Source organism: Escherichia sp. E14V7 (assembly GCF_004212225.1).
GTDB lineage: Bacteria > Pseudomonadota > Gammaproteobacteria > Enterobacterales > Enterobacteriaceae > Escherichia.
In genome coordinates, this window is the sequence record NZ_RHJJ01000010.1 from 57672 (window position 1) to 115342 (window position 57671).

General features: G+C 51.5%; 55 protein-coding genes (2 of these 55 cut by a window edge). 48 read left to right on the forward strand and 7 right to left on the reverse strand.

Features of this window, described 5'->3' with window-relative positions:
- Positions 1-934, forward strand: the 3' portion of a protein-coding gene (locus D9741_RS11395; protein WP_130215707.1) for a hypothetical protein. 356 nt of this gene lie to the left of the window's left edge; only the last 934 of its 1290 coding nucleotides appear in the window; the start codon falls outside the window, past its left edge; its stop codon occupies positions 932-934.
- Positions 935-1034: 100 nt separating this feature from the next.
- Positions 1035-1220: a hypothetical protein gene (locus D9741_RS23485; protein WP_130216131.1), complete on the forward strand. Its 186-nt coding sequence runs from the start codon at positions 1035-1037 to the stop codon at positions 1218-1220.
- A 38-nt stretch (positions 1221-1258) separates the two neighbouring features.
- On the opposite strand, the gene D9741_RS11405 is transcribed toward D9741_RS23485, so the two are convergent.
- Positions 1259-2293: a phage portal protein gene (locus D9741_RS11405; protein WP_099587846.1), complete on the reverse strand. Its 1035-nt coding sequence runs from the start codon at positions 2291-2293 to the stop codon at positions 1259-1261.
- Positions 2293-4065 carry a terminase ATPase subunit family protein gene (locus tag D9741_RS11410; protein ID WP_130215709.1) on the reverse strand — a complete coding sequence of 591 codons (1773 nt, stop codon included), beginning with the start codon at positions 4063-4065 and terminating at the stop codon, positions 2293-2295. Before D9741_RS11410 ends, D9741_RS11405 begins: the two co-directional genes overlap by 1 nt.
- Before the next feature lie 173 nt (positions 4066-4238).
- Between D9741_RS11410 and D9741_RS11415 the strand changes: the two genes are divergently transcribed.
- From D9741_RS11415 to D9741_RS11505, 19 genes are all read left to right on the forward strand, one after another.
- Complete coding sequence (locus D9741_RS11415; protein WP_001085953.1) at positions 4239-5093, forward strand: GPO family capsid scaffolding protein; 855 nt, start codon at positions 4239-4241, stop codon at positions 5091-5093.
- A gap of 58 nt (positions 5094-5151) precedes the next feature.
- The gene (locus D9741_RS11420; protein WP_130215711.1) at positions 5152-6225 is read left to right on the forward strand and encodes a phage major capsid protein, P2 family; all 1074 of its coding nucleotides are present in this window, start codon (positions 5152-5154) and stop codon (positions 6223-6225) included.
- 3 nt (positions 6226-6228) lie between these two features.
- Entirely contained in the window at positions 6229-6972 is a 744-nt protein-coding gene (locus D9741_RS11425; protein ID WP_130215713.1) for a terminase endonuclease subunit, read from the forward strand.
- Positions 6973-7071: 99 nt separating this feature from the next.
- Positions 7072-7581, forward strand: coding sequence for a head completion/stabilization protein (locus D9741_RS11430; RefSeq protein ID WP_130215715.1), 510 nt, complete (start codon positions 7072-7074; stop codon positions 7579-7581).
- On the forward strand, positions 7581-7784 hold the full coding sequence (locus D9741_RS11435; RefSeq protein ID WP_000846409.1) for a tail protein X: 204 nt from the start codon (positions 7581-7583) through the stop codon (positions 7782-7784). Before D9741_RS11430 ends, D9741_RS11435 begins: the two co-directional genes overlap by 1 nt.
- A 3-nt stretch (positions 7785-7787) precedes the next feature.
- Positions 7788-8069 (forward strand): phage holin family protein, encoded by a 282-nt coding sequence (locus D9741_RS11440; protein ID WP_000123123.1) that lies wholly within the window; start codon positions 7788-7790, stop codon positions 8067-8069.
- A complete protein-coding gene (locus tag D9741_RS11445) occupies positions 8069-8566 on the forward strand; it encodes a glycoside hydrolase family 104 protein (RefSeq protein WP_001144101.1) in 498 nt (165 codons plus the stop codon). Before D9741_RS11440 ends, D9741_RS11445 begins: the two co-directional genes overlap by 1 nt.
- A 14-nt stretch (positions 8567-8580) precedes the next feature.
- Entirely contained in the window at positions 8581-9006 is a 426-nt protein-coding gene (locus D9741_RS11450; protein WP_130215717.1) for a DNZ54_00345 family protein, read from the forward strand.
- Positions 8994-9419, forward strand: a complete 426-nt coding sequence (lysB, locus tag D9741_RS11455) for an Rz-like lysis system protein LysB (RefSeq protein WP_130215719.1) — start codon at positions 8994-8996, stop codon at positions 9417-9419. The genes D9741_RS11450 and lysB overlap by 13 nt, the downstream gene beginning before the upstream one ends.
- Complete coding sequence (gene lysC / locus D9741_RS23585) at positions 9319-9564, forward strand: Rz1-like lysis system protein LysC (RefSeq protein WP_230988398.1); 246 nt, start codon at positions 9319-9321, stop codon at positions 9562-9564. Before lysB ends, lysC begins: the two co-directional genes overlap by 101 nt.
- Positions 9527-9994, forward strand: a complete 468-nt coding sequence (locus D9741_RS11465; protein WP_000917141.1) for a phage tail protein — start codon at positions 9527-9529, stop codon at positions 9992-9994. The genes lysC and D9741_RS11465 overlap by 38 nt, the downstream gene beginning before the upstream one ends.
- Entirely contained in the window at positions 9987-10439 is a 453-nt protein-coding gene (locus D9741_RS11470) for a phage virion morphogenesis protein (protein ID WP_130215721.1), read from the forward strand. Before D9741_RS11465 ends, D9741_RS11470 begins: the two co-directional genes overlap by 8 nt.
- Before the next feature lie 66 nt (positions 10440-10505).
- Positions 10506-11141 (forward strand): phage baseplate assembly protein V, encoded by a 636-nt coding sequence (locus D9741_RS11475; RefSeq protein ID WP_130215723.1) that lies wholly within the window; start codon positions 10506-10508, stop codon positions 11139-11141.
- Positions 11138-11485, forward strand: coding sequence for a GPW/gp25 family protein (locus D9741_RS11480; protein WP_024247207.1), 348 nt, complete (start codon positions 11138-11140; stop codon positions 11483-11485). The genes D9741_RS11475 and D9741_RS11480 overlap by 4 nt, the downstream gene beginning before the upstream one ends.
- A 4-nt stretch (positions 11486-11489) precedes the next feature.
- Positions 11490-12398 carry a baseplate assembly protein gene (locus D9741_RS11485; RefSeq protein ID WP_130215725.1) on the forward strand — a complete coding sequence of 303 codons (909 nt, stop codon included), beginning with the start codon at positions 11490-11492 and terminating at the stop codon, positions 12396-12398.
- Positions 12391-12921: a phage tail protein I gene (locus tag D9741_RS11490; RefSeq protein WP_130215727.1), complete on the forward strand. Its 531-nt coding sequence runs from the start codon at positions 12391-12393 to the stop codon at positions 12919-12921. The genes D9741_RS11485 and D9741_RS11490 overlap by 8 nt, the downstream gene beginning before the upstream one ends.
- 10 nt (positions 12922-12931) lie before the next feature.
- Positions 12932-15550, forward strand: a complete 2619-nt coding sequence (locus D9741_RS11495; RefSeq protein ID WP_130215729.1) for a phage tail protein — start codon at positions 12932-12934, stop codon at positions 15548-15550.
- Positions 15550-16128, forward strand: a complete 579-nt coding sequence (locus D9741_RS11500; RefSeq protein WP_130215731.1) for a tail fiber assembly protein — start codon at positions 15550-15552, stop codon at positions 16126-16128. The genes D9741_RS11495 and D9741_RS11500 overlap by 1 nt, the downstream gene beginning before the upstream one ends.
- Positions 16129-16447: 319 nt before the next feature.
- Positions 16448-16951 carry a hypothetical protein gene (locus tag D9741_RS11505; protein ID WP_077899478.1) on the forward strand — a complete coding sequence of 168 codons (504 nt, stop codon included), beginning with the start codon at positions 16448-16450 and terminating at the stop codon, positions 16949-16951.
- Between the two features lie 345 nt (positions 16952-17296).
- Here the strand turns inward: D9741_RS11505 and D9741_RS11510 are convergent, their stop codons facing one another.
- A complete protein-coding gene (locus D9741_RS11510; protein WP_130215733.1) occupies positions 17297-19324 on the reverse strand; it encodes an NERD domain-containing protein in 2028 nt (675 codons plus the stop codon).
- Between the two features lie 382 nt (positions 19325-19706).
- Here D9741_RS11510 and D9741_RS11515 point away from each other — a divergent pair, with 382 nt between their 5' ends.
- The 8 genes from D9741_RS11515 (at position 19707) to ogrK (ending at position 26308) form a co-directional block, all read left to right on the forward strand.
- Positions 19707-20897: a phage tail sheath protein gene (locus D9741_RS11515; protein WP_021534010.1), complete on the forward strand. Its 1191-nt coding sequence runs from the start codon at positions 19707-19709 to the stop codon at positions 20895-20897.
- A gap of 12 nt (positions 20898-20909) precedes the next feature.
- A complete protein-coding gene (locus tag D9741_RS11520) occupies positions 20910-21428 on the forward strand; it encodes a phage major tail tube protein (RefSeq protein WP_001251408.1) in 519 nt (172 codons plus the stop codon).
- Positions 21429-21484: 56 nt separating this feature from the next.
- Positions 21485-21760 (forward strand): phage tail assembly protein, encoded by a 276-nt coding sequence (locus D9741_RS11525; RefSeq protein WP_001031303.1) that lies wholly within the window; start codon positions 21485-21487, stop codon positions 21758-21760.
- Complete coding sequence (locus D9741_RS11530; protein WP_000143832.1) at positions 21757-21912, forward strand: GpE family phage tail protein; 156 nt, start codon at positions 21757-21759, stop codon at positions 21910-21912. The genes D9741_RS11525 and D9741_RS11530 overlap by 4 nt, the downstream gene beginning before the upstream one ends.
- Positions 21905-24352 (forward strand): phage tail tape measure protein, encoded by a 2448-nt coding sequence (locus D9741_RS11535; RefSeq protein ID WP_130215735.1) that lies wholly within the window; start codon positions 21905-21907, stop codon positions 24350-24352. The genes D9741_RS11530 and D9741_RS11535 overlap by 8 nt, the downstream gene beginning before the upstream one ends.
- 14 nt (positions 24353-24366) lie before the next feature.
- Positions 24367-24846, forward strand: a complete 480-nt coding sequence (locus D9741_RS11540) for a phage tail protein (RefSeq protein ID WP_000978897.1) — start codon at positions 24367-24369, stop codon at positions 24844-24846.
- Positions 24846-26012: a phage late control D family protein gene (locus tag D9741_RS11545; protein WP_130215737.1), complete on the forward strand. Its 1167-nt coding sequence runs from the start codon at positions 24846-24848 to the stop codon at positions 26010-26012. Before D9741_RS11540 ends, D9741_RS11545 begins: the two co-directional genes overlap by 1 nt.
- Positions 26013-26089: 77 nt before the next feature.
- The gene (ogrK, locus tag D9741_RS11550) at positions 26090-26308 is read left to right on the forward strand and encodes a prophage transcriptional regulator OgrK (protein WP_000468308.1); all 219 of its coding nucleotides are present in this window, start codon (positions 26090-26092) and stop codon (positions 26306-26308) included.
- A gap of 319 nt (positions 26309-26627) precedes the next feature.
- On the opposite strand, the gene pflB is transcribed toward ogrK, so the two are convergent.
- The 3 genes from pflB to ycaO form a co-directional block, all read right to left on the reverse strand.
- Entirely contained in the window at positions 26628-28910 is a 2283-nt protein-coding gene (gene pflB, locus D9741_RS11560; RefSeq protein ID WP_001292820.1) for a formate C-acetyltransferase, read from the reverse strand.
- A gap of 54 nt (positions 28911-28964) precedes the next feature.
- On the reverse strand, positions 28965-29822 hold the full coding sequence (gene focA / locus D9741_RS23490) for a formate transporter FocA (protein WP_000642546.1): 858 nt from the start codon (positions 29820-29822) through the stop codon (positions 28965-28967).
- A gap of 405 nt (positions 29823-30227) precedes the next feature.
- The gene (gene ycaO, locus D9741_RS11570; protein WP_130215741.1) at positions 30228-31988 is read right to left on the reverse strand and encodes a 30S ribosomal protein S12 methylthiotransferase accessory factor YcaO; all 1761 of its coding nucleotides are present in this window, start codon (positions 31986-31988) and stop codon (positions 30228-30230) included.
- A gap of 129 nt (positions 31989-32117) precedes the next feature.
- On the opposite strand from ycaO, the gene D9741_RS11575 reads away from it, so the two are divergent.
- The 14 genes from D9741_RS11575 to D9741_RS11645 all read left to right on the forward strand — a co-directional run bounded on the left by D9741_RS11575 (position 32118) and on the right by D9741_RS11645 (position 47996).
- The gene (locus tag D9741_RS11575) at positions 32118-32810 is read left to right on the forward strand and encodes a DUF421 domain-containing protein (RefSeq protein ID WP_130215743.1); all 693 of its coding nucleotides are present in this window, start codon (positions 32118-32120) and stop codon (positions 32808-32810) included.
- 198 nt (positions 32811-33008) lie between these two features.
- Positions 33009-34097: a 3-phosphoserine/phosphohydroxythreonine transaminase gene (serC, locus tag D9741_RS11580; RefSeq protein ID WP_130215745.1), complete on the forward strand. Its 1089-nt coding sequence runs from the start codon at positions 33009-33011 to the stop codon at positions 34095-34097.
- A 70-nt stretch (positions 34098-34167) separates the two neighbouring features.
- Positions 34168-35451 (forward strand): 3-phosphoshikimate 1-carboxyvinyltransferase, encoded by a 1284-nt coding sequence (gene aroA, locus D9741_RS11585; protein WP_130215747.1) that lies wholly within the window; start codon positions 34168-34170, stop codon positions 35449-35451.
- Between the two features lie 164 nt (positions 35452-35615).
- Complete coding sequence (gene ycaL, locus D9741_RS11595; protein ID WP_130205325.1) at positions 35616-36380, forward strand: metallopeptidase YcaL; 765 nt, start codon at positions 35616-35618, stop codon at positions 36378-36380.
- 172 nt (positions 36381-36552) lie between these two features.
- Positions 36553-37236, forward strand: coding sequence for a (d)CMP kinase (gene cmk, locus D9741_RS11600; protein WP_000125014.1), 684 nt, complete (start codon positions 36553-36555; stop codon positions 37234-37236).
- A 110-nt stretch (positions 37237-37346) separates the two neighbouring features.
- Positions 37347-39020: a 30S ribosomal protein S1 gene (gene rpsA / locus D9741_RS11605; protein ID WP_000140327.1), complete on the forward strand. Its 1674-nt coding sequence runs from the start codon at positions 37347-37349 to the stop codon at positions 39018-39020.
- 159 nt (positions 39021-39179) lie between these two features.
- Complete coding sequence (gene ihfB, locus D9741_RS11610) at positions 39180-39464, forward strand: integration host factor subunit beta (protein ID WP_000167336.1); 285 nt, start codon at positions 39180-39182, stop codon at positions 39462-39464.
- A gap of 205 nt (positions 39465-39669) precedes the next feature.
- A complete protein-coding gene (locus D9741_RS11615; protein ID WP_130215749.1) occupies positions 39670-41934 on the forward strand; it encodes a ComEC family protein in 2265 nt (754 codons plus the stop codon).
- A gap of 36 nt (positions 41935-41970) precedes the next feature.
- Positions 41971-43719 (forward strand): lipid A ABC transporter ATP-binding protein/permease MsbA, encoded by a 1749-nt coding sequence (msbA, locus tag D9741_RS11620; RefSeq protein ID WP_130205329.1) that lies wholly within the window; start codon positions 41971-41973, stop codon positions 43717-43719.
- A complete protein-coding gene (gene lpxK, locus D9741_RS11625; RefSeq protein WP_130215751.1) occupies positions 43716-44702 on the forward strand; it encodes a tetraacyldisaccharide 4'-kinase in 987 nt (328 codons plus the stop codon). The genes msbA and lpxK overlap by 4 nt, the downstream gene beginning before the upstream one ends.
- 36 nt (positions 44703-44738) lie before the next feature.
- Positions 44739-45971, forward strand: coding sequence for a crosslink repair DNA glycosylase YcaQ (gene ycaQ, locus D9741_RS11630; RefSeq protein ID WP_130215753.1), 1233 nt, complete (start codon positions 44739-44741; stop codon positions 45969-45971).
- A 51-nt stretch (positions 45972-46022) separates the two neighbouring features.
- The gene (gene ycaR, locus D9741_RS11635; RefSeq protein WP_000350058.1) at positions 46023-46205 is read left to right on the forward strand and encodes a protein YcaR; all 183 of its coding nucleotides are present in this window, start codon (positions 46023-46025) and stop codon (positions 46203-46205) included.
- Positions 46202-46948 (forward strand): 3-deoxy-manno-octulosonate cytidylyltransferase, encoded by a 747-nt coding sequence (gene kdsB / locus D9741_RS11640; RefSeq protein ID WP_064528339.1) that lies wholly within the window; start codon positions 46202-46204, stop codon positions 46946-46948. The genes ycaR and kdsB overlap by 4 nt, the downstream gene beginning before the upstream one ends.
- A 154-nt stretch (positions 46949-47102) precedes the next feature.
- Positions 47103-47996 (forward strand): YcbJ family phosphotransferase, encoded by an 894-nt coding sequence (locus tag D9741_RS11645; protein ID WP_130215755.1) that lies wholly within the window; start codon positions 47103-47105, stop codon positions 47994-47996.
- On the opposite strand, the gene elyC is transcribed toward D9741_RS11645, so the two are convergent.
- Positions 47973-48752 carry an envelope biogenesis factor ElyC gene (elyC, locus tag D9741_RS11650; protein ID WP_130215757.1) on the reverse strand — a complete coding sequence of 260 codons (780 nt, stop codon included), beginning with the start codon at positions 48750-48752 and terminating at the stop codon, positions 47973-47975. The genes D9741_RS11645 and elyC overlap by 24 nt on opposite strands.
- 135 nt (positions 48753-48887) lie before the next feature.
- Here elyC and cmoM point away from each other — a divergent pair, with 135 nt between their 5' ends.
- The 5 genes from cmoM to ldtD all read left to right on the forward strand — a co-directional run.
- Positions 48888-49673, forward strand: coding sequence for a tRNA uridine 5-oxyacetic acid(34) methyltransferase CmoM (gene cmoM, locus D9741_RS11655; RefSeq protein ID WP_130215759.1), 786 nt, complete (start codon positions 48888-48890; stop codon positions 49671-49673).
- The gene (mukF, locus tag D9741_RS11660) at positions 49670-50992 is read left to right on the forward strand and encodes a chromosome partition protein MukF (protein ID WP_130205341.1); all 1323 of its coding nucleotides are present in this window, start codon (positions 49670-49672) and stop codon (positions 50990-50992) included. Before cmoM ends, mukF begins: the two co-directional genes overlap by 4 nt.
- Positions 50973-51677, forward strand: coding sequence for a chromosome partition protein MukE (gene mukE / locus D9741_RS11665; protein WP_001602111.1), 705 nt, complete (start codon positions 50973-50975; stop codon positions 51675-51677). The genes mukF and mukE overlap by 20 nt, the downstream gene beginning before the upstream one ends.
- Positions 51677-56137, forward strand: coding sequence for a chromosome partition protein MukB (gene mukB, locus D9741_RS11670; protein ID WP_130215761.1), 4461 nt, complete (start codon positions 51677-51679; stop codon positions 56135-56137). The genes mukE and mukB overlap by 1 nt, the downstream gene beginning before the upstream one ends.
- A gap of 257 nt (positions 56138-56394) precedes the next feature.
- Positions 56395-57671 carry the 5' portion of a L,D-transpeptidase gene (gene ldtD / locus D9741_RS11675; protein ID WP_130215763.1) on the forward strand. It continues 571 nt past the right edge of the window, so 1277 of the gene's 1848 nt are visible here — the first part of the coding sequence; the start codon lies at positions 56395-56397; the stop codon falls past the right edge of the window.

Here is a 57671-nt window from a genome sequence, read left to right on the forward strand (position 1 = left end):
TAAGCATTTTTTTTATAATGTTGTGGATTACAGTCCCAAGGAGTCAGCGGGCTATATGGGAGGGAAGGATGGCTTAAAAGAAGAATGGGGATTGGTGAAGAAGGCCTGCAAGGCTGGTGTTCCTACGTTACTCAATGATATTACAATGAGTATGAGGCATGGTGATGTTTGTTTACTTGGTGAAGGTGCACCAGTACTGGTGGAGGTGAAATCAAGTCAAAATAAAAATGATCGTGTTGAACGTCAAAAAAATAACCTTAATAGACTAGCTGAATTTTTAGCAGAAGATAAAGCTGAAGATTTTAGAGGGATGCCATTAGTGTTAAGGAAAGAACTGTGTTTTTCAGAAGTTACATATAAAAAAGAATTTAATGAGCATCTGAATGTATGCAGGAAAAAAGGAATTTCATGGGTAAGGCTAGAAGATGGATTTTATGTGGTATCTAATCGTGGCTGTGATCTGGAAATAGCATTATCACAGTTGGATCTTAGAGGGAGGAAAATTGCACCTATATTTTTGAATGAATATAAAAATAATCAATTGTGGGTTCCTTTAACTCCATTTGTTAATCTTATAAATGATGCGCGTGATTTGTGTGACTTTATAAATGGGGAGTTAACTATTCTCTGTGTTCTTGATTTGGATTGTTTTAAACAAATAGCTTTGAATGAAGGGTTTGAGCTTGTTTTTGTCGATGGTGAAGACTATTCGATGATATTTAAAGAATTTGGTAGCTCATTGATTTGGGGTGTGTCATGGCAAATGATGCTTCGCACTCCTTTAGAAATGGTGTCAATGTCTTGGTTAATTAAAGATTCAATTGATAGATTTAAGCGTTTACAAAAGCAACATGCTGAGATGCAGCCTGCCACTGATGTTAATACATCCGAAACCTCCTTGTTTGAAAAATATAGGCCTCTTTTTACAAAGTAGTCAGATGCTGTAGGTGTATATGCTATTGCATTAATTTGCATGCAAAACAAGTAGAGGTAAAACTCTTACAGGCTGCTTGGGGGATAGCTTTTGAATGCTAATGCATTTGCATTCAAATTGCCCCACGAAGCGGGCGGGCGAGGCGGGGAAAGCACTGCGCGCTGGCGGTGGTGCTGATTTTATTTTTTCAGCGTCTGAGCGCGTCGTGATGGCGTTTAGAGTGTGCGCCGGGGCGTTGGTGTGTCTGCGGGCTGTTTTGTGCGGTGGTGAGCGTGTGAGGGCGTGATGGCGGGGTGTAAAAAAGCCGCCCGCAGGCGGCGATGTTCAGCCGTTGTCAGTGTCCAGTGAGTAGTTTTTAAAGCGGATGACCTCCTGACCGAGCCAGCCGTTTATTTCCCGAATCCTGTCCTGTAACGGGATAAGCTCATTGCGGACAAAGACCTTTGCCACTTTCTCAATATCACCCAGCGACCCGACGTTCTCCGGCTTGCCGCCCATCAACTGAAAGGGGATGCGGTGCGCGTCCAGCAGGTCAGCGGCGCTGGATTTTTTGATATTAAAAAAATCGTCCTTTGTCGCCACTTCACTGAGCGGGATAATTTTGATGCCGTCTGGCTTTCCCTGTGGTGCATAGAGAAACAGATTATTAAAGTTATTGCGTCCTTTCGACTTGGCCATGTTTTCGCGAAGTGAGTCAATGTAATCGCGATCCTGCAATGCGTCGGTGATATACATGATATATCCGGCATGTGCACCGTTTTCGTAATACTTGCGGCGGAACAGCGTGGCCGACTCATTCAGCCAGGCAGAGTTAAGGGCGCTCAGATATTCCGGCAGGCCGTACAGCTCCTGATTAATATCCGGCTCCAGCAGGTGAAACACGGAGCCGGGCGTGAAAGGTGTCGGCTCGTTGAAGGATGGCACCCACCAGTAAACATCCTCCTCCACGCCACGGCGGGTATATTTTGCCGGTGAGGTTTCCAGTCTGATGACCTTACCGGTGGTGCTGTAACGCTTTTCCAGAAACGCATTACCGAACACCAGAAAATCCAGCACAAAGCGGCTGAAATCCTGCTGGGAAAGCCACGGATGCGGGATAAACGTTGAAGCCAGAATATTACGTTTGACGTAAATCGGTGAGCTGTGATGCACGGCAGCACGCAGGCTTTTTGCCAGACCGGTAAAGCTGACCGGTGGCTCATACCATCTGCCGTTACTGATGCACTCGACATAATCCAGAATGTCACGGCGGTCGAGTACCGGCACCGGCTCGCCAAAGGTGAATGCCTCCATTTTCGGGGCGCTGGCGGTCATTGTTTTTGCCGCAGGTTGCGGTGTTTTCCCTTTTTTCTTGCTCATCAGTAAAACTCCAGAATGGTGGATGTCAGCGGGGTGTTGATACCGGCGGTGAGTGGCTCATTTAACAGGGCGTGCATGGTCGCCCAGGCGAGGTCGGCGTGGCTGGCTTCCTCGCTGCGACTGGCCTCATAGGTGGCGCTGCGTCCGCTGCTGGTCATGGTCTTACGGATAGCCATAAACGAGCTGGTGATGTCGGTGGCGCTGACGTCATATTCCAGACAGCCACGTCGGATAACGTCTTTTGCCTTGAGCACCATTGCGGTTTTCATTTCCGGCGTGTAGCGGATGTCGCGCGCGGCGGGATAGAACGAGCGCACGAGCTGGAACACGCCGACACCGAGGCCGGTGGCATCAATACCGATGTATTCGACGTTGTATTTTTCGGTGAGTTTGCGGATGGATTCCGCCTGAGTGGCAAAGTCCATGCCTTTCCACTGGTGACGCTCAAGTATTCTGAATTTGCCACCGGCCACCACCGGCGGTGCCAGTACCACGCATCCGGCACTGTCGCCACGGTGTGACGGGTCGTAACCAATCCATACCGGGCGGGAGCCGAACGGATTTGCGGCAAACGGCGCATAGTCTTCCCATTCTTCCAGCGTGTCGACCATGCAGCGTTGCAGCTCCTCGAACGGGAACACCGACGCCTTGTCGTCAACAAATTCACACATGAACAGGTTTTTAAAATCGTCGGCGCTGTTTTCGCGTTTGAGCTGCTCAATGTCGAACAGCGTGCAGCCGCCTTTCAGCGCGTCCTCAATGGTGACAATCTGCCGCCACTGGCCGTCCGCACAGAGAAGCCCACCGGCAAGGGCGTTATGACTGACGTCGATTTCCACGCGTTCAGCGGCGCTGGCGCGTCCCCGGTTAAACAGTTCACCGGACCAGAACGGGTAGGCGTCGTGCGCCAGCGTGGACGGGGTGGAGAAATAGGTCGAGCGCAGGTGACTCTGTGAGGCCATACCTGATGCCACCTTACGCAGTACCTGAAAATTCGGGATCCAGAAAATCTCGTCGACGTACAGGTCGCCGTTATGGCTTTGTGCGGTGTTGGAGTTGGTGCCGAGAAAAATCAGTTTTGCGCCGTTATTGCCCAGGACAATCGGGTCACCGGTCAGGTCAACGTCAACCAGCCGGGCAAAGGCGATGATGTATTCGCGGAACACATACGCCTGCGTTTTACTGGCCGACAGAAAAATCTGGTTATGACCGGTTTTCAGGGCGCGCAGCAGCGCCTCGCGGGAAAAATAAAATGTCGCGCCAATCTGGCGGGATTTCAGGATATCGCGGATGCGGTGCTCAAGCCCGGCGCGATACCAGTGCAACTGATAGTCGAAAGACTGCTCAAAGAAAATCTGCTCCAGCTTTTCGATGGCCTCGTCACTGAAAAAATTCTTTTTCGGTTTGCGCCGTCCGCCTTTGTTGCGGTTAGCGACGTTCGGATTAAGGTCTGCCTCGTTGCCGGTCTGACTGTAACGGTTTACCCGTGCCAGTCGTTCAATCTGGCGTCCCAGCAGGTCAATTTCCTTGAAGTCACCGCCGGTTTTCTGCGGTTTGATGATGAGCTGGGTCAGCCGCGCTTCCAGGCTCATTTCGACACGGCTGATGGGGGCAACGTTGTCCCAGCCGTCGCGCTGTTTCCAGCTCTGCACTGTCGGGCGTTTCATCTGCAACATGGCGGCAATCTGCGGCACGGAAAATCCCTGCCAGTACAGCAGCGCCGCCTGACGACGCGGGTCGTGTAAAAGAGTGGTGTCTGTGGTGATGGTCATGAATACCTCGCCGTGATGAATACACGGCAAGGCTACTGAGTCGCGCCCCGCGATTCGCTAAGGTGCTGTTGTGTCAGTGATAAGCCATCCGGGACTGATGGCGGAGGATGCGCATCGTCGGGAAACTGATGCCGACATGTGACTCCTCTAATCACTATTCAGGACTCCTGACAATGGCAAAAAAAGTCTCAAAATTCTTTCGTATCGGCGTTGAGGGTGACACCTGTGACGGGCGTGTCATCAGTGCGCAGGATATTCAGGAAATGGCGGAAACCTTTGACCCGCGTGTCTATGGTTGCCGCATTAACCTGGAACATCTGCGCGGCATCCTGCCTGACGGTATTTTTAAACGTTATGGCGATGTGGCCGAACTGAAGGCCGAAAAGATTGATGACGATTCGGCGCTGAAAGGCAAATGGGCGCTGTTTGCGAAAATCACCCCGACCGATGACCTTATCGCGATGAACAAGGCCGCGCAGAAGGTCTACACCTCAATGGAAATTCAGCCGAACTTTGCCAACACCGGCAAATGTTATCTGGTGGGGCTGGCCGTCACCGATGACCCGGCAAGCCTCGGCACGGAATACCTGGAATTCTGCCGCACGGCAAAACACAACCCCCTGAACCGCTTCAAATTAAGCCCTGAAAATCTGATTTCAGTGGCAACGCCCGTTGAGCTGGAATTTGAAGACCTGCCTGAAACCGTGTTCACCGCCCTGACCGAAAAGGTGAAATCCATTTTTGGCCGCAAACAGGCCAGCGATGACGCCCGTCTGAATGACGTGCATGAAGCGGTGACCGCTGTTGCTGAACATGTGCAGGAAAAACTGAGCGCCACTGAGCAGCGCCTCGCTGAGATGGAAACCGCCTTTTCTGCACTTAAGCAGGAGGTGACTGACAGGGCGGATGAAACCAGCCAGGCATTCACCCGCCTGAAAAACAGTCTCGACCACACCGAAAGTCTGACCCAGCAGCGCCGCAGCAAGGCCACCGGTGGTGGCGGTGACGCCCTGATGACGAACTGCTGACCGGCGTCAGTCAGTCCGGGAAAACCTTCACGATTAACCCTTAATTTCAGGAAAAACTATGCGCCAGGAAACCCGCTTTAAATTTAATGCCTACCTGTCCCGTGTTGCCGAACTGAACGGCATCGACGCCGGTGATGTGTCGAAAAAATTCACCGTTGAACCGTCGGTCACCCAGACCCTGATGAACACCATGCAGGAGTCCTCTGACTTTCTGACCCGCATCAACATTGTGCCGGTCAGCGAAATGAAAGGGGAAAAAATTGGTATCGGTGTCACCGGCTCCATCGCCAGCACCACCGACACCGCCGGTGGTACCGAACGTCAGCCGAAGGACTTCTCGAAGCTGGCGTCAAACAAGTACGAATGCGACCAGATTAACTTCGATTTTTATATCCGCTACAAAACGCTGGACCTGTGGGCGCGTTATCAGGATTTCCAGCTCCGTATCCGTAACGCCATTATCAAACGCCAGTCCCTTGATTTGATCATGGCCGGTTTTAACGGCGTGAAGCGTGCCGAAACCTCTGACCGCAGCAGCAATCCGATGCTGCAGGATGTGGCGGTCGGCTGGCTGCAGAAATACCGCAATGAAGCCCCGGCGCGCGTGATGAGCAAGGTCACTGACGAGGAAGGTCGCACCACCTCTGAGGTCATCCGCGTGGGTAAGGGCGGTGATTATGCCAGCCTCGACGCACTGGTGATGGATGCGACCAACAACCTGATTGAGCAGTGGTATCAGGAAGACCCTGACCTTGTGGTGATTGTGGGGCGTCAGCTACTGGCGGACAAGTATTTCCCCATCGTTAACAAGGAGCAGGACAACAGCGAAATGCTGGCCGCTGACGTCATCATCAGCCAGAAACGCATCGGTAACCTGCCAGCGGTACGCGTCCCGTACTTCCCGGCGGATGCGATGCTCATCACGAAGCTGGAAAACCTGTCCATCTACTACATGGATGACAGCCATCGCCGCGTGATTGAGGAAAACCCGAAACTCGACCGCGTGGAGAACTACGAGTCAATGAACATTGATTACGTGGTGGAAGACTACGCCGCCGGTTGTCTGGTGGAAAAAATTAAGGTCGGTGATTTCTCCACACCGGCTAAGGCGACCGCAGAGCCGGGAGCGTAACCGATGACGAGTCCCGCACAGCGCCACATGATGCGGGTCTCGGCAGCGATGACCGCGCAGCGGGAAGCCGCCCCGCTGCGACATGCAACTGTCTATGAGCAGATGCTGGTCAAGCTGGCCGCAGACCAGCGCACACTGAAAGCGATTTATTCAAAAGAGCTGAAGGCCGCAAAAAAACGCGAACTGCTGCCGTTCTGGTTGCCGTGGGTGAACGGCGTGCTGGAGCAGGGCAAAGGTGCACAGGATGACATTCTGATGACGGTCATGCTGTGGCGTCTGGATACCGGCGATATTGCCGGTGCGCTGGAGATTGCCCGTTATGCCCTGAAGTACGGTCTGACCATGCCGGGTAAACACCGCCGCACCCCGCCGTACATGTTCACCGAGGAGGTGGCGCTCGCGGCCATGCGCGCCCACGCTGCCGGTGAGTCTGTGGATACCCGCCTGCTGACGGACACCCTTGAACTGACCGCCGCTGCTGACATGCCTGATGAAGTGCGCGCAAAGCTGCACAAAATCACCGGTCTGTTTCTGCGTGACGCTGGTGATGCCGCAGGTGCGCTGGCGCACCTGCAACGTGCGACACAGCTCGACTGTCAGGCAGGCGTCAAAAAAGAGATTGAACGACTGGAGCGGGAGCTGAAACCGAAGCCGGAGCCGCAGCCAAAAGCGGCCATCCGTACCCCGCGTAAGACCCGGAGCGTGACACCGGCAAAACGTGGACGTCCGAAAAAGAAAGCCAGTTAACAACCGAATGCGCCCCGCGCCAGGGCGGCACGCCGGTCAGTGAGGGTGAATCACCTGACACTGCACCGGCGTCCACCGCCCGACTTTTCAGAGGTAGTCATGATGACGCTGATTATTCCGCGAAAGGAGGCTCCCGTGTCCGGTGAGGGTACGGTGGTCATCCCGCAACCGGCAGGCGACGAGCCGGTGATTAAAAACACGTTCTTTTTTCCCGATATCGACCCGAAGCGCGTCCGGGAACGTATGCGCCTTGAGCAGACCGTCGCCCCCGCCCGTCTGCGTGAGGCCATCAAGTCAGGCATGGCGGAAACGAATGCGGAGCTGTACGAGTACCGCGAACAGAAAATTGCCGCTGGTTTTAGGCGTCTGGCTGACGTTCCGGCGGACGACATCGACGGTGAAAGCATCAAAGTTTTTTACTACGAGCGCGCCGTGTGTGCGATGGCGACCGCGTCGCTTTATGAGCGTTATCGCGGTGTGGATGCCAGTGCGAAAGGCGACAAGAAGGCCGACAGCATTGACAGCACCATTGATGAGCTGTGGCGGGATATGCGCTGGGCAGTGGCGCGCATCCAGGACAAGCCGCGCTGCATCGTGAGTCAAATCTGATGAAGACCTTTGCGCTACAGGGCGACACGCTCGACGCCATTTGTGTCCGGTATTACGGGCGCACTGAGGGCGTGGTTGAGACCGTGCTCGCCGCAAATCCGGGACTGGCTGAACTGGGTGCGGTGCTGCCACACGGCACCGCCGTCGAACTGCCCGACGTTCAGACCGCGCCCGTGGCTGAAACTGTCAATCTGTGGGAGTAACGCATGACAGCAGAAGAAAAAAGCGTCCTGTCGCTTTTCATGATTGGGGTGCTGATTGTTGTCGGCAAGGTGCTTGCCGGTGGTGAACCCATCACCCCGCGTCTGTTTATCGGGCGCATGTTGCTCGGTGGTTTTGTCTCGATGGTTGCCGGTGTTGTTCTGGTGCAGTTTCCTGACCTGTCACTGCCTGCGGTGTGCGGCATCGGCTCCATGCTGGGTATCGCCGGTTATCAGGTGATTGAGATTGCCATTCAGCGCCGCTTTAAGGGCAGGGGGAAACCGTAATGCCGGTAATTAACACGCATCAGAATATCGCCGCCTTTCTCGACATGCTGGCAGTGTCCGAAGGGACGGCGAACCATCCGCTGACGAAAAACCGGGGCTATGACGTGATAGTCACCGGACTGGACGGAAAGCCGGAAATTTTCACCGACTACAGTGACCACCCGTTCGCGCATGGCCGACCGGCGAAGGTGTTTAACCGTCGCGGTGAAAAATCCACGGCCTCCGGTCGCTATCAGCAGCTTTACCTGTTCTGGCCGCATTACCGCAAACAGCTTGCCCTGCCGGATTTCAGTCCGTTGTCACAGGACAGACTTGCCATTCAGTTGATCCGCGAACGCGGTGCACTGGATGACATCCGGGCGGGACGCATTGAGCGCGCCATTTCACGCTGTCGCAATATCTGGGCGTCCCTGCCGGGTGCCGGTTACGGTCAGCGTGAGCATTCACTGGAAAAACTGGTCACCGTCTGGCGTACCGCTGGCGGCGTACCGGCGTAAACGGAGTAAACACCATGAAGAAATTATCCCTTTCACTGATGCTGAACGTGTCGCTGGCGCTGATGCTGGCACTGTCCCTGATTTACCCGCAGAGCGTGGCCGTCAATTTTGTCGCCACCTGGGCGATTCTGGCGACGGTTATCTGTGTGGTTGCCGGTGGTGTCGGCGTGTATGCCACTGAGTATGTGCTGGAACGCTACGGGCGGGAGCTGCCGCCGGAATCGCTGGCCGTGAAGATTGTCACGTCGCTGTTTTTGCAGCCGGTGCCGTGGCGCAGACGGGCGGCGGCTCTGGTGGTGATGGTGGCGACGTTTATCTCGCTGGTCGCTGCCGGGTGGATTTTTACCGCGCTGATTTATCTTGTGGCGTCGCTGTTTTTCCGGCTGATACGCACGGCCTGCCGTCAGCGTCTTGAGGGGCGGGAACTATGTCAAGGCTGATGATTGTGCTGGTTGTGTTGTTATCGCTGGCGGTGGCCGGTCTGTTTCTGGTGAAACACAAAAATGCCAGCCTGCGCGCCTCGCTGGACAGGGCGAACAACGTCGCCAGCGGGCAGCAGACGACTATCACCGTGATGAAAAACCAGCTTCATGTTGCACTCACCAGGGCAGACAAAAACGAGCTGGCGCAGGTGGCACTGCGTCAGGAACTGGAGAACGCCGCGAAGCGTGAAGCACAGCGCGAGAAAACCATCACGAGGTTACTCAATGAAAACGAAGATTTTCGCCGCTGGTACGGTGCTGACCTGCCTGATGCTGTGCGCCGGTTGCACCAGCGCCCGGCCTGCACTGACGCCAGTGATTGTCCACAACGCCTGCCCGAAAGTGAGTCTTTGCCCGATGCCGGGCAGTGACCCGGAGACGAACGGCGATTTAAGTGCCGATATCCGGCAGCTTGAGAACGCGCTGGCACGCTGTGCCAGCCAGGTAAAAATGATTAAACACTGTCAGGACGAAAACGATGCTCAAACCCGACAGCCTGCGCAGGGCGCTGACTGATGCCGTCACGGTGCTGAAAACTAACCCCGATATGCTGCGGATATTCGTGGATAACGGGAGTATTGCCTCCACACTGGCGGCGTCGTTGTCATTCGAAAAGCGTTACACGCTCAATGTCATTGTGACCGACTTTACCGGTGATTTTGACCTGCTCATCGTGCCGGTGCTGGCGTGGCTGCGGGAAAATCAGCCCGACATCATGACCACCGACGCAGGCCAGAAAAAGGGCTTCACGTTTTATGCAGACATCAACAATGACAGCAGCTTTGATATCAGCATCAGCCTGATGCTGACCGAGCGCACGCTGGTCAGTGAGGTGGACGGCGCACTGCATGTGAAGAATATCCCGGAACCCCCGCCGCCGGAGCCGGTCACCCGCCCGATGGAGCTGTATATCAATGGCGAACTGGTGAGCAAGTGGGATGAATGAGTTTAAGCGTTTTGAAGACCGGCTGGCCGGACTGATTGAATCGCTGTCACCGTCAGGGCGTCGGCGACTGAGTGCCGAACTGGCGAAACGTCTGCGGCAGAGTCAGCAGCGTCGGGTGATGGCACAGAAAGCCCCGGACGGCACACCCTACGCGCCACGCCAGCAGCAGAGCGCCAGAAAAAAGACCGGTCGTGTTAAGCGAAAAATGTTTGCGAAACTTATCACCAGCCGTTTTTTGCATATCCGCGCCAGCCCGGAACAGGCATCAATGGAATTTTACGGCGGGAAGTCACCGAAAATCGCCAGCGTGCATCAGTTCGGTCTGTCGGAAGAAAACCGGAAAGACGGTAAGAAAATTGATTATCCGGCGCGTCCTCTGCTCGGCTTTACCGGTGAGGATGTGCAGATGATTGAAGAGATTATCCTGTCTCACCTCGACCGTTAGTTGTGCCATTCCCGACACCTCATCGTCACATTGCCGCCGGTATGACCCGGCGGCATCCTTCCCGTTATGAACACTCTCGCAAATATTCAGGAACTCGCGCGCGCACTGCGCAACATGATCCGCACCGGCATTATCGTCGAAACCGACCTTAACGCCGGTCGCTGCCGTGTGCAGACCGGCGGCATGTGCACCGACTGGCTTCAGTGGCTGACCCATCGTGCCGGACGTTCGCGCACATGGTGGGCACCTTCCGTGGGGGAACAGGTGCTGATTCTGGCCGTGGGCGGTGAACTCGACACGGCGTTCGTTCTGCCGGGGATTTATTCCGGCGATAACCCCGCGCCGTCTGCGTCGGCGGATGCCCTGCATATCCGTTTCCCTGACGGGGCGGTGATTGAGTATGAACCCGAAACCAGTGCACTTACGGTAAGCGGAATTAAAACGGCCAGCGTGACGGCTTCTGATTCTGTTACTGCCACGGTGCCGGTGGTCACGGTGAAAGCATCAACCCGTGTCACTCTGGACACGCCGGAGGTGGTCTGCACAAACAAGCTGATCACCGGCACGCTGGAAGTGCAGAAGGGGGGGACGATGCGCGGCAACATTAAACATACCGGCGGTGAACTCTCATCAAACGGTAAGGTACTGCATACCCATAAACACCCCGGCGACAGCGGCGGCACAACCGGGAGTCCTCTATGACAGCGCGTTATCTTGGAATGAATCGCAATGATGGCCTGACTGTCACTGACCTTGAGCATATCAGCCAGAGTATCGGCGATATCCTGCGCACACCGGTCGGCTCACGGGTGATGCGTCGTGATTACGGCTCGTTGCTGGCGTCAATGATTGACCAGCCGCAGACCCCGGCGCTTGAGTTGCAGATTAAGGTCGCCTGTTACATGGCGGTGCTGAAATGGGAACCCCGCGTCACCCTGTCATCCGTCACCACTGAGCGCAGTTTTGACGGGCGAATGACGGTCACGTTAACCGGCCAGCACAACGACACCGGCCAGCCACTTTCGTTAACCATCCCTGTGAGTTGAAACCATGCCGATTATCGACCTGAACCAGCTACCTGCACCGGATGTGGTCGAGGAGCTGGACTTTGAAACCATTCTTGCCGAACGCAAGGCGACACTGATTTCTCTTTACCCGGAAGACCAGCAGGAGGCGGTCGCCCGTACCCTGACGCTGGAATCTGAGCCTCTCGTCAAACTGCTGGAGGAAAATGCTTATCGTGAGCTTATCTGGCGTCAGCGTGTGGATGAGGCTGCGCGGGCGGTGATGCTGGCCTGTGCCGCCGGTAATGACCTTGATGTGATTGGTGCCAATTACAACACCACGCGCCTGACTATCACCCCGGCAGATGATTCGACCATCCCGCCGACACCGGCAGTGATGGAGTCTGACACCGATTATCGTCTGCGTATTCAGCAGGCGTTTGAAGGTTTAAGCGTCGCCGGGTCGGTGGGAGCCTATCAGTATCATGGTCGCAGTGCCGACGGGCGTGTCGCGGATATCTCTGTCACCAGTCCGTCTCCTGCCTGTGTCACCATCTCTGTGCTGTCACGTGAAAATAACGGTGTGGCATCCGAAGACCTGCTGGCGGTGGTGCGCAACGCCCTTAATGGTGAGGACGTCAGGCCGGTGGCCGACCGCGTGACCGTGCAGTCTGCCGCCATTGTTGAATACCAGATAAACGCCACGCTTTACCTTTACCCTGGTCCCGAAAGCGAACCCATCCGCGCTGCTGCCGTGAAAAAACTGGAAGCGTACATCACGGCACAGCACCGGCTGGGGCGTGACATCCGTCTGTCTGCCATTTATGCCGCTTTGCATGTAGAAGGCGTGCAGCGTGTCGAGCTGGCCGCACCACTGGCCGACATTGTGCTCAACAGTACGCAGGCGTCTTTCTGCACCGAATACCGCGTCGTGACCGGAGGCTCGGATGAGTGATTCGCGACTGCTGCCGACCGGCTCATCACCGCTTGAAGTCGCCGCCGCAAAAGCCTGTGCGGAAATTGAAAAAACGCCGGTCAGTATTCGTGAGCTGTGGAACCCGGACACCTGCCCGGCAAATCTGCTGCCGTGGCTGGCGTGGGCGTTTTCGGTTGACCGCTGGGATGAAAAGTGGCCGGAAGCAACAAAACGCGCCGTTATCCGCGATGCCTATTTCATCCACTGTCATAAAGGCACTGTCGGCGCAATCCGACGCGTGGTGGAGCCGCTCGGCTATCTCATTAACATAAAGGAATGGTGGGAGACAAACGACCCGGCCGGAACCTTTCGCCTTGATATCGGTGTGCTGGAAAGCGGTATCACAGAGGAAATGTATCTGGAAATGGAACGGCTGATTGCCGATGCCAAACCCGCAAGTCGCCACCTTATCGGCCTGAACATTATCCAGGACATTCCCGGCTGTCTGTATACAGGCGGTGTGGTCTGTGATGGTGATGTTATTACTGTTTATCCCGGATAAGTGAGAAACAATGAGCACGAAATTTAAAACCGTTATCACTACTGCCGGAGCCGCAAAGCTGGCAGCCGCCACTGTCCCCGGCGGGAAAAAAGTAACCCTGTCTGCAATGGCCGTGGGTGACGGTAATGGCAAATTGCCGGTGCCGGATGCCGGTCAGACGAAACTGGTGCATGAGGTCTGGCGTCACGCTCTGAATAAAGTCAGCGTGGATAACAAGAATAAAAACTATATCGTGGCTGAACTGGTTGTACCGCCCGAAGTGGGCGGCTTCTGGATGCGTGAGCTTGGTCTGTATGACGATGCCGGAACACTGATTGCGGTCGCTAACATGGCAGAAAGCTATAAGCCTGAACTGGCTGAAGGCTCCGGGCGTGCGCAGACCTGCCGCATGGTCATTATTGTCAGTAACGTGGCGTCTGTTGAGCTGAGTATTGATGCCAGCACAGTGATGGCGACGCAGGATTACGTCGATGACAAAATCGCAGAACATGAGCAGTCCCGCCGCCATCCTGACGCCACGCTGACAGAAAAAGGTTTTACTCAGTTAAGCAGTGCAACAAACAGCACCAGTGAGTCATTGGCGGCAACGCCAAAAGCGGTCAAGGCAGCAAATGACAACGCAAATTCACGTCTGGCGAAAAATCAGAATGGTGCAGATATCCAGGATAAATCAGCTTTTCTGGACAATGTTGGCGTTACCAGCCTGACGTTTATGAAAAACAATGGCGAAATGCCGGTTGATGCTGATCTGAATACGTTTGGTCCTGTTAAGGCTTATTCAGGTATCTGGTCTAAAGCAACATCCACCAACGCAACACTGGAGAAAAATTTCCCGGAAGATAATGCTGTCGGTGTGCTTGAGGTTTTTGCTGCCGGAAATTTTGCAGGTACGCAACGCTTTACCACAAGAGACGGCAATGTATACATGCGTAAACTCGCCAATAAGTGGAATGGCACTGATGGTCCGTGGGGCGTATGGCGTCACACTCAATCAGCGACCCGCCCTTTGAGTACGACTATAGACCTGAATACGCTTGGAGCCGCCGAGCATCTTGGTTTATGGCGTAACAGTAGCTCGGCTATAGCTTCATATGAACGCAATTATCCAGAGGAAGGCGGCTTTGCTCAGGGGACGCTTGAGATCCTCGAAGGCGGGAATTATGGAAGAACGCAACGTTATACCACTCGCCGTGGAAATATGTACGTCCGCTGCCTTGCGGCAAGCTGGGATGCATCAAATCCGCAGTGGGAACCGTGGTTAAGAGTCGGTCATCAGTCAGAGAGTCGTTATTACGACGGGGATTTGAATGATGTGACTTCACCAGGTATTTACAGCGTTACAGGTAAAGCGACCAACGGTCCAATACTGGACGGAAACGGCGTGACAGTCCTCGGTATTCTGGAAGTGTTGAGGCGCTTTGATGGTGTTAACGTATGGCAGCGTTATACAACTGCCGGAACAGGTACAACCCTTAAAGGTCGCACGTTTGAGCGCGTTTTTACCGGCAGCTCGTGGAGCGAATGGCGGGAAGTCTACACCTCGTATTCACTTCCCGTGAATCTGGGTATCGGCGGTGTTACAGACAGGTTATCCAGTCTGGACTGGCAGACCTACGACTTTATACCGGGCAGCATGATAACTGTCAGGCTTTCAGATATGACCAATATTCCCGATGGGATGGAATGGGGCGTCATTGATACTAACCTGATAAATATCACTGTTGGCCCCAGTGAAGGCGGAGGTGTCGCCCGTTCAATGCAGGTATGGCGCAGCACTTCAAACAAAACCAACTATCGTTTTTTTACAGTCCGTTTATATGGCAATCCTGGGGAGCGTAGCTTCAATATTCGTCGGCTACCAATTATCGACGAAGCCCAGACATGGGAGGCAAAACAGACATTCAGCGGTGGCCTTTCAGGTGAGCTGTCCGGCAATGCTGCTACAGCAACAAAGCTGAAAACGGCAAGGACAATTAACGGCGTAAAATTTGACGGCTCGGCAAATATTGAAGCGTTTCCGCCAGGTGTTCCGCTGCCGTGGCCATCAGATACACCACCTGCGGGCTATGCAATTATGCAGGGGCAGACGTTTGATAAGGCAGCATATCCGAAACTGGCTATAGCCTATCCTTCTGGTGTTATTCCAGATATGCGCGGCTGGACAATCAAGGGCAAACCCGCCAGTGGGCGTGCCGTATTGTCACAGGAACAGGACGGGATTAAATCGCATACTCACAGCGCCAGTGCGTCAAATACGGATTTAGGGACGAAAACGACCAGTTCATTTGATTACGGCACGAAGACAGTCAGTACGTTTAACTACGGAACAAAAACCACTAATACCACAGGTAACCATACACATACCATTTACAGAGGGAATGCCAATACTAATGGTGAAACCGGTAAAACAGGCTTTGACAACCCATCGTTTAATGGCACATCAGGAGCTGCCGGGAATCATGCCCACACGGTAGATATTGGCGCACATAATCATACGGTTGGTATTGGTGCACATTCACACACGGTTGCTATTGGCTCACACGGGCACTCTATTACCGTTAATGCTACAGGTAATACAGAAAACACCGTCAAAAACATCGCATTTAACTATATTGTGAGGCTTGCATAATGGCTTTCAGAATGAGTGCAGAAGCACAAACTATCCTCGTTTTCAATTTACTTGATGGAACCAATGAGTTTATTGGCGAAAGTGATGCATATATTCCGCCGCATACAGGTCTGCCTGCAAACAGTACAGATATTGCACCACCTGATATTCCTGCTGGTTATGCAGCCGTTTTCAATGCAGATGAAATGAAATGGGAACTGATGGAAGACCATCGCGGAAAGACCGTCTACGAAACGAAAACAGGAGCAGCCATTTATATTTCTGAACTTGGCGTATTACCTCCAGATGTGACAGCTATTTCCCCGGAGGGGGATTATCAGAAATGGAACGGAAATGCGTGGGTGAATGATGAGAATGCAGAGCGTGATGCACTTGTCAGAGCGGCGGAGTCTCAGAAGAAAGAGCAGATTGTATATGCCGGTGAAATTATTGGCATGCTGCAGGATGCTGTCGATTTAGATATGGCTACCGAGGAAGAAAAGTTAAGCCTGACACACTGGAAAAAATACCGTGTGCTACTGAATCGCGTTCAGCCGGAAAATGCCCCGGATATAGAATGGCCAGAAATGCCGCAATAAATCGTATTAGCTCTGGTGTGAGATTACTCATCTATGGCACAGAGTAAAACCTAATCTGACTGTCCGCTCTGTGCCAAGGGCGGACGTTAGAAATATAAAAGCATCTTTATAACCTGGTTGTTGGGGAGAGTTTTGTTGCGTTCGCCACCACTCCTGAGAATGCTGCTATTTACTATGGTAATATTGACAGCTAAAATTTATAATGAAGAGCGACTCAATAGCCAGTTCAAGCCAGATTCTGATGGGGCATTAATGATATTCCTTCTCGCTATTTCGGTATGTTGCCCACTCTAGCATCTTTAGAATAAGGAACGAAACCGTGACAGAATTTCTTGAAAAAATGTTTGATCGTGTTTATTCGGAAAAAGACTTCAGCATTAATATCGCCATATTTGTCTCCGGAATCGCAGGAGTTACCTGTTATCTTATTCTCCACGATTATGTACTGACGCTGTTTTCTTTTATTATTGTTTTTCCGGTTGTAAAGATTATTGCGGGAGGATTATACCTGCGAATTATTACCCTCAAGGGAGAGGCAGTTGCAGAAAAACGACTGGCAATGCTTTATAATTCTTTGACTGGAAGAGAAAAAGAAGTAGTAATGCACTTTGTGACGCATGGTGGTTCTGTTATGACATGGGGACAAATGAATAGGCTTGATGATCCTGAACCGGGTGTAGAATCTCTGGCCCGTCGTGGATTACTGAATACGTCCGTAACGATGGATGGTATGCGAGAAACGTTTGAACTAGATCTGACCCTCTTTAATTATGCATACAACTATCACCCCCATCAGGAGAAGATGCTTACTTCAGAAGAATAAGAAATTTGTAATCTTTATGATGAAAATCTTAAACAGTATGGCGCCTCCCATCCTGTTTATTCAAAGGATGTAAGGTTTACACATTCCTGAAAACTTCAGACTCAACCATGATGTATGAGCTGTAGTATGAAGTCTCTTTCCATCCAGTTAAGTAAATGTCTGCTCCTCGCTTAAAGCGGACTTTTAGCTTAGTTAGCTAGTCAGCTCAGTGCTAAAAGCTGTATAGTCTGTATTGATGAACTAAGGAGCAGATCAGGAGTATTTTGGAGAGCGTTTTAGTTACTGTGAAATATAATAGATTGAAACCATGAGGCTCTATTAGAACCTCATGGTAAACTTAAATACTTACTGAAGTAAAACATTCATTCTTTCTCTCCGATAATCCACAAGTTGTTCAATATCGCTCTCAAGACTTTCTATCCCAAAAGCAACTGAATCACTAATTTGTAGAGTGTGTTTTTTGACAACAGTGCTTTCAAAAAACTCATTTAATTGAATTGGTTTTTCAAATTGTTTAATTAAGTCAGAGGCTTGAAGCGTATTATTTTCCCATAATTTATGCATGGGGTGATTTGTGGACGTTAACGTACCATATTCATTTCTTACTTTAATTCCACTTATATGACTATTGTGCAGTATTTTGCTAAGTGCCGAATAGTCAGTTACATACACCCCATAGTATTTCCCAGGAAGTGAGAATGGAAGGTTGTTGACAATTACTGGTATAATTTCAAAGTTATTAATATCAAGGCCAAATTTATCGCTGAATACATCCTGGTGTTTTTTTAGACCATCAGCAAGTCTGATAACTTGATTAGCTGCGTCAATTAAAAACATTTTCTTCTTGAATGCTTTAGTTACAGAACCACCGGATAAATTTGTATTTTTACATTCCAGAACAAATACTTTATCATCTAATACAATTATTGCATCATACTCATATTCTTCATTCTCTCTTTTGAACTTAAAATGCTGATGATTTATTTTTAAATCAGAGAGCATTTCGTGGATCTCTTTTTCAAAACCAAATCCTTTTTGGGAAAGATCTACTTTTAGTGATGAGAACTTTGATAATATAATGTTACTTATTCCAGGGCTGAAATAGCCAATACTACAGAATAGATAATCTCCAGATTTCATTTTTAAAAGAGGAGAATCATAAAGGTCACGGGATTCATTGTTAAAGCTAGCCAAATCAATAAATAGCTTTGATTTATTACCAGGTATACCAACTAATTGTAAATATGTGCTCAATTCCGATGAAGTAAATACTTCTCTTTTTTCCGATATTTTGGATAGTCTTTCTAGCGCGGAGTAACACCTAACCCATTCACGCAGTGTTAAACCAAAAATTAACATGCTCTCATCAGTTAAACATAGAGTCTCGAGTAGTGCTACATATGCCGGAAACTCTGATGTCGTTATTGAATAACCGTTATTAATATCTGCAAGCCTAGTTAAATTTTCATCTACTGTTTTATGGACATTATGTTTATACAACGCCTCCATGAAGTTCTGTGATAACTTTGAATACAGCCTTTCATTTGACATGTAATCCAATCTTATGAATTGTTCTTTAGTTAGATTAAATTCATAGAATGTCTCAAGACCAGCGTTCTCTAATCCATTAGGTAAGTTTGTAGAGGTATATTCATTTAATTCATAATCAAATAGCAGGCATGTTTCTACAGAACGCTCTAAAGAAGACCACAGTATCGAATTGTAAAATATTACCCCAGCATCATTAATATCATCTTCCTTAACATCTACCATGTCAGGAATTACAATGAAACCCCCACTATTTAACTTATAATTAAAGCCAATCATCTTCAAACTAAGAGATAGATAATCGACTGTTTTGGATATTACAACATCAGGAGAGTATGATTCACCTTGTTTGTTTTTTAAGTATGCGGTAGAAATATCAAACAATTTTGGTTCCCGGTTAATGCTCTCTAGATATTTCTTTGTTTCGTTTTTTAAAAAATCTATCTCACCTTGCGCCCGTCTTATTATAGCCCAACACTGTATTTCCGGCGTTTTTTTGCTGATGGGTAAGCTTGATAAGTTAGATTTAATAACATCAAATATTTTTTCCGCACAAATACATAGTTTTTTAAGGTTATCTATTTTTTGTATTAAATCAGGGACACTTGTAGCTCCTTTTAAGTCGGTGAGGAATGAATTTCTTTTTTCCCGTAAATTCACATTGTGGGGTTGTATATTGATGTTTTTTTTAAACATCGCAAAAAGGAAACGAAGTATTTTATCATTATAATTCTGTTTTAACTGTATCACTATGTTCTTTGACTTGAATTTGCAATAGTCGATTTCTAACGTTTTATAGATATTTTCTGCATGTGATTGTGACATAAAGAAACCTTACAGTGGTGGTAATATTTGACATGATGTCCATTGAGGTAGCATGCAGTTTATCCAATATCCTGAATACTCGCAAATTTAAAACAATATTAATGGAGAGTATAAATATCCTGCTTAACCGGACCATTCACTTTGAGAGATCTTCCGGCAAACCAATGTCCGCAGTTCGCTCAAAGTAGACTGTCAGATTTGACAGAGCTTTGGTTACTTAATTTGTCAGTTGGAAACTGAGAGAGTACAAATCAAGGCCGGCGGGCTGATTGCCCGCCTTTTCTTTATCTGTTGTTTCATCCACTGACCAGTCAGGTCAAATAGCGTCTCATGCACTGCCCAACAGAAAATAGTTGCACCCATTAACCACGGAGTTAAACGGATGAGTGACTATCATCACGGCGTGCAGGTGCTGGAGATTAACGACGGCACCCGCGTCATTTCCACCGTATCCACTGCCATTGTCGGCATGGTCTGCACGGCCAGCGATGCGGATGCGGAAACCTTCCCCCTCAATAAACCGGTGCTGATTACCAATGTGCAGAGCGCAATTGCAAAGGCTGGTAAAAAAGGCACGCTGGCGGCGTCGTTGCAGGCCATCGCTGACCAGTCAAAACCAGTCACCGTTGTCGTGCGTGTTGAAGACGGCACCGGCGACGACGAGGAAACGAAACTCGCGCAGACCGTTTCCAATATCATCGGCACCACTGACGAAAACGGTCAGTACACCGGACTGAAAGCCCTGATGGGGGCTGAGTCGGTTACCGGCGTTAAACCGCGCATTCTTGGTGTGCCGGGGCTGGACACCAAAGAGGTTGCCGTCGCACTGGCATCGGTATGCCAGGAACTGAATGCATTCGGGTATATCAGCGCATGGGGCTGTAAAACCATTTCCGAGGTGAAAGCCTACCGCCAGAATTTCAGCCAGCGTGAGCTGATGGTCATCTGGCCGGATTTCCTCGCATGGGATACGGTCACCAGCACCACCGCCACCGCGTATGCCACCGCCCGTGCGCTGGGTCTGCGCGCTAAAATCGACCAGGAGCAGGGCTGGCATAAAACGCTGTCCAACGTCGGGGTAAACGGTGTTACCGGCATCAGCGCATCTGTATTCTGGGATTTGCAGAAGTCCGGCACTGATGCTGACCTGCTGAACGAGGCAGGCGTCACAACGCTGGTTCGCCGCGACGGTTTCCGTTTCTGGGGTAACCGTACCTGCTCCGATGACCCACTGTTCCTCTTTGAAAGCTACACACGCACCGCGCAGGTACTGGCTGACACGATGGCTGAGGCGCACATGTGGGCTATTGATAAGCCCATCACCGCAACGCTGATTCGCGACATCGTTGACGGCATCAATGCCAAATTCCGTGAACTGAAAAGCAACGGTTATATCGTGGATGGCACATGCTGGTTCAGTGAAGAAGCCAATGATGCGGAAACCCTCAAGGCCGGAAAACTGTATATCGACTACGACTACACCCCGGTGCCTCCTCTCGAAAACCTGACCCTGCGCCAGCGTATTACTTCAAGATACCTGGCAAGTCTGGTCACCTCGGTTAACAGCAATTAAGGAGCCTGACCGATGGCAATGCCGCGCAAACTCAAGTTAATGAACGTCTTTCTGAACGGCTACAGCTATCAGGGCGTTGCAAAGTCCGTCACGCTGCCAAAACTGACCCGTAAGCTCGAAAACTATCGCGGTGCGGGGATGAACGGCAGCGCACCGGTAGACCTCGGCCTTGATGACGATGCGCTGTCAATGGAGTGGTCGCTCGGTGGCTTCCCGGATTCGGTTATCTGGGAGCTTTACGCCGCAACCGGTGTGGATGCCGTGCCGATTCGTTTTGCAGGCTCTTACCAGCGCGACGATACCGGCGAAACGGTGGCCGTCGAAGTGGTCATGCGTGGACGTCAGAAAGAAATCGACACCGGCGAGGGTAAACAGGGAGAAGACACCGAGTCGAAAATCTCCGTGGTCTGCACCTATTTCCGGCTGACGATGGACGGTAAGGAGCTGGTCGAAATCGACACCATCAACATGATTGAGAAGGTGAACGGCGTCGACCGGCTGGAGCAACACCGCCGCAATATCGGCCTGTGATTTTCATCCGGTCAGCCTGGCTGACCGGTTAACCCTGATTCAGAAGTGAGAAAACCATGAACAAAGAAAATGTCATTACCCTGGACAATCCGGTTAAACGTGGTGAGCAGGTTATCGAACAGGTCACGCTGATGAAACCTAATGCCGGGACGCTGCGCGGTGTCAGTCTGGCAGCGGTCGCGAACTCCGAAGTCGATGCACTGATTAAGGTGCTGCCGCGCATGACGGCACCGATGCTGACCGAGCAGGAAGTCGCCGCGCTGGAACTGCCTGACCTTGTGGCGCTGGCCGGTAAGGTGGTCGGTTTTTTGTCGCCGAACTCGGTGCAGTGACGTTTCCGAAAAATCTGTCGGTCGATGACCTGATGGCGGATGTGGCAGTGGTATTTCACTGGCCGCCATCAGAACTGTATCCCATGAGCCTGACCGAACTCATCACATGGCGCGAAAAGGCGCTCAGGCGAAGCGGAAACACGAATGAGTAACAATGTAAAATTACAGGTATTGCTCAGGGCTGTTGACCAGGCATCCCGCCCGTTTAAATCCATCCGCACAGCGAGTAAGTCGCTGTCGGGGGATATCCGGGAAACACAAAAATCACTGCGCGAGCTGAACGGTCACGCATCCCGTATTGAGGGATTCCGCAAGACCAGTGCACAGCTCGCCGTGACTGGTCATGCACTTGAAAAGGCACGGCAGGAGGCCGAAGCCCTTGCCACACAGTTTAAAAACACCGAACGCCCGACCCGTGCTCAGGCGAAAGTGCTGGAATCCGCAAAGCGTGCGGCGGAGGACTTACAGGCGAAATATAACCGCCTGACGGATTCCGTTAAACGCCAGCAGCGGGAGCTGGCCGCTGTGGGAATTAATACCCGCAATCTTGCACATGATGAGCAGGGACTGAAAAACCGTATCAGTGAAACCACCGCACAGCTTAACCGTCAGCGTGATGCGCTGGCGCGTGTCAGTGCGCAACAGGCAAAACTTAACGCAGTAAAACAGCGTTATCAGGCCGGAAAGGAACTGGCCGGAAATATGGCCTCAGTGGGCGCTGCCGGTGCGGGGATTGCGGCGGCGGGAACGATGGCCGGTGTTAAGCTGCTGATGCCCGGTTATGAGTTTGCGCAGAAAAACTCAGAATTACAGGCCGTGCTCGGAGTGGCAAAAGACTCTGCCGAAATGGCCGCGCTCCGCAAGCAGGCGCGCCAGCTCGGCGATAATACCGCCGCCTCGGCGGATGATGCGGCCGGTGCGCAGATTATCATTGCGAAAGCGGGTGGAGATGCTGCGGCTATTCAGGCGGCAACGCCGGTCACGCTGAATATGGCACTGGCGAATCAGCGGTCGATGGAAGAAAACGCGCAACTGTTGCTGGGGACTAAGGCATCCTTTCAACTGTCAAATGATGATGTCAGCCATGTGGGCGACGTGTTGTCTGCAACGATGAATAAGTCGGCGGCTGATTTTCAGGGACTCAGTGATGCACTGACTTACCTCGGGCCGGTTGCGAGGACGGCAGGCGTAAGTCTTGAGCAGGCAGCGGCCATGACAGGTGTGCTGCATGACAATAACATCAGGGGGTCAATGGCGGGTACGGGTAGTAGTGCCGTTGTCACCCGATTACAGGCACCGACTGGAAAAGCATGGGATGCACTCAAAGAGCTTGGCGTTAAAACCTCGGACAAAAAGGGAAATATGCGTCCGTTGTTCACCATTCTGAAAGAGATTCAGGCCAGCTTTGATAAACACAAGCTGGGAACGTCTCAGAAGGGGGAATACCTTAAAACCATTTTTGGTGAGGAAGCCCTGAAATCAGCGAACGTTTTACTGGCAGCGGCAGCAAGCGGAAAACTGGATAAGCTGACCGCCACGCTGAAAGCCTCGGACGGTAAAACGGAAGAGCTGGTTAAAATCATGCAGGACAACCTCGGCGGTGACTTTAAGGAGTTTCAGTCCGCTTATGAGGCTGTGGGGACTGACCTGTTTGACCAGCAGGAAGGCGCACTGCGTAAGCTCACGCAGACGGTCACAAAGTATGTGTTAAAACTCGACGGCTGGATCCAGAAAAACAAATCACTGGCGTCAACCATCGGCGTCATTGTCGGTGGTGCACTGGCACTGATTGGTGTCATCGGTGCCATTGGCCTCGTAGCCTGGCCGGTTATCACCGGCATCAATGCCATCATCGCGGCAGCAGGCGCAATGGGTGCAATCTTCACGACGGTTGGCAGTGCTGTTATGACGGCCATCGGGGCGATTAGCTGGCCGGTTGTGGCCGTGGTGGCCGCCATTGTCGCCGGGGCGTTACTTATCCGTAAATACTGGGAGCCTGTCAGCGCATTCTTTGGCGGTGTGGTAGAAGGGCTGAAAGCGGCATTTGCGCCTGTGGGGGAACTGTTCACGCCACTTAAGCCGGTGTTTGACTGGCTGGGCGAAAAGTTACAGGCCGCGTGGCAGTGGTTTAAAAACCTGATTGCCCCGGTCAAAGCCACCCAGGACACCCTGAACCGTTGCCGTGACACGGGCGTCCTGTTCGGGCAGGCACTGGCTGACGCGCTGATGCTGCCGCTTAATGCGTTCAACAAACTGCGCAGCGGTATTGACTGGGTACTGGAAAAACTCGGTGTTATCAACAAAGAGTCAGACACACTTGACCAGACCGCCGCCAGAACTCAAGCCGCCACGTATGGCAGCGGTGGTTATATTCCGGCGACCAGCTCTTATGCAGGCTATCAGGCTTATCAGCCGGTCACGGCACCGGCTGGCCGCTCTTATGTAGACCAGAGTAAAAACGAATATCACATCAGCCTGACGGGTGGTACTGCGCCGGGGACACAGCTTGACCGCCAGTTACAGGATGCGCTCGAAAAATACGAGCGGGATAAACGTGCGCGCGCCCGTGCCAGCATGATGCATGACGGTTAAGGAGGTGACGAAAAATGATGCTCGCGTTAGGTATGTTTGTTTTTATGCGCCAGACGCTGCCACACCAGACCATGCAGCGTGAATCAGATTATCGCTGGCCGTCAAATTCCCGTATCGGCAAACGGGATGCCTTTCAATTTCTCGGTGTGGGTGAGGAAAACATCACGCTTGCCGGTGTGCTTTATCCCGAACTGACCGGCGGAAAGCTGACGATGACCACGCTCAGGCTGATGGCGGAGGAAGGCCGGGCGTGGCCGTTGCTGGATGGCACTGGCATGATTTACGGCATGTATGTCATCAGCAGGGTGAGTGAAACAGGGAGTATTTTCTTTGCAGACGGCACACCCCGAAAAATTGATTTTACGCTGTCGCTCACCCGCGTTGATGAATCACTGGCCGCGCTGTATGGCGATATCGGTAAACAGGCGGAATCGCTCATCGGTAAGGCTGGCAGTATGGCGACCAGATTCACGGGTATGACGGGGGCGGGATAATGCTGGATGCGCTGACATTTGATGCAGGCAGTACGCTGACGCCGGATTACATGCTGATGCTCGACAGCAGGGATATTACCGGCAATATCAGCGACCGTCTGATGAGCATGACCCTGACGGATAACCGGGGCTTTGAGGCTGACCAGCTTGATATTGAACTGAACGATGCCGACGGGCAGGTCGGGCTGCCGATTCGTGGCGCTGTCCTGACGGTGTATATCGGCTGGAAAGGTTTTGCCCTGGTATGCAAAGGGAAATTTACCGTTGATGAGGTTGAACACAGGGGCGCGCCGGATGTGGTCACCATCCGCGCCCGGAGTGCAGATTTTCGCGGGACGCTCAATTCCCGCCGTGAAGGCTCATGGCATGACACCACACTCGGTGCGATTGTTGAGGCGATAGCCTCCCGTAACAAGCTGGAAGCCAGTGTCGCTCCGCCACTGGCCGGAATTAAAATCCCGCACATCGACCAGTCGCAGGAGTCTGATGCGAAATTCCTGACCCGTCTTGCTGAACGCAACGGCGGCGAGGTGTCGGTAAAAATGGGAAAACTGTTGTTTCTCAAAGCGGGGCAGGGGGTGACGGCCAGCGGTAAAAAAATCTCGCAGGTCACCATCACCCGCAGCGACGGCGACCGTCATCATTTTGCGATTGCTGACCGTGGAGCCTATACCGGTGTAACGGCAAAGTGGTTACACACCAAAGACCCGAAACCGCAAAAGCAGATGGTAAAACTGAAACGCAAAAAGAAAGAGAAACACCTGCGCGCACTGGAGCACCCGAAAGCGAAACCGGTCACGCAGAAGAAAGCGCCAAAAGTACCGGAGGCGCGCGAAGGTGAATACATGGCCGGTGAAGCTGACAACGTTTTTGCCCTGACCACGGTATATGCCACGAAAGCGCAGGCCATGCGTGCCGCTCAGGCGAAGTGGGATAAACTGCAACGGGGCGTTGCGGAGTTCTCCATCAGCCTGGCTACCGGTCGTGCTGATATTTACACGGAAACACCGGTCAGAGTGTCAGGCTTTAAGCGCGTCATAGACGAGCAGGACTGGACAATCACTAAGGTGACACATTTTCTGAATAATAGCGGCTTCACGACGTCCTTAGAGCTTGAGGTCAGGCTTTCTGACGTGGAGTACGAAACAGAAGATGATGAGCAATGAGTTGTTTTATCTATTTGTTTTATAAGGATAAAATAACTAAAATGGCACCATCAACAAAACCGGAAGAGGTGCTCGCGATGTTTCATTGTCCTTTATGCCAGCATGCCGCACATGCGCGTACAAGCCGCTATATCACTGACACGACAAAAGAGCGTTATCACCAGTGTCAGAACGTGAATTGCAGCGCCACGTTCATCACTTATGAGTCGGTACAGCGATACATCGTGAAGCCGGGAGAAGTCCACGCCGTAAGGCCGCACCCATTGCCGTCAGGGCAGCAAATTATGTGGATGTAATTACAAACAGAAAGCCCCTCAGTCGAGGGGCTTTTTTTGTCGATGTGGTCAATGTGTGGACGTGACCAGAAATAAATCCTTTTATTTCATATGATTAGATATCAAAAAATGTCACCAATAACTGACATTGCGGTGTTTCTCCAGATGTGGCCCATCTGAGGCCGTGTTGGTGCGCAGCTCGAAGGCTACGTCGAGTCTGTTTTGGCAGTTACCCTAAAGTATAGATAGCTGACAAAAAAGGCTCTCTTGCTAAAAAAGGCCCCACTTTCGTGGAGCCTTTATTGTACGCTTTTTACTGTAAGATTTCAGTCAAATCTAATTACATAGATTGAGTGAAGGTACGAGTAATAACGTCCTGCTGCTGTTCTTTAGTCAGCGAGTTGAAACGTACTGCGTAGCCAGATACACGGATGGTCAGCTGCGGATATTTTTCCGGGTTTTCCATCGCGTCGAGCAGCATTTCACGGTTCATCACGTTAACGTTCAGGTGCTGACCACCTTCGATGGACGCTTCGTGGTGGAAGTAACCATCCATCAGACCAGCCAGGTTGGTCTTACGAACTTCGTCGTCTTTACCCAGTGCGTTCGGAACGATAGAGAAGGTGTAAGAGATACCATCTTTAGCGTAAGCGAACGGCAGTTTAGCAACGGAAGTCAGAGACGCTACTGCACCTTTCTGGTCACGGCCGTGCATCGGGTTAGCACCCGGTCCGAACGGCGCGCCAGCACGACGACCGTCTGGGGTGTTACCGGTTTTCTTACCATACACAACGTTAGAAGTGATGGTCAGAACAGACTGAGTCGGGATAGCGTCACGGTAGGTGTGCAGTTTCTGAATTTTCTTCATGAAACGTTCTACCAGGTCAACAGCCAGGTCATCTACACGCGGATCGTTGTTACCAAACTGCGGGTATTCGCCTTCGATTTCGAAGTCGATAGCCAGACCGTCTTCGTCACGAATCGGTTTAACTTTCGCATATTTGATTGCAGACAGGGAGTCAGCAGCAACGGACAGACCAGCGATACCACACGCCATGGTGCGGATAACGTCACGGTCGTGCAGCGCCATCAGAGAGGCTTCGTAGCTGTACTTGTCGTGCATGTAGTGGATGATGTTCAGTGCAGTGATGTACTGTTTAGCCAGCCAGTCCATGAAGTGATCCATGCGCTCCATCACTTCATCGTAGTTCAGGAGGTCGCCTTTGATCGGTTCAGACTTCGGACCAACCTGCATTTTCAGTTTTTCGTCAACGCCGCCGTTGATTGCGTACAGCATGGTTTTCGCCAGGTTTGCACGCGCACCGAAGAACTGCATTTGTTTACCAACGATCATCGGGCTTACGCAGCAAGCGATAGCGTAGTCATCGTTGTTGAAGTCCGGACGCATCAGGTCATCGTTCTCGTACTGCAGAGAAGAGGTGTCGATGGACACTTTAGCGGCGAATTTTTTGAAGTTCAGCGGCAGTTTTTCAGACCACAGAATGGTCATGTTCGGTTCCGGAGACGGACCCATGGTGTACAGGGTGTTCAGGAAACGGAAGCTGTTTTTGGTAACCAGGGTACGACCGTCGAGGCCCATACCACCGATAGATTCGGTTGCCCAGATCGGGTCGCCAGAGAACAGTTCATCGTACTCCGGAGTACGCAGGAAGCGAACCATACGCAGTTTCATGACCAGGTGGTCAACCATTTCCTGCGCTTCTTGTTCGGTGATCTTGCCAGCTTTCAGGTCACGTTCGATGTACACATCCAGGAAGGTGGAGGTACGACCGAAGGACATTGCAGCACCGTTCTGAGACTTAACAGCAGCCAGGTAGCCGAAGTAAGTCCACTGGATAGCTTCCTGAGCGTTGGTAGCCGGACCAGAAATGTCGTAGCCGTATTTCGCAGCCATTTCTTTCATCTGACCCAGAGCGCGGTGCTGTTCAGCGATTTCTTCGCGCAGACGGATAGTCTGTTCCAGGTTTACGCCGTTTTCCAGATCAGCCTGCAGAGAGGTGAACTGTGCCAGTTTGTCTTTCATCAGGTAGTCGATACCGTACAGCGCAACGCGACGGTAGTCACCGATGATACGACCACGGCCATATGCATCTGGCAGACCGGTCAGAACACCAGATTTACGGCAACGCAGGATGTCCGGAGTGTAAACGTCGAACACGCCCTGGTTGTGAGTTTTACGGTATTCAGTGAAGATTTTTTTGATCATCGGATCCAGTTCGCGGTTGTACGCTTTGCAGGAACCTTCGATCATTTTGATACCACCGAACGGGATAAGAGCACGTTTCAGCGGAGCTTCAGTCTGCAGACCAACGATTTTCTCAAGCTGCTTGTTGATGTAGCCAGCGTCGTGAGAGGTGATGGTGGAAGCAACAGCGGTGTCAAAGTCAACTGGCGCGTGAGTGCGGTTTTCCAGTTTAACGCCTTCCATTACTTTGTCCCACAGGGTGGTGGTCGCTTCAGTAGCGCCAGCCAGGAAGGACTCGTCACCCTCGTACGGAGTGTAGTTTTTCTGAATGAAGTCACGGACGTTTACTTCATTCTGCCAGTCACCTTTGGTAAAACCTTCCCAGGCTGTGGCTAACTTTTCATTAAGCTCGGACATGTAACACCTACCTTCTTAAGTGGATTTTTTATTTACTACGTACTTCGACAACCATTAATGGTGATCGTTTTCACGCAGGTAAATGACCCAGTATGTCAACCCAACCAACAAACCACCGCCGATAATATTACCGATCGTAACCGGAATCAGGTTATCAGTGATGAAGTTCATCACGGTCAGGTGAGAAAAATTTTCCGGTGCAGAACCGACAGCGGTCCAGAATTCCGGAGATGCGAAGTCGCGGATTACAATACCCATCGGGATCATAAACATGTTTGCGATACTGTGCTCAAAACCGCTGGCAACAAACATCGCGACCGGCAGCACCATGATAAACGCTTTGTCCATCAGGCTGCGGCCAGAATAACTCATCCATACTGCCAGACATACCATCAGGTTTGCCAGGATACCAAGACAGACGGCCTCAATAAAAGTATGGTGCACTTTGTGGTCGGCGGTTTGTAGGACGTTTAGTCCCCATTGACCATTCGCGGTCATATATTCGCCAGAAAGCCACATTAAAAGTACAAACAGCAGTGCGCCGACCAGGTTGCCAAAATAGACATTTAGCCAGTTTTTCGCCAACTGGCCCCAGGTGATGCGCCCACTCGCCTTGGCAACAACAATCAACACTGTGGAAGTAAAGAGATCGGCTCCGCAGACAACACAAAGAATCAGCCCCAGAGAGAAGCAAATGCCGCCAACCAGTTTTGCCATGCCGAAGGGCATTGTGCCTGTGCCAGTGGTTGCTGTGATATAGAAGACGAATGCGATTGAGATGAAAACACCGGCGGTAATCGCCAGATAGAAAGTCTTAAGCGGATGTTTCGTTGCTTTATAGACACCTGCCTCTTCGGCCACTTTGGCCATTGCAGCAGGAAGTAAAAGATCAAAAGGGTTGTCAGCTTTCACACTAACTCTCTCTTTATTAAGTCGGCGACGAGATACTAACAAAGCATTATAGATGAGAAATTGATATAGATCATATCTCGCCTGGCTTATAGGCCCGTAACTCGCATGGTTTTTATGCAAATACGGAGTAAATATTTGATTATCCAAATAAAAATAAATTTTAAAAATTAACAAATGAGTTGAATTTTTTCCGCATCCTCCGCTAAAACAGTTAATTAAAAGGGAGCACCAGGCGAATAAAGTAACAATATCGATCGTATTTATTAAATACAAATTACCGATATTTAACCTTATAATTACAATTATTTTATTAATGCAAATATATGTAAAGCGGGGCATTAAAAAAACGCCCCGTAATATAACTCAGACGAATCATTAAGCCTACATTGCGTAGGCTATTTGATTTTATTTTGCCCAGAATGCTGCTTTGGCGCGCTGCAGCTTTTCGTAGGCCTTCAACAACGACTGATGTGCAGCAAACGCGTGCAGATCGCTATCTACTGGTTGCAACCCATAAAACGCCGCTTCGCCGCTCATTGCCGCACTGGCGGCTTCTACGGCATCTGCGCCGTACATGCGAACAAACGCATTCAGATATTGCAGCGGCTGGCGATCTTCTTCCTGTGCCAGTAATAACAACGTTTGCAGGCAACGATAATAGTTGGCGCGTTCCGGACTAAATACTGATGAGTTAAACTCCATCGTCCATTCGGTCCAGACCAGAGCCTGTTCCAGATCGCCACCAGCCAGCGCCAGCATGGCTTTTAATTCACCGATACGCAGAGTGTACCAGCCGTTATCCGGTCCGGTCGCCAGACCCAGCAGCTCACGCACGCGGGTAAAGTCATCAAAACCTTCTTCATCCAGTTGCTCGATGAGGTTCAGGTAATCTTCCTTTTCCCACTCGCTACCGGGCAGTGACAGAATTGTTTCCCGTAAATGGCTGCCCATACCGTTATTTGCCAGCCATAAATCTTCAGCCGGATAAATATCGGACATGCCAGGCACGATAATGCGGCAAGCGTAGACACCCAGATGCTCGTAATCGGCAATATAAACTTCTTTATCTTCCTTTTTGAAGATAGCCATCAGCGTGGCGAACTCTTCTTCAGTGGAGCCGGAGAAGCTCCAGTCCACAAACGGATAATCGGCATCCTGCTTGAACAGGTCCCAGGAGATCAAACCGCTGGAGTCGATAAAGTGCGTTTCGAGGTTAGTATGTTCAGCGACTTCTTCATCATCGAAGGTTGGCGGAGTAAACACATCCAGGTCTTTCAAACCGCGGCCTTGCAGCAGTTCGGTCACGGTACGTTCTAGTGCAACGCCAAAATCAGGATGCGCACCGAAAGAGGCAAAGCAGGTACCGTTCGCTGGATTGAACAGTACCACGCAGATCACCGGATATTGACCGCCAAGCGAACCATCATAAGCAAAGATTGGGAAACCTTCTGCTTCCAGTGTTTCGATGGCTTCAACCACCGCTGGGTAACGCGCCAGCACGTCTGCTGGGATCTCTGGCAGGCTGATGCTTTCAGCAATAATGCGGTTTTTCACGTAGCGTTCGAAAACTTCCGACAATCCCTGAACGCGTGCTTCGTTGCGGGTATTACCTGCGGACATACCGTTGGAGACGTACAGGTTACCAATGATATTCATCGGAATATAAACGGTCTGATTGTCGGACTGACGCGTAAACGGCAGGCCGCAAATACCACGATCTTCGTTACCGGATTGCAGGTCAATCAGCATGCTACCGGTCAGTTCATTTTCCGGATCGTAAAATGCGCGCAGACGGTCATCGAGCAGCCCTTCTGGCACATCGTCATTTTCGGTCAGTGGGAACCATTTTTCGTTGGGATAATGCACGAACGGACCGTTGGCGATGGTTTCGCCCAGCCAGAAGTCCGCAAAAAAGTAGTTGGTAGACAGACGCTCGAAATATTCACCGAGGGCAGAAGCCAGCGCCGCTTTTTTGGTTGCGCCTTTGCCGTTGGTAAAACACAGGGCGCACTCTTTGTCGCGAATGTGCACGGACCAGACGTTCGGTACCGGATTCAGCCAGGAGGCCTCTTCAATCTGAAAACCGAGGTCGGAGAGTTTTTGCTGGAAGCGAGCGATGGAATCTTCCAGTGCGGCATCTTTGCCGGGGATAAATGTTTGCGTCATGAAAATCACTTTAGTCGTACGGAAAGCGCGCAATAATACGGGTTTTATCTCAAAGGTGCTATCACCGCCGCCACGCTGATGAACTGTTAGCTATGCTTTTAGCGGATAAACTACGATAAGAGCATAAAAATGAAGGCGTTCGATCTCCACCGTATGGCATTCGATAAAGTGCCTTTTGATTTTCTTGGCGAAGTTGCACTACGTAGTCTCTATACCTTTGTACTGGTCTTTTTGTTCCTCAAAATGACCGGAAGACGCGGTGTGCGGCAGATGTCGCTGTTTGAAGTTTTAATCATTCTGACGCTGGGATCAGCGGCGGGAGATGTGGCGTTTTATGATGATGTGCCGATGGTCCCGGTGCTTATCGTCTTTATTACTCTGGCGTTGTTATACCGCCTGGTGATGTGGTTGATGGCGCACAGTGAAAAACTGGAAGATTTGCTGGAAGGTAAACCGGTTGTCATTATTGAAGATGGCGAGCTGGCCTGGTCGAAACTCAATAACTCCAACATGACGGAATTTGAGTTCTTTATGGAACTACGGTTGCGTGGCGTGGAACAACTGGGGCAGGTACGTTTGGCTATTCTCGAAACCAACGGGCAAATTAGCGTCTATTTCTTTGAGAATGACAAAGTAAAACCGGGATTACTTATTTTACCCAGTGACTGTACTCAGCGTTACAAAGTGGTGCCGGAGTCGGCGGACTATGCATGCATCCGTTGCAGTGAAATCATTCATATGAAAGCGGGGGAAAAACAATTATGTCCGCGCTGTGCAAATCCAGAATGGACGAAGGCAAGTCGGGCAAAACGGGTGACCTGACAGTAAAAACATCGGCTTTTTGCTAATAATCCGAGAGATTCTTTTGTGTGATGCAAGCCACATTTTTGCCCTCAACGGTTTTACTCATTGCGATGTGTGTCACTGAATGATAAAACCGATAGCCACAGGAATAATGTATTACCTGTGGTCGCAATCGATTGACCGCGGGTTAATAGCAACGCAACGTGGTGAGGGGAAATGGCTCAAATCTTCAATTTTAGTTCTGGTCCGGCAATGCTACCGGCAGAGGTGCTTAAACAGGCTCAACAGGAACTGCGCGACTGGAACGGTCTTGGTACGTCGGTGATGGAAGTGAGTCACCGTGGCAAAGAGTTCATTCAGGTTGCAGAGGAAGCCGAGAAGGATTTTCGTGATCTTCTTAATATCCCCTCCAACTACAAGGTATTGTTCTGCCACGGCGGCGGTCGCGGTCAGTTTGCTGCTGTACCGCTGAATATTCTTGGTGATAAAACCACCGCAGATTATGTTGATGCCGGTTACTGGGCGGCAAGTGCCATTAAAGAAGCGAAAAAATACTGCACGCCTAATGTCTTTGACGCCAAAGTGACTGTTGATGGTCTGCGTGCGGTTAAGCCAATGCGCGAATGGCAACTCTCTGATAATGCTGCTTATATGCATTACTGCCCGAATGAAACCATTGATGGTATCGCCATCGACGAAACGCCAGACTTCGGCAAAGATGTGGTGGTCGCAGCCGACTTCTCTTCAACCATTCTTTCCCGTCCGATTGACGTCAGCCGTTATGGCGTAATTTACGCTGGCGCGCAGAAAAATATCGGCCCGGCTGGCCTGACAATCGTCATCGTTCGTGAAGATTTGCTGGGCAAAGCGAATATCGCTTGTCCGTCGATTCTGGATTATTCCATCCTCAACGATAACGACTCCATGTTTAACACGCCGCCAACGTTTGCCTGGTATCTGTCTGGTCTGGTCTTCAAATGGCTGAAAGCGAACGGCGGTGTGGCTGCAATGGATAAGATCAATCAGCAAAAAGCAGAACTGCTGTATGGGGTGATTGATAACAGCGATTTCTACCGCAATGATGTGGCGAAAGCTAACCGTTCGCGGATGAACGTGCCGTTCCAGTTGGTGGATAGCGCGCTTGATAAATTGTTCCTCGAAGAGTCTTTCGCTGCGGGCTTACATGCGCTGAAAGGTCACCGTGTGGTCGGCGGAATGCGTGCTTCTATTTATAACGCCATGCCGCTGGAAGGCGTTAAAGCACTGACAGACTTCATGGTTGAGTTCGAACGTCGTCACGGCTAATGCTGACATTTTGCGTAATCCCCACAGCCAGACTGTGGGGTTTTTATTTCTGTTGTAGAGAGTTGAGTTCATGGAATCCCTGACGTTGCACCCCATCGCCCGTGTCGATGGCACTATTAATCTGCCCGGTTCCAAGAGCGTTTCTAACCGCGCTTTATTGCTGGCGGCATTAGCACACGGCAAAACAGTATTAACTAATCTGCTGGATAGCGATGACGTGCGCCATATGCTGAATGCATTAACGGCGTTAGGGGTAAGTTACACGCTTTCAGCCGATCGTACGCGTTGCGAAATCATCGGTAACGGCGGTCCATTACACGCAGAAAGCTCGCTGGAGTTGTTTCTTGGAAACGCCGGAACGGCTATGCGTCCGCTGGCGGCGGCACTTTGTCTGGGAAACAATGATATTGTCCTGACTGGTGAGCCGCGTATGAAAGAACGCCCGATTGGTCATCTGGTGGATGCGTTGCGCCAGGGCGGAGCGAAAATCACTTACCTGGAACAAGATAATTATCCGCCGTTGCGTTTACAGGGCGGTTTTACTGGCGGCAACGTTGACGTTGATGGCTCCGTTTCCAGCCAGTTCCTCACCGCACTGTTAATGACTGCGCCTCTTGCGCCGAAAGATACAGTTATTCGTATTAAAGGTGATCTGGTTTCTAAACCTTATATCGATATCACGCTCAACCTGATGAAAACGTTTGGTGTTGAGATTGAAAATCAGCACTATCAACAATTTGTCGTAAAAGGGGGGCAGTCTTATCAGTCTCCGGGTACTTATTTGGTCGAAGGAGATGCATCTTCAGCTTCTTACTTCCTGGCAGCAGCAGCAATCAAAGGCGGCACGGTAAAAGTGACCGGCATTGGACGCAACAGTATGCAGGGCGATATTCGATTTGCTGATGTACTGGAAAAAATGGGGGCGACCATTAGCTGGGGCGATGATTATATTGCCTGCACGTGTGGCGAACTGAACGCCATCGATATGGATATGAACCATATTCCCGATGCGGCGATGACCATTGCCACGACGGCGTTATTTGCAAAAGGCACAACCACGCTGCGCAATATTTATAACTGGCGCGTAAAAGAAACGGATCGCCTGTTCGCGATGGCAACAGAGCTACGTAAAGTCGGTGCAGAAGTTGAAGAGGGGCACGATTTCATTCGCATAACTCCACCGGTAAAACTGAACTTTGCCGAGATCGCGACATACAATGATCACCGGATGGCGATGTGTTTCTCGCTGGTGGCATTGTCAGATACGCCAGTGACGATTCTTGACCCCAAATGTACGGCTAAAACCTTCCCGGATTACTTCGAACAACTGGCGCGGATAAGCCAACCAGCTTGAATAACGGGCGATAAATAGACAAATATTTCTTTCTAAAAACGTCGGCACATTGCCGGCGTTTTTTTTCGGACCTTGTGAGTCATTTTGAACAGTGGTAACGTCGATTATCAATGTAAGTTATTGATGCATAATATTTATATATGATTAATCAACGGATGATTCACATGAAGAATACTAAATTACTGCTGGCGATTGCGACTTCTGCAGCACTACTGACAGGGTGTCAAAATACGCACGGTATTGATACCAATATGGCTATCAGCTCCGGTTTAAATGCCTATAAAGCTGCAACGTTAAGCGACGCCGATGCAAAAGCCATTGCCAATCAGGGCTGTACCGAAATGGACAGCGGCAATCAAGTTGCAAGCAAATCCAGCAAGTACGGTAAACGTCTGGCAAAAATCGCCAAAGCATTGGGTAACAACATTAACGGTACGCCGGTCAACTATAAGGTTTATATGACCAGCGACGTTAACGCATGGGCGATGGCAAACGGCTGTGTCCGAGTCTACAGTGGCCTGATGGACATGATGAACGACAACGAAATTGAAGGCGTTCTGGGTCATGAACTGGGACACGTTGCATTGGGTCACTCGCTGGCTGAAATGAAAGCCTCTTATGCGATCGTTGCTGCACGTGATGCAATTTCCGCCACCAGCGGTGTTGCTTCCCAGCTTTCTCGCTCGCAACTGGGCGATATCGCAGAAGGCGCTATCAATGCTAAGTACTCCCGCGATAAAGAGTCTGAAGCAGATGATTTCTCCTTTGATCTGCTGAAGAAACGTGGCATTAACACCCAGGGACTGGTCGGTAGCTTTGAAAAACTGGCCAGCCTGGATGGTGGTCGTACTCAATCTATGTTTGACTCTCATCCACCATCAGCAGAGCGTGCACAGCACATCCGCGATCGTATCGCCTCCGGTAAGTAAATCATTGTCATCTTTCGGGCTGGTCTTTCGCCAGCCCGCTATAATTGCGCAATAAATCCCCATCTGAATACAGACAAAACTGGTTTTTGCACACAACGTTAACGATTTGTGGCGCCGACGCGTATAATGCGCGCGGTTATGTTAACGGTACGCCTGTTTTAAGGAGATAAAGATGACGGCAATTGCCCCGGTTATTACCATTGATGGCCCAAGCGGTGCAGGGAAAGGCACCTTGTGTAAGGCTATGGCGGAAGCGTTGCAATGGCATCTGCTGGACTCGGGTGCAATTTATCGCGTACTGGCACTGGCGGCATTACATCACCATGTTGATGTTGCGTCGGAAGATGCGCTGGTGCCGCTGGCATCCCATCTGGACGTACGTTTTGTGTCGACCAATGGCAATCTGGAAGTGATCCTCGAAGGGGAAGATGTCAGCGGCGAAATTCGTACTCAGGAAGTGGCGAATGCTGCTTCACAAGTCGCTGCATTCCCACGCGTTCGTGAAGCATTATTGCGTCGCCAACGCGCATTCCGGGAGTTACCCGGTTTGATCGCCGATGGTCGCGATATGGGGACAGTGGTATTCCCTGATGCGCCAGTAAAAATTTTCCTTGACGCCTCCTCGGAAGAACGTGCGCATCGCCGCATGCTACAGTTGCAGGAGAAGGGCTTTAGTGTTAACTTTGAGCGCCTTTTGGCCGAGATCAAAGAACGCGACGACCGCGATCGTAATCGCGCGGTAGCGCCCTTGGTTCCGGCAGCCGATGCTTTAGTTTTGGATTCCACCACCTTAAGCATTGAGCAAGTGATTGAAAAAGCGTTACACTACGCGCGCCAAAAATTGGCTCTCGCATAAGCGACCGAATTTGCAGTACCCCCGTTGCAATGGAATGACAGCGGGTATGTTAAACAACCCCATCCGGCACGGAGCCAGGTGGACGTTAAATATAAACCTGAAGATTAAACATGACTGAATCTTTTGCTCAACTCTTTGAAGAGTCCTTAAAAGAAATCGAAACCCGCCCGGGTTCTATCGTTCGTGGCGTTGTTGTTGCTATCGACAAAGATGTAGTACTGGTTGACGCTGGTCTGAAATCTGAGTCTGCCATCCCGGCTGAGCAGTTCAAAAACGCCCAGGGCGAACTGGAAATCCAGGTAGGTGACGAAGTTGACGTTGCTCTGGACGCAGTAGAAGACGGCTTCGGTGAAACTCTGCTGTCCCGTGAAAAAGCTAAACGTCACGAAGCCTGGATCACGCTGGAAAAAGCTTACGAAGATGCTGAAACTGTTACCGGTGTTATCAACGGCAAAGTTAAGGGCGGCTTCACTGTTGAGCTGAACGGTATTCGTGCGTTCCTGCCAGGTTCTCTGGTAGACGTTCGTCCGGTGCGTGACACTCTGCACCTGGAAGGCAAAGAGCTTGAATTCAAAGTAATCAAGCTGGATCAGAAGCGCAACAACGTTGTTGTTTCTCGTCGTGCCGTTATCGAATCCGAAAACAGCGCAGAGCGCGATCAGCTGCTGGAAAACCTGCAGGAAGGCATGGAAGTTAAAGGTATCGTTAAGAACCTCACTGACTACGGTGCATTCGTTGATCTGGGCGGCGTTGACGGCCTGCTGCACATCACTGACATGGCCTGGAAACGCGTTAAGCATCCGAGCGAAATCGTCAACGTGGGCGACGAAATCACTGTTAAAGTGCTGAAGTTCGACCGCGAACGTACCCGTGTTTCCCTGGGCCTGAAACAGCTGGGCGAAGATCCGTGGGTAGCTATCGCTAAACGTTATCCGGAAGGTACCAAACTGACTGGTCGCGTGACCAACCTGACCGACTACGGCTGCTTCGTTGAAATCGAAGAAGGCGTTGAAGGCTTGGTACACGTTTCCGAAATGGATTGGACCAACAAAAACATCCACCCGTCCAAAGTTGTTAACGTTGGCGATGTAGTGGAAGTTATGGTTCTGGATATCGACGAAGAACGTCGTCGTATCTCCCTGGGTCTGAAACAGTGCAAAGCTAACCCGTGGCAGCAGTTCGCGGAAACCCACAACAAGGGCGACCGTGTTGAAGGTAAAATCAAGTCTATCACTGACTTCGGTATCTTCATCGGCCTGGACGGCGGCATCGACGGCCTGGTTCACCTGTCTGACATCTCCTGGAACGTTGCAGGCGAAGAAGCAGTTCGTGAATACAAAAAAGGCGACGAAATCGCTGCAGTTGTTCTGCAGGTTGACGCAGAACGTGAACGTATCTCCCTGGGCGTTAAACAGCTCGCAGAAGATCCGTTCAACAACTGGGTTGCTCTGAACAAGAAAGGCGCTATCGTAACCGGTAAAGTAACTGCAGTTGACGCTAAAGGCGCAACCGTAGAACTGGCTGACGGCGTTGAAGGTTACCTGCGTGCTTCTGAAGCATCCCGTGACCGCGTTGAAGACGCTACCCTGGTTCTGAGCGTTGGCGACGAAGTTGAAGCTAAATTCACTGGCGTTGATCGTAAAAACCGCGCAATCAGCCTGTCTGTTCGTGCGAAAGACGAAGCTGACGAGAAAGATGCAATCGCAACTGTTAACAAACAGGAAGATGCAAACTTCTCCAACAACGCAATGGCTGAAGCTTTCAAAGCAGCTAAAGGCGAGTAATTCTCTGACTCTTCGGGATTTTTATTCCGAAGTTTGCTGAGTTTACTTGACAGATTGCAGGTTTCGTCCTGTAATCAAGCACTAAGGGCGGCTACGGCCGCCCTTAATCAATGCAGCAACAGCAGCCGTTAAATTTGCCTTTAAGGAACCGGAGGAATCATGACCAAGTCAGAATTGATAGAAAGACTTGCCACCCAGCAATCGCACATTCCCGCCAAGACGGTTGAAGATGCAGTAAAAGAGATGCTGGAGCATATGGCCTCGACTCTTGCGCAGGGCGAGCGTATTGAAATCCGCGGTTTCGGCAGTTTCTCTTTGCACTACCGCGCACCGCGTACCGGACGTAATCCGAAGACTGGCGATAAAGTAGAGCTGGAAGGAAAATACGTTCCTCACTTTAAACCTGGTAAAGAACTGCGCGATCGCGCCAATATTTACGGTTAAGTTTTAGTAAAACTTGAACGCGGAAAAAGCACCTGACGGGTGCTTTTTTCATTTCTGCAATATGGTTCTGGAAGCTGTCTCGCAGAGTTGTGTACAGTTTTCATGATCCTGCTAAATTCTTCTGAACGTGCCTCGGGCAACGCAAAACTCCCGCCAGACAACCACTCAACAAAGTTGCACACTTTCCAAAAACAGGGAGGAGTGCATGAAAATAACGACAGTTAGCCTGTGCATAATTTGCGGGATTTTTCCGCTGCTGATTTTGCCGCAGTTGCCTGGGACATTAACTCTCGCGAGTCTGACTGTATTCGTCTGCGTACTGGCATTTATTCCTGTTAAAGTCGTCCGTTATTTCACGCTGACATTGCTGTTTTTTCTTTGGGGCGTGTTGGCGGCGAAGCAAATTCTGTGGGCAGGAGAAAACTTAACTGGCGCGACGCAGGATGCAGTCGTCGAGATTACCGCCACTGACGGCATGACCACGCATTACGGGCAAATTACTCATCTACAAGGGCGGCGGTTATTTCCCGCGCCAGGCATCGCGCTATATGGCGAATATTTGCCACAATCGGTATGCGCTGGGCAACGATGGTCGATGAAACTCAAAGTACGTGCTGTTCATGGTCAACTTAATGATGGCGGCTTTGACAGCCAGCGTTATGCCATTGCCCAGCATCAGCCACTTACCGGACGTTTTCTGCAAGCAAGCGTCATTGAACCAGGTTGTAGCCTACGTGCGCAATATCTGGCATCCCTGCAAACGACGCTGCAGCCGTATTCATGGCAGACGGTGATGCTTGGCTTAGGAATGGGTGAACGGTTATCGGTATCCAAAGAAATTAAAAATATAATGCGCGATACCGGTACGGCACATTTAATGGCGATATCGGGTTTACACATCGCTTTTGCAGCATTACTGGCTGCGGGGCTAATTCGTGGCGGGCAAATTTTCCTCCCCGGGCGTTGGATTTACTGGCAGATGCCATTAATCGGTGGAGTTTGCTGCGCTGCTTTTTATGCCTGGCTTACCGGTATGCAGCCGCCTGCATTGCGTACCGTGGTGGCGCTTGCGACCTGGGGAGCGCTCAAATTGAGCGGCCGGCAATGGAGTGGTTGGGATGTGTGGATATGCTGCCTGGCAGCAATTCTGCTGATGGATCCTGTCGCTATCCTTTCGCAAAGTTTGTGGCTCTCTGCCGCAGCGGTGGCAGCGCTGATATTTTGGTATCAGTGGTTTCCCTGCCCAGTCTGGCCATTGCCGCCTGTATTGCAATCTATTGTTTCACTTATCCATCTGCAACTTGGTATAACACTCCTGCTAATGCCGGTGCAAATAGTCATATTTCATGGCATTAGTCTGACTTCATTTATGGCAAATTTGTTCGCTATTCCCTTAGTGACATTTATTTCGGTTCCGTTGATCCTCGCCGCGATGGTTGTGCATTTAAGCGGGCCATTAATCCTGGAACAAGGTATATGGTTTCTTGCCGATCGGTCCTTAGCTTTACTTTTTTGGGGGTTAAAGAGTTTGCCTGAAGGGTGGATAAGCATTGCTGAACGTTGGCAATGGCTATCATTTTCGCCCTGGTTATTACTGGTGATATGGCGACTAAACGCATGGCAAACGTTGCCTGCGGTGTGTATGGCTGGAGGAATTATAATGTGTTGGCCACTGTGGCAAAAACCACGGTCTGATGAGTGGCAGGTTTATATGCTTGATGTCGGGCAAGGGCTGGCAATGGTGATCGCTCGAAACGGTAAAGCGGTTCTCTATGATACAGGGCTCGCCTGGCCGGAGGGGGACAGTGGGCAACAACTGATTATTCCCTGGCTCCGCTGGCATGACCTTGAACCGGTAGGCGTTATTCTTAGTCATGAACATCTTGATCATCGGGGTGGGCTGGGCTCGATATTACATGCCTGGCCGACGTTATGGGTAAGAAGCCCCTTAAACTGGGTGCATCATCAGCCCTGCGTGCGTGGCGAAGCGTGGCAGTGGCAAGGATTGCAGTTTAGCGTGCACTGGCCTTTGCAAGGGAGTAACGAAAAGGGAAATAACCATTCCTGTGTGATTAAGGTTGATGATGGAACACATAGCATTCTTTTTACTGGCGATATTGAAGCCCCCGCTGAACAAAAAATGCTAAGTCATTACTGGCAACAGGTTCAGGCAACTTTGATTCAGGTACCCCATCACGGTAGTAATACCTCGTCATCAGTGCCATTGATTCAGCGGGTAAATGGAAAAATGGCACTGGCATCGGCATCGCGCTATAACGCATGGCGATTGCCCTCCAGTAAAGTCAAACTTCGCTATCAACTACAAGGATATCAATGGGTTGACACCCCACATCAGGGGCAAATAACGGTCTATTTTTCAGCGCAAGGTTGGCGGGTGAGCAGCCTAAGGGAGCAAATTTTACCTCGTTGGTATCATCAGTGGTTTGGCGTGCCAGTGGATAACGGGTAGAATATGCGGCTATTTCAACAAATGCTGGTTTTTTGAATGCATAACGACAAAGATCTCTCTACGTGGCAGACATTCCGCCGACTGTGGCCAACCATTGCGCCTTTTAAAGCGGGTCTGATCGTGGCGGGCATAGCGTTAATTCTCAACGCAGCCAGCGATACCTTCATGTTATCGCTCCTTAAGCCGCTTCTCGATGATGGCTTTGGTAAAACAGATCGCTCCGTGCTGATGTGGATGCCGCTGGTGGTTATCGGCCTGATGATTTTACGTGGTATCACCAGTTATATCTCCAGCTACTGTATCTCCTGGGTATCAGGAAAAGTGGTCATGACCATGCGTCGACGTCTGTTCGGCCACATGATGGGAATGCCAGTGTCATTTTTTGACAAACAGTCAACCGGGACACTGCTTTCACGTATTACTTACGATTCTGAACAGGTTGCTTCGTCGTCATCCGGCGCGCTGATTACGGTGGTGCGTGAAGGTGCTTCCATTATCGGTCTGTTCGCCATGATGTTCTATTACAGCTGGCAGCTGTCGATCATTTTGATTGTGTTGGCGCCGATTGTCTCGATTGCGATTCGTATCGTGTCGAAGCGTTTTCGCAGCATCAGTAAAAACATGCAGAACACCATGGGGCAGGTGACCACCAGTGCTGAACAGATGCTGAAAGGCCACAAAGAAGTATTGATTTTTGGCGGCCAGGAAGTAGAAACAAAGCGTTTTGATAAGGTCAGCAACAAGATGCGTTTGCAGGGGATGAAGATGGTTTCTGCTTCTTCCATCTCTGACCCGATCATTCAGCTGATCGCCTCTCTGGCACTGGCATTTGTTCTCTACGCTGCGAGCTTCCCAAGCGTGATGGATAGCCTGACAGCCGGTACGATTACTGTCGTCTTCTCTTCGATGATTGCACTGATGCGTCCGTTGAAATCGCTGACCAACGTTAACGCCCAGTTCCAACGCGGGATGGCAGCATGTCAGACGCTGTTTACCATTCTGGATAGTGAACAGGAGAAAGACGAAGGTAAACGCGAGATTGAGCGCGCTACTGGTGACGTTGAATTCCGCAATGTCACTTTTACCTATCCGGGGCGTGAAGTCCCTGCGCTGCGTAATATCAACCTGAAGATCCCGGCAGGGAAAACGGTGGCTCTGGTAGGGCGTTCGGGGTCGGGTAAATCGACCATCGCCAGCCTGATCACCCGTTTTTATGATATCGATGAAGGCGAGATCCTGATGGATGGTCACGATCTGCGCGAGTATACCCTGGCGTCTTTACGTAACCAGGTTGCTCTGGTGTCGCAGAATGTCCATCTGTTTAATGACACGGTTGCCAACAACATTGCTTACGCCCGTACTGAACAGTACAGCCGTGAGCAAATTGAAGAAGCGGCACGTATGGCCTATGCCATGGACTTTATCAATAAGATGGATAACGGTCTTGATACGGTGATTGGTGAAAACGGCGTGTTGCTTTCTGGTGGGCAGCGCCAGCGTATTGCCATTGCCCGTGCCTTGCTGCGTGATAGCCCAATTCTGATTCTGGATGAAGCCACCTCGGCGCTGGACACCGAATCCGAACGCGCGATTCAGGCGGCGCTGGACGAGTTGCAGAAAAACCGTACCTCTCTGGTGATTGCCCACCGCTTGTCTACCATTGAAAAGGCAGACGAAATTGTGGTCGTCGAGGACGGGATCATTGTGGAACGCGGTACGCATAACGATTTGCTTGAGCACCGTGGAGTCTACGCACAACTTCATAAAATGCAGTTTGGCCAATGATCGAAAAAATCTGGTCTGGCGAGTCGCCTTTGTGGCGGCTACTGCTGCCACTCTCCTGGCTGTATGGTCTGGTGAGTGGCGTTATCCGTCTTTGCTATAAACTAAAACTGAAGCGCGCCTGGCGTGCCCCCGTACCGGTTGTCGTGGTTGGTAATCTCACCGCAGGCGGCAACGGAAAAACTCCGGTGGTTGTCTGGCTGGTGGAACAACTACAAAAACGCGGTATTCGTGTTGGCGTAGTGTCCCGGGGCTATGGCGGTAAAGCTGAGTCGTATCCGCTGTTATTGTCGGCAGGTACCACCACCGCACAGGCGGGCGATGAACCGGTGCTGATTTATCAGCGTACGGGTGCACCTGTTGCAGTTTCTCCTGTCCGTTCAGATGCGGTAAAAGCCATTCTGGCGCAATATCCCGATGTGCAAATTATCGTGACTGATGACGGTTTACAGCATTATCGTCTGGCGCGTGATGTGGAAATCGTCGTCATCGATGGCGTGCGTCGCTTTGGCAATGGCTGGTGGTTGCCTGCGGGGCCAATGCGCGAGCGCGCGGGGCGCTTAAAATCGGTTGATGCGGTAATCGTCAACGGCGGTGTCCCCCGCAGCGGTGAAATCCCCATGCATCTGCTGCCGGGTCAGGCGGTGAATTTACGTACCGGTACGCGTTGTGACGTTGCTCAGCTTGAACATGTGGTGGCGATGGCGGGGATTGGGCATCCGCCGCGCTTTTTTGCCACGCTGAAGATGTGCGGCGTACAACCGGAAAAATGTGTACCGCTGGCCGATCATCAGTCTTTGAATCATGCGGATGTTAGCGCGTTGGTAAGCGCCGGGCAAACGCTGGTAATGACTGAAAAAGATGCGGTGAAATGCCTGGCTTTTGCAGAAGAAAATTGGTGGTATTTGCCCGTTGACGCACAGCTTTCAGGTGATGAACCAGCAAAACTGCTTGCGCAACTAACTTCGCTGGCTTCTGGCAACTAGTTACGCCGCGGCAGCGTTCGATTGATGGAGTCATGAATGTCGCTGCCGCACCTCTCCCTTGCTGATGCGCGTAATCTTCACCTTGCCGCGCAAGGCCTGTTAAACAAGCCCCGTCGTCGCGCGTCGCCGGAAGATATTCTGGCTACCATTTCTCGCATGTCCTTGCTGCAAATTGACACCATTAATATCGTTGCCCGTAGTCCATATCTGGTGCTTTTCAGTCGTCTGGGAAATTATCCTGCGCAGTGGCTGGATGAGTCTCTGGCGTGTGGCGAATTAATGGAATACTGGGCGCATGAAGCCTGCTTTATGCCGCGTAGCGATTTTCGTCTTATTCGCCACCGCATGCTGGCACCTGAAAAAATGGGCTGGAAATACAAAGATGCCTGGATGCAGGAACATGCGGCGGAAATTGCACAGTTAATTCAGCATATTCATGATAAGGGGCCGGTACGTTCAGCCGATTTTGAGCATCCTCGTAAAGGGGCGAGCGGCTGGTGGGAGTGGAAGCCGCATAAACGGCATCTGGAAGGGCTCTTTACCGCCGGAAAGGTGATGGTGATTGAACGGCGCAACTTCCAGCGCGTTTATGATTTAACCCACCGTGTCATGCCTGACTGGGATGATGAGCGCGATCTCGTTTCGCAAACAGAAGCAGAAATCATCATGCTGGATAACAGTGCGCGCAGCCTGGGAATATTTCGCGAACAGTGGCTGGCGGATTACTACCGGCTGAAACGTCCGGCGCTGGCGGCGTGGCGCGAAGCGAGGGCTGAACAGCAGCAAATCATTGCTGTGCATGTTGAAAAATTGGGTAATCTTTGGCTGCATGCTGATTTGCTGCCGCAACTCGAACGTGCGCTCGCCGGAAAGCTTACTGCAACGCACAGCGCGGTACTTTCGCCTTTTGATCCTGTTGTCTGGGATCGTAAACGGGCAGAGCAACTTTTTGATTTTAGCTACCGGCTGGAGTGCTACACGCCAGCGCCCAAACGCCAGTATGGTTATTTCGTTCTACCGTTATTGCATCGTGGGCAATTAGTTGGGCGAATGGATTCTAAGATGCATCGCCAGACTGGCATCTTTGAAGTGCTCTCTCTCTGGTTACAGGATGGGGTAAAACCAACAGTGACCCTTCAAAAAGGGCTGCGTCAGGCGATTACTGATTTTGCTCACTGGCAGCAGGCAACACGAGTAACAATAGGGCGCTGCCCGCACGGTTTCTTTACCGATTGCCGCACCGGCTGGGAAATAGACCCCGACGCATAAATGATTATGATAAGATTTATGCATTCATAACCCGATCCATCTGGAGGAACTATGGATCATCGTCTGCTTGAAATCATTGCCTGCCCGGTTTGCAATGGCAAACTTTGGTATAACCAGGAAAAACAAGAGCTTATTTGCAAACTGGACAACCTGGCTTTTCCGCTGCGCGATGGCATTCCAGTGCTGCTGGAAACGGAAGCCCGCGTGCTGACTGCTGATGAGAGTAAATCATGAGTTTTGTGGTCATTATTCCCGCGCGCTACGCTTCCACGCGTCTGCCAGGTAAGCCGCTGGTCGATATTAACGGCAAACCCATGATTGTTCATGTACTCGAACGCGCGCGCGAATCAGGTGCCGAGCGCATCATCGTCGCAACCGATCATGAGGATGTCGCCCGCGCTGTTGAAGCTGCTGGCGGTGAAGTATGCATGACGCGTGCTGATCACCAGTCAGGTACAGAACGCCTTGCGGAAGTTGTCGAAAAATGCGCGTTCAGCGACGACACGGTGATTGTGAATGTGCAGGGTGATGAACCGATGATCCCCGCGACAATCATTCGTCAGGTTGCCGATAACCTTGCCCAGCGTCAGGTTGGAATGGCGACCCTGGCTGTGCCTATCCACAGTGCGGAAGAAGCCTTTAATCCGAATGCGGTTAAAGTTGTTCTCGACGCCGAAGGTTATGCGCTCTACTTCTCGCGCGCCACTATTCCGTGGGATCGTGACCGTTTTGCGAAAGGTCTGGAAACCGTAGGAGATAACTTCCTGCGCCATCTCGGCATTTATGGCTATCGTGCAGGTTTTATCCGCCGCTATGTTAACTGGCAGCCAAGCCCGTTAGAACATATCGAAATGCTAGAGCAGCTTCGTGTGCTGTGGTATGGAGAAAAAATCCATGTTGCTGTCGCCCAGGAGGTTCCTGGCACCGGTGTAGATACTCCCGAAGATCTTGAGCGTGTTCGCGCTGAAATGGCTTAATTTTTCCCCACGACACTCCATCTCAATTTTGGGAGGAGTGTCGTAGCGTTACGATTCTCTTCATTTTTTCCCTTCAACAATTGATCTCATTCAGGTGACATCTTTTACATTGGCGCTCATTATGAAAGCAGTAGCTTTTATGAGGGTAATCTGAATGGAACAGCTGCGTGCCGAACTAAGCCATTTACTGGGCGAAAGATTGAGTCGTATAGAGTGTGTGAATGAAAAAGCAGACACAACTCTGTGGGCGTTGTATGACAGCCAGGGAAACCCGATGCCGCTCATGGCGCGAAGTTTTTCTACCCCGGGGCAGGCCAGACAGCTGGCATGGAAAACCACCATGCTGGCTCGGAGCGGGACTGTTCGCATGCCGACTATCTATGGCGTGATGACGCATGAAGAACATCCCGGTCCCGATGTCTTGTTGCTGGAGCGGATGCGCGGTGTTTCTGTGGAAGCTCCCGCAAGAACGCCAGAGCGCTGGGAACATCTGAAAGATCAAATTGTTGAAGCGTTGCTGGCCTGGCACCGTCAGGACAGCCGCGGATGTGTTGGCGCGGTTGACAATACTCAGGAAAATTTCTGGCCCTCATGGTATCGGCAACATGTTGAAGTGCTATGGACCACGCTCAATCAGTTCAATAACACCGGTCTAACGATGCAGGATAAGCGGATTCTGTTTCGCACCCGCGAATGTCTGCCGGTGTTGTTTGAAGGTTTTAACGATAATTGTGTGCTGATTCACGGCAATTTCTGTTTGCGTAGCATGCTGAAAGATTCCCGTAGCGATCAGCTCCTGGCGATGGTCGGACCGGGGTTAATGCTCTGGGCGCCACGTGAGTATGAATTATTCCGGTTGATGGATAACACCCTGGCGGAAGATTTGCTCTGGAGTTACCTGCAACGCGCGCCAGTGGCGGAGTCTTTCATCTGGCGGCGTTGGCTGTATGTGTTATGGGATGAAGTTGCACAACTGGTCAATACCGGGCGGTTTAACCGTAGCAACTTTGATCTGGCGACTAAATCACTTCTGCCCTGGCTCGCCTGACGCACCTTTTAGCCACTGCCAGATGCGGCCAAGCGTTTCATAGCCAACGCGGTCGCTATGCATCAACCAGACCGGAGACGGGATTGCCCGTTCCCACGGATTAAGCGGCGAGTCGATTGCCAACTGGTTCGCCGGGGCTGGCAGCGGATTTAGCCCTTCCTGCTGAAAAAAGATCATCGCGCGTGGCAAATGAGACGCAGATGTCACCAGCAGGAAAGGGGCGTCGCCAATCGCCTGTTTCACTGCGGCAGCTTCTTCTTCGGTATCTTTTGGTAAATCCAGTGTGATAATTTGCTCGCGTGGGACACCCAGCGATTGCGCCACTCTGGCACCTACTTCGGCTGTACTCACCGTATTGGTTTTTGCTACGCCTCCCGTGAAGATCAGCTTTGATCCCGGATTTTCGCGCCATAAGCGAATACCTTCATTCAGGCGCGGCAAACTGTTATTGATTAAATTAGAGCTCGGTGCCCACTGCGGGTTCCAGGTATAACCACCTCCGAGCACCACGATATAGTCCACTTTTTGCGCATTATTCCATGTCGGATAGGTGCTTTCGATGGGACGCAGCAGGCGGTCGGCTACCGGTTGCAAACTCAATAACATGAGCGCCAGCCACCCAATGCTAATAAAAATCTTCCCGGTTTTTTGAAAACGGCTAAACCACAGCAGCGCCAGGCCAGCACCAATAATCAACAACATCAGCGGAAGTGGCAGCAGCATGCCGCCAATCACTTTTTTCAGTGTAAAAAGCATCCTTTCTGGTTCCTTTTTTGACCATATAGCAAGGGATCGCCAGCGATATTACACCAGACGGGTTCATTCTCGCCGTGGCTGTGACAAAATAGCGTCTTTATCAGAAAACGTCTTAGCCAACCGGTGGAGAAAGCAATGCAGGATCGCAATTTTGATGATATTGCGGAAAAGTTTTCCCGTAACATTTACGGCACCACCAAAGGGCAGCTTCGACAGGCTATTCTGTGGCAGGATCTCGATCGCGTGCTGGCGGAAATGAGCCCGCAAAAACTGCGTGTGCTGGATGCTGGCGGTGGAGAAGGGCAGACCGCAATCAAAATGGCCGAGCGCGGGCATCAGGTCATTTTATGCGATCTTTCTGCGCAGATGATCGACCGCGCAAAACAGGCGGCAGAAGCAAAAGGTGTGAGCGACAACATGCAATTTATACATTGCGCCGCTCAGGATGTTGCTTCACATTTGGAAACGCCCGTTGATCTGATATTGTTCCATGCGGTGCTGGAGTGGGTGGCCGATCCCCGCAGCGTATTGCAGACCCTGTGGTCAGTGTTGCGTCCAGGCGGCGTGTTGTCATTAATGTTCTACAATGCGCACGGCTTGCTGATGCATAACATGGTCGCCGGGAATTTTGATTACGTGCAGGCGGGAATGCCGAAAAAGAAAAAACGGACGCTTTCGCCAGATTATCCACGCGACCCGGCGCAGGTTTATCTGTGGCTGGAAGAAGCTGGTTGGCAAATTATGGGTAAGACAGGCGTTCGCGTGTTTCATGATTATCTGCGTGAAAAGCACCAACAGCGCGACAGCTATGAAGCATTACTTGAATTAGAAACGCGTTATTGCCGTCAGGAACCGTATATTAACCTGGGGCGTTATATTCATGTCACCGCGCACAAACCGCAGAGCAAGGATAAAGTATGAGTGAATTATCCCAGACAGTCCCCGAACTGGTTGCCTGGGCCAGAAAAAATGACTTCTCCATCTCGCTGCCGGTAGACCGACTCTCTTTTCTGCTGGCGGTTGCCACGCTGAATGGCGAGCGTCTTGATGGTGAGATGAGTGAAGGCGAGCTGGTGGATGCGTTCCGCCATGTGAGTGATGCGTTTGAGCAAACCAGCGAAACCATCGGCGTGCGCGCCAACAACGCGATCAACGATATGGTGCGTCAACGTCTGCTGAACCGCTTTACCAGCGAGCAGGCGGAAGGGAATGCTATTTATCGCCTGACGCCGCTCGGCATCGGCATTACTGACTACTACATCCGTCAGCGCGAGTTTTCTACGTTGCGCCTTTCTATGCAGTTGTCGATTGTGGCGGGCGAGTTAAAACGTGCAGCTGATGCCGCCGAAGAGGGCGGTGATGAATTTCACTGGCACCGCAACGTCTATGCGCCGCTGAAATATTCGGTAGCGGAAATTTTCGACAGTATCGACCTGACGCAACGTCTGATGGACGAACAGCAGCAGCAGGTGAAGGACGATATCGCTCAGTTGCTGAATAAAGACTGGCGGGCGGCGATTTCCAGCTGTGAATTGTTGCTTTCAGAAACTTCCGGAACGCTGCGTGAATTGCAGGATACGCTGGAAGCAGCAGGCGACAAGTTGCAGGCCAACCTGTTGCGCATTCAGGATGCGACGATGACCCATGACGACCTGCATTTTGTCGATCGTCTGGTGTTCGATCTGCAAAGTAAGCTCGATCGTATTATCAGCTGGGGGCAGCAATCCATCGACTTGTGGATTGGCTACGATCGCCACGTACACAAATTTATTCGTACCGCTATCGATATGGATAAAAACCGCGTCTTTGCCCAGCGTTTACGCCAGTCGGTACAAACCTATTTTGATGAGCCGTGGGCGCTGACTTACGCCAATGCCGATCGTCTGCTGGACATGCGTGACGAAGAGATGGCACTGCGCGATGAAGAAGTGACCGGGGAACTTCCGCCAGATTTAGAGTACGAAGAGTTTAACGAGATCCGCGAACAACTCGCCGCGATTATCGAAGAGCAGCTCGCCGTCTATAAAACCAGACAAGTACCGCTGGATCTTGGTCTGGTGGTACGCGAATATCTGGCGCAGTATCCGCGTGCGCGTCACTTTGACGTCGCGCGCATTGTTATTGATCAGGCGGTACGCCTCGGCGTAGCGCAAGCAGACTTCACCGGACTGCCAGCGAAATGGCAGCCGATTAATGATTACGGAGCCAAGGTACAGGCGCATGTCATCGACAAATATTGAACAAGTGATGCCGGTTAAGCTGGCGCAGGCGCTGGCGAATCCGTTATTTCCGGCGCTGGATAGCGCCTTACGTTCAGGCCGCCATATTGGCCTCGACGAACTGGATAATCATGCTTTCCTGATGGATTTTCAGGAATATCTGGAAGAGTTTTACGCGCGTTATAACGTGGAGTTAATCCGCGCGCCGGAAGGTTTCTTCTATTTACGTCCACGTTCCACCACCATCATCCCACGTTCCGTATTGTCTGAACTGGACATGATGGTCGGTAAAATCCTCTGTTATCTCTATCTCAGCCCGGAACGGCTGGCCAACGAGGGGATCTTTACCCAGCAGGAACTGTATGACGAACTGCTCACTCTGGCCGATGAAGCAAAATTGCTGAAACTGGTGAACAATCGTTCTACCGGTTCAGACGTTGACCGCCAGAAGTTGCAGGAAAAAGTACGCTCTTCGCTCAACCGTCTGCGTCGCTTAGGCATGGTGTGGTTTATGGGCCACGACAGCAGCAAGTTCCGCATTACCGAATCGGTGTTCCGCTTTGGTGCCGATGTGCGTGCGGGCGACGATCCGCGTGAAGCACAACGTCGTCTGATTCGCGATGGTGAAGCAATGCCGATTGAAAATCACCTGCAACTCAATGACGAAACCGAAGAGAGTCAGCCAGATAGCGGAGAGGAAGAATAATGATTGAACGCGGTAAATTTCGCTCACTGACGCTGATTAACTGGAACGGCTTTTTTGCCCGAACTTTTGACCTGGATGAGTTGGTCACGACGCTTTCCGGCGGTAACGGTGCGGGTAAATCCACCACGATGGCGGCGTTTGTTACGGCGCTCATTCCCGACCTGACCCTGCTGCATTTCCGTAACACCACGGAAGCCGGGGCTACCAGCGGTTCGCGCGATAAAGGTCTGCACGGTAAGCTGAAAGCGGGTGTCTGTTATTCGATGCTCGACACCATTAACTCGCGCCACCAGCGCGTGGTGGTCGGTGTGCGTCTGCAACAGGTTGCCGGACGCGATCGTAAAGTGGATATCAAGCCGTTTGCCATTCAGGGACTGCCGATGTCGGTGCAGCCGACACAGCTGGTGACCGAATCCCTGAACGAACGTCAGGCGCGCGTGCTGCCGCTTAACGAGCTGAAAGACAAGCTCGAGGCGATGGAAGGCGTGCAGTTTAAACAGTTCAACTCCATTACCGATTACCACTCGCTGATGTTCGATCTGGGCATCATCGCGCGTCGTCTGCGCTCAGCGTCTGATCGTAGTAAATTCTATCGTCTGATCGAGGCCTCGCTGTATGGCGGGATCTCCAGCGCCATTACCCGTTCTCTGCGCGACTACCTGTTGCCGGAAAACAGCGGCGTGCGTAAAGCGTTCCAGGACATGGAAGCGGCGCTGCGCGAAAACCGCATGACGCTGGAAGCGATTCGCGTCACCCAGTCTGACCGTGACCTGTTTAAGCATCTGATCAGCGAAGCCACCAACTACGTGGCAGCGGACTACATGCGTCATGCCAACGAGCGCCGTGTTCACCTGGATAAGGCGCTGGAGTTTCGTCGCGAACTACATACTTCGCGTCAGCAACTGGCGGCTGAGCAGTACAAACACGTCGATATGGCGCGTGAACTGGCAGAGCACAACGGTGCCGAGGGCGATCTGGAAGCGGATTATCAGGCGGCCAGCGATCACCTGAACCTGGTGCAAACCGCACTGCGTCAGCAGGAGAAGATCGAACGCTACGAAGCGGATCTCGATGAGCTGCAGATCCGTCTCGAAGAGCAAAACGAAGTGGTGGCAGAAGCCATCGAACGCCAGGAAGAGAACGAAGCGCGCGCAGAAGCCGCCGAACTGGAAGTGGACGAGCTGAAAAGCCAGCTTGCCGACTACCAGCAGGCGCTGGACGTCCAGCAAACGCGCGCGATCCAGTACAACCAGGCGATTGCTGCGCTTAATCGCGCCAAAGAACTGTGCCATCTGCCGGACTTAACCGCCGACAGCGCCGCCGAATGGCTGGAAACCTTCCAGGCGAAAGAGCTGGAAGCGACCGAAAAAATGCTCTCTCTTGAGCAGAAAATGAGCATGGCGCAAACTGCGCACAGCCAGTTTGAGCAGGCTTATCAGCTGGTGGTTGCAATCAACGGCCCGCTGGCGCGTAACGAGGCGTGGGATGTCGCCCGCGAACTGCTGCGCGAAGGAGTCGATCAGCGTCACCTGGCAGAGCAGGTTCAGCCACTGCGGATGCGCTTAAGCGAACTGGAACAGCGTCTGCGCGAGCAGCAAGAAGCTGAACGTCTGCTGGCAGATTTCTGCAAACGTCAGGGCAAGAATTTTGATATCGACGAACTGGAAGCCCTGCATCAGGAACTGGAAGCGCGTATTGCCTCTCTTTCTGACAGCGTTTCCAACGCCCGTGAAGAGCGTATGGCACTGCGTCAGGAACAGGAACAGCTGCAATCTCGTATTCAGAGCCTGATGCAGCGTGCGCCGGTTTGGCTGGCAGCGCAAAACAGTCTCAATCAGTTGAGCGAGCAGTGCGGTGAAGAGTTCACCTGCAGCCAGGATGTCACCGAATATCTGCAACAACTGCTGGAGCGTGAGCGCGAAGCGATTGTTGAACGTGATGAAGTGGGCGCGCGCAAAAACGCTGTCGATGAAGAGATCGAACGTTTAAGCCAGCCAGGCGGCTCCGAAGACCAGCGTCTGAATGCGCTGGCGGAACGCTTTGGCGGCGTGCTGCTGTCAGAAATTTATGACGACGTTAGCCTGGACGATGCGCCGTACTTCTCGGCGTTGTATGGCCCGTCTCGCCACGCCATTGTGGTGCCGGATCTGTCACAGGTGGCCGAACAGCTGGAAGGCTTAACCGATTGCCCGGAAGATCTCTACTTGATCGAGGGAGATCCGCAGTCGTTCGATGATAGCGTGTTCAACGTCGATGAGCTGGAAAAAGCGGTGGTGGTGAAAACCGCCGAGCGTCAGTGGCGTTATTCACGTTTCCCGGAAGTGCCGCTGTTTGGTCGCGCGGCGCGTGAAAGCCGGATCGAAAGCCTGCACGCCGAGCGCGAATTGCTCTCTGAACGCTTTGCTACGCTCTCCTTTGATGTTCAGAAAACCCAGCGACTGCATCAGGCATTCAGCCGCTTTATTGGCAGCCATCTGGCAGTGGCGTTTGAGTCCGATCCGGAAGCCGAAATTCGCCAACTGAACAGCCGCCGTGTCGAACTGGAGCGGGCGTTGAGTAATCATGAAAATGATAACCAGCAGCAGCGAATTCAGTTTGAGCAGGCGAAAGAGGGCGTTGCGGCACTGAACCGTATCCTGCCGCGTCTCAACCTGTTGGCGGATGACTCACTGGCGGATCGTGTCGATGAAATCCGCGAACGTCTTGATGAAGCTCAGGAAGCTGCGCGTTTTGTTCAGCAGTTTGGCAACCAACTGGCGAAACTGGAGCCGATCGTTTCTGTGTTGCAGAGCGACCCGGAACAGTTCGAACAGTTAAAAGAAGATTACGCGTATTCTCAGCAGATGCAGCGCGATGCCCGTCAACAGGCATTTGCCCTGACTGAAGTGGTGCAGCGTCGTGCGCACTTTAGCTACTCTGACTCGGCAGAAATGCTTAGTGGGAACAGCGATCTCAACGAAAAACTGCGCGAACGTCTGGAGCAGGCGGAAGCGGAACGTACTCGTGCTCGTGAAGCGTTGCGCGGCCACGCTGCGCAGTTGAGTCAGTACAACCAGGTACTGGCTTCGCTGAAAAGTTCTTACGACACCAAAAAAGAGCTGCTCAACGATCTGCAACGTGAACTGCAGGATATCGGCGTGCGCGCCGATAGCGGGGCAGAAGAGCGGGCGCGTATTCGTCGTGACGAATTGCATGCGCAACTGAGCAATAACCGTTCACGCCGCAATCAACTGGAAAAAGCGCTGACCTTCTGCGAGGCGGAGATGGACAACCTGACCCGCAAACTGCGCAAGCTGGAACGTGATTACTTTGAGATGCGCGAGCAGGTAGTGACCGCCAAAGCGGGCTGGTGTGCAGTCATGCGCATGGTGAAAGATAATGGCGTTGAACGCCGCTTACACCGTCGTGAGTTGGCTTATCTCTCTGCCGATGATTTACGTTCCATGTCGGATAAGGCGTTAGGTGCGCTACGTCTGGCGGTGGCGGATAACGAACATCTGCGCGACGTGCTGCGCATGTCGGAAGATCCAAAACGACCTGAGCGCAAAATCCAGTTCTTCGTGGCGGTTTATCAGCATCTGCGCGAACGTATTCGCCAGGATATTATTCGTACCGATGATCCGGTGGAAGCTATCGAGCAGATGGAAATCGAACTCAGCCGTCTGACCGAAGAGTTAACTTCTCGTGAACAGAAACTGGCGATCAGCTCCCGCAGTGTGGCGAACATCATTCGCAAAACCATTCAGCGCGAACAGAACCGTATCCGCATGCTCAACCAGGGCTTGCAGAGCGTATCGTTCGGTCAGGTGAACAGTGTGCGTCTGAACGTGAACGTGCGTGAAACCCACGCCATGCTGCTTGACGTGCTTTCAGAACAGCATGAGCAACATCAGGATCTGTTCAAGAGCAACCGCCTGACCTTCTCGGAAGCTCTGGCAAAACTGTATCAGCGACTTAACCCACAAATTGATATGGGCCAGCGCACGCCGCAGACCATTGGTGAAGAACTTCTGGATTACCGTAACTACCTGGAGATGGAAGTTGAGGTTAACCGTGGTTCCGATGGCTGGCTGCGCGCGGAGTCTGGCGCACTGTCGACCGGTGAGGCTATCGGTACGGGTATGTCGATTCTGGTGATGGTAGTACAGAGCTGGGAAGATGAATCTCGCCGCCTGCGCGGTAAAGATATCTCTCCTTGCCGTCTGCTATTCCTCGATGAAGCTGCGCGACTGGATGCCCGTTCCATCGCCACGCTGTTTGAATTGTGTGAGCGTTTGCAAATGCAGCTCATCATCGCGGCACCTGAAAATATCAGCCCGGAGAAAGGCACCACCTATAAACTGGTGCGTAAAGTCTTCCAGAATACCGAACACGTTCACGTAGTCGGCCTGCGAGGATTTGCGCCGCAACTCCCTGAAACGCTTCCAGGAACAGATGAAGCGCCTTCTCAGGCAAGTTAAGTTCAAGGCGGCAGCGATGCCGCCTTTTTTTTCGAAAAACTCCGTTTCTGCACTAAAAAAATGCCGCATTATGGCGCGCTTTTCTTTAAACTTCTTTACATTAGGTTGTGTAAAAACGTACCGACGTTTATATACTGAAGGTAAGCCTGATAAGTAACAGGCTTGCTCGTCATACTTTCATGAGTATTGGCGTTGTAAAGGCAGTTAAGATAAAACAGCCTGGCTATTCAGAGTATGATAAAAACAGGGGGCAAGGGATGTTGCTTAACATGATGTGTGGTCGTCGGCTTTCGGCAATCAGTTTGTGCCTGGCCGTAACATTCGCTCCACTGTTCAGTGTGCAGGCTGATGAGCCTGAGGTTATCCCTGGTGACAGCCCGGTGGCTGTAAGTGAACAGGGAGATGTACTGCCGCAGGCGCAAGCCACGGCAATAATGGCGGGGATCCAACCGCTACCTGAAGGTGCGGCAGAAAAGGCCCGCACGCAAATTGAATCACAATTACCTGCAGGTTATAAGCCGGTTTATCTTAACCAGCTTCAACTCTTGTATGCAGCACGCGATATGCAGCCGATGTGGGAAAATCGTGATGCAGTTAAAGCTTTCCAGCAGCAGTTGGCGGAAGTGGCGATTGCCGGTTTTCAACCGCAGTTTAACAAATGGGTGGAGTTACTGACTAACCCTGGCGTTAACGGTATGGCACGTGATGTGGTGCTATCGGATGCAATGATGGGGTATCTCCATTTCGTCGCAAACATTCCGGTCAAAGGTACCCGCTGGCTGTACAGCAGTAAACCTTATGCGCTCTCAACACCGCCGCTCTCGGTCATTAACCATTGGCAGGTGGCGCTGGATAACGGTCAATTGACCACGTTTGTCTCAGGGTTGGCACCACAGCATCCGCAATATTCAGCAATGCATGAATCTTTGCTGACCTTATTGAGTGATTCCAAACCGTGGCCACAACTGACCGGTAAAGCAACGCTACGCCCTGGTCAATGGAGTAACGACGTCCCGGCGCTGCGCGAGATTTTGCAGCGTACAGGTATGCTCGAAGGTGGGCCGAAAATAGCACTGCCGGGTGATGAAACATCGACAGGCGCGGTAGTTAGTCCGTCTGCCGCTGCAATCGAAACAGCCGAAACTAAGCCGATGGATAAGCAAACTACAGCTCGCAGTAAACCTGCGCCAGCCGTCCGAGCTGCTTATGATAATGAGCTGGTGGAAGCCGTGAAACGTTTTCAGGCATGGCAAGGCTTAGGGGCAGATGGATCTATTGGCCCGGCAACGCGAGACTGGTTAAACGTCACGCCTGCACAGCGTGCGGGCGTGCTGGCGCTCAATATCCAGCGATTGCGCTTGCTGCCATCCGAGCTTTCTACTGGCATCATGGTTAACATTCCGGCCTATTCGCTGGTCTATTATCAGAACGGCAATCAAGTGCTGGATTCACGGGTCATTGTCGGTCGTCCCGATCGCAAAACGCCGATGATGAGCAGTGCCTTAAACAATGTGGTGGTAAACCCGCCGTGGAA

Coding starts and splice junctions, on each gene's coding strand:
- D9741_RS23485 (WP_130216131.1), top strand. CDS start 1,035: ATGCATTTGCATTCAAATTGCCCCACGAAGCGGGCGGGCGAGGCGGGG.
- D9741_RS11405 (WP_099587846.1), bottom strand. CDS start 2,293: ATGAGCAAGAAAAAAGGGAAAACACCGCAACCTGCGGCAAAAACAATG.
- D9741_RS11410 (WP_130215709.1), bottom strand. CDS start 4,065: ATGACCATCACCACAGACACCACTCTTTTACACGACCCGCGTCGTCAG.
- D9741_RS11415 (WP_001085953.1), top strand. CDS start 4,239: ATGGCAAAAAAAGTCTCAAAATTCTTTCGTATCGGCGTTGAGGGTGAC.
- D9741_RS11420 (WP_130215711.1), top strand. CDS start 5,152: ATGCGCCAGGAAACCCGCTTTAAATTTAATGCCTACCTGTCCCGTGTT.
- D9741_RS11425 (WP_130215713.1), top strand. CDS start 6,229: ATGACGAGTCCCGCACAGCGCCACATGATGCGGGTCTCGGCAGCGATG.
- D9741_RS11430 (WP_130215715.1), top strand. CDS start 7,072: ATGATGACGCTGATTATTCCGCGAAAGGAGGCTCCCGTGTCCGGTGAG.
- D9741_RS11435 (WP_000846409.1), top strand. CDS start 7,581: ATGAAGACCTTTGCGCTACAGGGCGACACGCTCGACGCCATTTGTGTC.
- D9741_RS11440 (WP_000123123.1), top strand. CDS start 7,788: ATGACAGCAGAAGAAAAAAGCGTCCTGTCGCTTTTCATGATTGGGGTG.
- D9741_RS11445 (WP_001144101.1), top strand. CDS start 8,069: ATGCCGGTAATTAACACGCATCAGAATATCGCCGCCTTTCTCGACATG.
- D9741_RS11450 (WP_130215717.1), top strand. CDS start 8,581: ATGAAGAAATTATCCCTTTCACTGATGCTGAACGTGTCGCTGGCGCTG.
- lysB (WP_130215719.1), top strand. CDS start 8,994: ATGTCAAGGCTGATGATTGTGCTGGTTGTGTTGTTATCGCTGGCGGTG.
- lysC (WP_230988398.1), top strand. CDS start 9,319: ATGCTGTGCGCCGGTTGCACCAGCGCCCGGCCTGCACTGACGCCAGTG.
- D9741_RS11465 (WP_000917141.1), top strand. CDS start 9,527: ATGCTCAAACCCGACAGCCTGCGCAGGGCGCTGACTGATGCCGTCACG.
- D9741_RS11470 (WP_130215721.1), top strand. CDS start 9,987: ATGAATGAGTTTAAGCGTTTTGAAGACCGGCTGGCCGGACTGATTGAA.
- D9741_RS11475 (WP_130215723.1), top strand. CDS start 10,506: ATGAACACTCTCGCAAATATTCAGGAACTCGCGCGCGCACTGCGCAAC.
- D9741_RS11480 (WP_024247207.1), top strand. CDS start 11,138: ATGACAGCGCGTTATCTTGGAATGAATCGCAATGATGGCCTGACTGTC.
- D9741_RS11485 (WP_130215725.1), top strand. CDS start 11,490: ATGCCGATTATCGACCTGAACCAGCTACCTGCACCGGATGTGGTCGAG.
- D9741_RS11490 (WP_130215727.1), top strand. CDS start 12,391: ATGAGTGATTCGCGACTGCTGCCGACCGGCTCATCACCGCTTGAAGTC.
- D9741_RS11495 (WP_130215729.1), top strand. CDS start 12,932: ATGAGCACGAAATTTAAAACCGTTATCACTACTGCCGGAGCCGCAAAG.
- D9741_RS11500 (WP_130215731.1), top strand. CDS start 15,550: ATGGCTTTCAGAATGAGTGCAGAAGCACAAACTATCCTCGTTTTCAAT.
- D9741_RS11510 (WP_130215733.1), bottom strand. CDS start 19,324: ATGTCACAATCACATGCAGAAAATATCTATAAAACGTTAGAAATCGAC.
- D9741_RS11515 (WP_021534010.1), top strand. CDS start 19,707: ATGAGTGACTATCATCACGGCGTGCAGGTGCTGGAGATTAACGACGGC.
- D9741_RS11520 (WP_001251408.1), top strand. CDS start 20,910: ATGGCAATGCCGCGCAAACTCAAGTTAATGAACGTCTTTCTGAACGGC.
- D9741_RS11525 (WP_001031303.1), top strand. CDS start 21,485: ATGAACAAAGAAAATGTCATTACCCTGGACAATCCGGTTAAACGTGGT.
- D9741_RS11535 (WP_130215735.1), top strand. CDS start 21,905: ATGAGTAACAATGTAAAATTACAGGTATTGCTCAGGGCTGTTGACCAG.
- D9741_RS11540 (WP_000978897.1), top strand. CDS start 24,367: ATGATGCTCGCGTTAGGTATGTTTGTTTTTATGCGCCAGACGCTGCCA.
- D9741_RS11545 (WP_130215737.1), top strand. CDS start 24,846: ATGCTGGATGCGCTGACATTTGATGCAGGCAGTACGCTGACGCCGGAT.
- ogrK (WP_000468308.1), top strand. CDS start 26,090: ATGTTTCATTGTCCTTTATGCCAGCATGCCGCACATGCGCGTACAAGC.
- pflB (WP_001292820.1), bottom strand. CDS start 28,910: ATGTCCGAGCTTAATGAAAAGTTAGCCACAGCCTGGGAAGGTTTTACC.
- ycaO (WP_130215741.1), bottom strand. CDS start 31,988: ATGACGCAAACATTTATCCCCGGCAAAGATGCCGCACTGGAAGATTCC.
- D9741_RS11575 (WP_130215743.1), top strand. CDS start 32,118: ATGAAGGCGTTCGATCTCCACCGTATGGCATTCGATAAAGTGCCTTTT.
- serC (WP_130215745.1), top strand. CDS start 33,009: ATGGCTCAAATCTTCAATTTTAGTTCTGGTCCGGCAATGCTACCGGCA.
- aroA (WP_130215747.1), top strand. CDS start 34,168: ATGGAATCCCTGACGTTGCACCCCATCGCCCGTGTCGATGGCACTATT.
- ycaL (WP_130205325.1), top strand. CDS start 35,616: ATGAAGAATACTAAATTACTGCTGGCGATTGCGACTTCTGCAGCACTA.
- cmk (WP_000125014.1), top strand. CDS start 36,553: ATGACGGCAATTGCCCCGGTTATTACCATTGATGGCCCAAGCGGTGCA.
- rpsA (WP_000140327.1), top strand. CDS start 37,347: ATGACTGAATCTTTTGCTCAACTCTTTGAAGAGTCCTTAAAAGAAATC.
- ihfB (WP_000167336.1), top strand. CDS start 39,180: ATGACCAAGTCAGAATTGATAGAAAGACTTGCCACCCAGCAATCGCAC.
- D9741_RS11615 (WP_130215749.1), top strand. CDS start 39,670: ATGAAAATAACGACAGTTAGCCTGTGCATAATTTGCGGGATTTTTCCG.
- msbA (WP_130205329.1), top strand. CDS start 41,971: ATGCATAACGACAAAGATCTCTCTACGTGGCAGACATTCCGCCGACTG.
- lpxK (WP_130215751.1), top strand. CDS start 43,716: ATGATCGAAAAAATCTGGTCTGGCGAGTCGCCTTTGTGGCGGCTACTG.
- ycaQ (WP_130215753.1), top strand. CDS start 44,739: ATGTCGCTGCCGCACCTCTCCCTTGCTGATGCGCGTAATCTTCACCTT.
- ycaR (WP_000350058.1), top strand. CDS start 46,023: ATGGATCATCGTCTGCTTGAAATCATTGCCTGCCCGGTTTGCAATGGC.
- kdsB (WP_064528339.1), top strand. CDS start 46,202: ATGAGTTTTGTGGTCATTATTCCCGCGCGCTACGCTTCCACGCGTCTG.
- D9741_RS11645 (WP_130215755.1), top strand. CDS start 47,103: ATGGAACAGCTGCGTGCCGAACTAAGCCATTTACTGGGCGAAAGATTG.
- elyC (WP_130215757.1), bottom strand. CDS start 48,752: ATGCTTTTTACACTGAAAAAAGTGATTGGCGGCATGCTGCTGCCACTT.
- cmoM (WP_130215759.1), top strand. CDS start 48,888: ATGCAGGATCGCAATTTTGATGATATTGCGGAAAAGTTTTCCCGTAAC.
- mukF (WP_130205341.1), top strand. CDS start 49,670: ATGAGTGAATTATCCCAGACAGTCCCCGAACTGGTTGCCTGGGCCAGA.
- mukE (WP_001602111.1), top strand. CDS start 50,973: ATGTCATCGACAAATATTGAACAAGTGATGCCGGTTAAGCTGGCGCAG.
- mukB (WP_130215761.1), top strand. CDS start 51,677: ATGATTGAACGCGGTAAATTTCGCTCACTGACGCTGATTAACTGGAAC.